This window comes from Bartonella sp. HY328 (assembly GCF_025449335.1).
Lineage (GTDB): Bacteria > Pseudomonadota > Alphaproteobacteria > Rhizobiales > Rhizobiaceae > HY038.
Genome location: NZ_CP104883.1, coordinates 1,073,872 through 1,131,542 on the forward strand (window position 1 = coordinate 1,073,872; position 57,671 = coordinate 1,131,542).

General features: G+C 41.4%; 50 protein-coding genes (2 of these 50 only partly in view). 34 read left to right on the forward strand and 16 right to left on the reverse strand.

Annotation, left to right across the window (positions count from 1 at the left end):
- The 8 genes from N5852_RS04455 to murB all read left to right on the forward strand — a co-directional run.
- Nucleotides 1-67: the 3' portion of a UDP-N-acetylmuramoyl-L-alanyl-D-glutamate--2,6-diaminopimelate ligase gene (locus N5852_RS04455; RefSeq protein WP_262099218.1), read on the forward strand. Its footprint begins 1,376 nt before the window's first position; 67 of the gene's 1,443 nt are visible here — the last part of the coding sequence; the start codon falls outside the window, past its left edge; the stop codon is at nt 65-67.
- Entirely contained in the window at nt 64-1,557 is a 1,494-nt protein-coding gene (gene murF, locus N5852_RS04460) for a UDP-N-acetylmuramoyl-tripeptide--D-alanyl-D-alanine ligase (RefSeq protein ID WP_262099219.1), read from the forward strand. The genes N5852_RS04455 and murF overlap by 4 nt, the downstream gene beginning before the upstream one ends.
- Before the next feature lie 166 nt (nt 1,558-1,723).
- Nucleotides 1,724-2,797, forward strand: coding sequence for a phospho-N-acetylmuramoyl-pentapeptide-transferase (gene mraY, locus N5852_RS04465; protein WP_262099687.1), 1,074 nt, complete (start codon nt 1,724-1,726; stop codon nt 2,795-2,797).
- Between the two features lie 40 nt (nt 2,798-2,837).
- A complete protein-coding gene (gene murD, locus N5852_RS04470; RefSeq protein ID WP_262099220.1) occupies nt 2,838-4,265 on the forward strand; it encodes a UDP-N-acetylmuramoyl-L-alanine--D-glutamate ligase in 1,428 nt (475 codons plus the stop codon).
- A 176-nt stretch (nt 4,266-4,441) separates the two neighbouring features.
- The gene (ftsW, locus tag N5852_RS04475; protein ID WP_262099221.1) at nt 4,442-5,569 is read left to right on the forward strand and encodes a putative lipid II flippase FtsW; all 1,128 of its coding nucleotides are present in this window, start codon (nt 4,442-4,444) and stop codon (nt 5,567-5,569) included.
- 29 nt (nt 5,570-5,598) lie between these two features.
- On the forward strand, nt 5,599-6,777 hold the full coding sequence (gene murG, locus N5852_RS04480) for an undecaprenyldiphospho-muramoylpentapeptide beta-N-acetylglucosaminyltransferase (RefSeq protein WP_262099222.1): 1,179 nt from the start codon (nt 5,599-5,601) through the stop codon (nt 6,775-6,777).
- Entirely contained in the window at nt 6,774-8,177 is a 1,404-nt protein-coding gene (gene murC / locus N5852_RS04485) for a UDP-N-acetylmuramate--L-alanine ligase (protein ID WP_262099223.1), read from the forward strand. Before murG ends, murC begins: the two co-directional genes overlap by 4 nt.
- 24 nt (nt 8,178-8,201) lie before the next feature.
- Nucleotides 8,202-9,173 (forward strand): UDP-N-acetylmuramate dehydrogenase, encoded by a 972-nt coding sequence (gene murB / locus N5852_RS04490; RefSeq protein WP_262099224.1) that lies wholly within the window; start codon nt 8,202-8,204, stop codon nt 9,171-9,173.
- A 195-nt stretch (nt 9,174-9,368) separates the two neighbouring features.
- Here murB and N5852_RS04495 read toward each other — a convergent pair whose 3' ends face one another.
- Entirely contained in the window at nt 9,369-9,692 is a 324-nt protein-coding gene (locus tag N5852_RS04495; protein ID WP_262099225.1) for a YodC family protein, read from the reverse strand.
- A 143-nt stretch (nt 9,693-9,835) separates the two neighbouring features.
- Entirely contained in the window at nt 9,836-10,231 is a 396-nt protein-coding gene (locus N5852_RS04500) for a VOC family protein (RefSeq protein WP_262099226.1), read from the reverse strand.
- A 217-nt stretch (nt 10,232-10,448) separates the two neighbouring features.
- Here N5852_RS04500 and dld point away from each other — a divergent pair, with 217 nt between their 5' ends.
- The 3 genes from dld (at nt 10,449) to fdhD (ending at nt 14,935) form a co-directional block, all read left to right on the forward strand.
- Nucleotides 10,449-12,173, forward strand: a complete 1,725-nt coding sequence (gene dld, locus N5852_RS04505) for a D-lactate dehydrogenase (protein WP_262099227.1) — start codon at nt 10,449-10,451, stop codon at nt 12,171-12,173.
- A 65-nt stretch (nt 12,174-12,238) separates the two neighbouring features.
- Nucleotides 12,239-13,957 carry a gamma-glutamyltransferase gene (gene ggt, locus N5852_RS04510; protein WP_262099228.1) on the forward strand — a complete coding sequence of 573 codons (1,719 nt, stop codon included), beginning with the start codon at nt 12,239-12,241 and terminating at the stop codon, nt 13,955-13,957.
- A 150-nt stretch (nt 13,958-14,107) separates the two neighbouring features.
- On the forward strand, nt 14,108-14,935 hold the full coding sequence (gene fdhD / locus N5852_RS04515; protein ID WP_262099229.1) for a formate dehydrogenase accessory sulfurtransferase FdhD: 828 nt from the start codon (nt 14,108-14,110) through the stop codon (nt 14,933-14,935).
- Between the two features lie 121 nt (nt 14,936-15,056).
- Here fdhD and N5852_RS04520 read toward each other — a convergent pair whose 3' ends face one another.
- Entirely contained in the window at nt 15,057-15,347 is a 291-nt protein-coding gene (locus N5852_RS04520) for a putative quinol monooxygenase (RefSeq protein WP_262099230.1), read from the reverse strand.
- A 283-nt stretch (nt 15,348-15,630) separates the two neighbouring features.
- On the opposite strand from N5852_RS04520, the gene N5852_RS04525 reads away from it, so the two are divergent.
- The 3 genes from N5852_RS04525 to hflC all read left to right on the forward strand — a co-directional run bounded on the left by N5852_RS04525 (nt 15,631) and on the right by hflC (nt 20,348).
- Complete coding sequence (locus N5852_RS04525; RefSeq protein WP_262099231.1) at nt 15,631-18,093, forward strand: ATP-dependent helicase; 2,463 nt, start codon at nt 15,631-15,633, stop codon at nt 18,091-18,093.
- A gap of 165 nt (nt 18,094-18,258) precedes the next feature.
- Nucleotides 18,259-19,461: an FtsH protease activity modulator HflK gene (gene hflK, locus N5852_RS04530; protein WP_262099232.1), complete on the forward strand. Its 1,203-nt coding sequence runs from the start codon at nt 18,259-18,261 to the stop codon at nt 19,459-19,461.
- A gap of 2 nt (nt 19,462-19,463) precedes the next feature.
- Nucleotides 19,464-20,348 carry a protease modulator HflC gene (gene hflC / locus N5852_RS04535; protein WP_262099233.1) on the forward strand — a complete coding sequence of 295 codons (885 nt, stop codon included), beginning with the start codon at nt 19,464-19,466 and terminating at the stop codon, nt 20,346-20,348.
- Nucleotides 20,349-20,639: 291 nt separating this feature from the next.
- On the opposite strand, the gene mnmA is transcribed toward hflC, so the two are convergent.
- Nucleotides 20,640-21,833 carry a tRNA 2-thiouridine(34) synthase MnmA gene (gene mnmA, locus N5852_RS04540; RefSeq protein ID WP_262099234.1) on the reverse strand — a complete coding sequence of 398 codons (1,194 nt, stop codon included), beginning with the start codon at nt 21,831-21,833 and terminating at the stop codon, nt 20,640-20,642.
- A 399-nt stretch (nt 21,834-22,232) separates the two neighbouring features.
- Between mnmA and N5852_RS04545 the strand changes: the two genes are divergently transcribed.
- A complete protein-coding gene (locus N5852_RS04545) occupies nt 22,233-22,508 on the forward strand; it encodes a CtrA inhibitor SciP (protein WP_182418876.1) in 276 nt (91 codons plus the stop codon).
- 254 nt (nt 22,509-22,762) lie between these two features.
- A complete protein-coding gene (locus N5852_RS04550; protein ID WP_262099235.1) occupies nt 22,763-23,527 on the forward strand; it encodes a YggS family pyridoxal phosphate-dependent enzyme in 765 nt (254 codons plus the stop codon).
- A gap of 76 nt (nt 23,528-23,603) precedes the next feature.
- Here N5852_RS04550 and gltX read toward each other — a convergent pair whose 3' ends face one another.
- The 6 genes from gltX to rpiA all read right to left on the reverse strand — a co-directional run bounded on the left by gltX (nt 23,604) and on the right by rpiA (nt 32,277).
- Nucleotides 23,604-24,986, reverse strand: a complete 1,383-nt coding sequence (gltX, locus tag N5852_RS04555; protein WP_262099236.1) for a glutamate--tRNA ligase — start codon at nt 24,984-24,986, stop codon at nt 23,604-23,606.
- Between the two features lie 144 nt (nt 24,987-25,130).
- Nucleotides 25,131-26,819, reverse strand: coding sequence for an NAD+ synthase (locus tag N5852_RS04560; RefSeq protein ID WP_262099237.1), 1,689 nt, complete (start codon nt 26,817-26,819; stop codon nt 25,131-25,133).
- 227 nt (nt 26,820-27,046) lie between these two features.
- Nucleotides 27,047-28,426, reverse strand: coding sequence for a class II 3-deoxy-7-phosphoheptulonate synthase (locus N5852_RS04565; protein ID WP_262099238.1), 1,380 nt, complete (start codon nt 28,424-28,426; stop codon nt 27,047-27,049).
- A gap of 158 nt (nt 28,427-28,584) precedes the next feature.
- Complete coding sequence (gene gor / locus N5852_RS04570) at nt 28,585-29,976, reverse strand: glutathione-disulfide reductase (RefSeq protein WP_262099239.1); 1,392 nt, start codon at nt 29,974-29,976, stop codon at nt 28,585-28,587.
- A 310-nt stretch (nt 29,977-30,286) separates the two neighbouring features.
- A complete protein-coding gene (locus N5852_RS14685) occupies nt 30,287-31,144 on the reverse strand; it encodes a DUF2059 domain-containing protein (protein WP_315973235.1) in 858 nt (285 codons plus the stop codon).
- Nucleotides 31,145-31,578: 434 nt separating this feature from the next.
- Nucleotides 31,579-32,277, reverse strand: coding sequence for a ribose-5-phosphate isomerase RpiA (gene rpiA / locus N5852_RS04580; protein WP_262099241.1), 699 nt, complete (start codon nt 32,275-32,277; stop codon nt 31,579-31,581).
- Nucleotides 32,278-32,671: 394 nt separating this feature from the next.
- On the opposite strand from rpiA, the gene N5852_RS14690 reads away from it, so the two are divergent.
- The 7 genes from N5852_RS14690 (at nt 32,672) to hslU (ending at nt 39,924) form a co-directional block, all read left to right on the forward strand.
- Nucleotides 32,672-32,986: a (2Fe-2S)-binding protein gene (locus tag N5852_RS14690; RefSeq protein WP_315973241.1), complete on the forward strand. Its 315-nt coding sequence runs from the start codon at nt 32,672-32,674 to the stop codon at nt 32,984-32,986.
- Entirely contained in the window at nt 32,952-33,437 is a 486-nt protein-coding gene (gene bfr / locus N5852_RS04585) for a bacterioferritin (protein ID WP_262099242.1), read from the forward strand. Before N5852_RS14690 ends, bfr begins: the two co-directional genes overlap by 35 nt.
- A gap of 334 nt (nt 33,438-33,771) precedes the next feature.
- Nucleotides 33,772-37,029: an autotransporter outer membrane beta-barrel domain-containing protein gene (locus N5852_RS04590; RefSeq protein WP_262099243.1), complete on the forward strand. Its 3,258-nt coding sequence runs from the start codon at nt 33,772-33,774 to the stop codon at nt 37,027-37,029.
- A 177-nt stretch (nt 37,030-37,206) separates the two neighbouring features.
- Entirely contained in the window at nt 37,207-37,434 is a 228-nt protein-coding gene (locus N5852_RS04595) for a hypothetical protein (protein WP_262099244.1), read from the forward strand.
- A complete protein-coding gene (locus N5852_RS04600) occupies nt 37,431-37,799 on the forward strand; it encodes a type II toxin-antitoxin system death-on-curing family toxin (protein WP_262099245.1) in 369 nt (122 codons plus the stop codon). The genes N5852_RS04595 and N5852_RS04600 overlap by 4 nt, the downstream gene beginning before the upstream one ends.
- Before the next feature lie 188 nt (nt 37,800-37,987).
- Complete coding sequence (hslV, locus tag N5852_RS04605; protein WP_262099246.1) at nt 37,988-38,545, forward strand: ATP-dependent protease subunit HslV; 558 nt, start codon at nt 37,988-37,990, stop codon at nt 38,543-38,545.
- A gap of 71 nt (nt 38,546-38,616) precedes the next feature.
- Nucleotides 38,617-39,924: an ATP-dependent protease ATPase subunit HslU gene (gene hslU / locus N5852_RS04610; RefSeq protein WP_262099247.1), complete on the forward strand. Its 1,308-nt coding sequence runs from the start codon at nt 38,617-38,619 to the stop codon at nt 39,922-39,924.
- A 55-nt stretch (nt 39,925-39,979) separates the two neighbouring features.
- Here hslU and N5852_RS04615 read toward each other — a convergent pair whose 3' ends face one another.
- Genes N5852_RS04615 through N5852_RS04625 form a run of 3 tightly spaced genes read right to left on the reverse strand, consistent with a single transcriptional unit; the run spans nt 39,980 to nt 43,009 of the window.
- A complete protein-coding gene (locus N5852_RS04615) occupies nt 39,980-40,945 on the reverse strand; it encodes a cation diffusion facilitator family transporter (RefSeq protein ID WP_262099248.1) in 966 nt (321 codons plus the stop codon).
- Nucleotides 40,946-40,991: 46 nt separating this feature from the next.
- Complete coding sequence (locus N5852_RS04620) at nt 40,992-42,242, reverse strand: lytic murein transglycosylase (RefSeq protein WP_262099249.1); 1,251 nt, start codon at nt 42,240-42,242, stop codon at nt 40,992-40,994.
- A 32-nt stretch (nt 42,243-42,274) separates the two neighbouring features.
- Nucleotides 42,275-43,009, reverse strand: a complete 735-nt coding sequence (locus N5852_RS04625) for an HAD family hydrolase (protein WP_262099250.1) — start codon at nt 43,007-43,009, stop codon at nt 42,275-42,277.
- A 196-nt stretch (nt 43,010-43,205) separates the two neighbouring features.
- Between N5852_RS04625 and N5852_RS04630 the strand changes: the two genes are divergently transcribed.
- Nucleotides 43,206-43,556 carry a hypothetical protein gene (locus N5852_RS04630; protein ID WP_262099251.1) on the forward strand — a complete coding sequence of 117 codons (351 nt, stop codon included), beginning with the start codon at nt 43,206-43,208 and terminating at the stop codon, nt 43,554-43,556.
- A 155-nt stretch (nt 43,557-43,711) separates the two neighbouring features.
- Here N5852_RS04630 and pgi read toward each other — a convergent pair whose 3' ends face one another.
- Nucleotides 43,712-45,364: a glucose-6-phosphate isomerase gene (pgi, locus tag N5852_RS04635; protein ID WP_262099252.1), complete on the reverse strand. Its 1,653-nt coding sequence runs from the start codon at nt 45,362-45,364 to the stop codon at nt 43,712-43,714.
- A gap of 327 nt (nt 45,365-45,691) precedes the next feature.
- On the opposite strand from pgi, the gene N5852_RS04640 reads away from it, so the two are divergent.
- From N5852_RS04640 to N5852_RS04660, 5 genes are all read left to right on the forward strand, one after another.
- Nucleotides 45,692-46,165: an SRPBCC family protein gene (locus N5852_RS04640; RefSeq protein ID WP_262099253.1), complete on the forward strand. Its 474-nt coding sequence runs from the start codon at nt 45,692-45,694 to the stop codon at nt 46,163-46,165.
- A 25-nt stretch (nt 46,166-46,190) separates the two neighbouring features.
- Nucleotides 46,191-46,826 (forward strand): DUF1287 domain-containing protein, encoded by a 636-nt coding sequence (locus N5852_RS04645; protein ID WP_262099254.1) that lies wholly within the window; start codon nt 46,191-46,193, stop codon nt 46,824-46,826.
- Between the two features lie 476 nt (nt 46,827-47,302).
- A complete protein-coding gene (locus tag N5852_RS04650) occupies nt 47,303-47,785 on the forward strand; it encodes a Fur family transcriptional regulator (protein ID WP_262099255.1) in 483 nt (160 codons plus the stop codon).
- A 76-nt stretch (nt 47,786-47,861) separates the two neighbouring features.
- Nucleotides 47,862-48,437: a DUF2753 family protein gene (locus N5852_RS04655; RefSeq protein ID WP_262099256.1), complete on the forward strand. Its 576-nt coding sequence runs from the start codon at nt 47,862-47,864 to the stop codon at nt 48,435-48,437.
- Nucleotides 48,438-48,555: 118 nt separating this feature from the next.
- Nucleotides 48,556-48,951 carry a pyridoxamine 5'-phosphate oxidase family protein gene (locus N5852_RS04660; protein ID WP_262099257.1) on the forward strand — a complete coding sequence of 132 codons (396 nt, stop codon included), beginning with the start codon at nt 48,556-48,558 and terminating at the stop codon, nt 48,949-48,951.
- A gap of 105 nt (nt 48,952-49,056) precedes the next feature.
- Here the strand turns inward: N5852_RS04660 and N5852_RS04665 are convergent, their stop codons facing one another.
- Nucleotides 49,057-49,476: a MarR family winged helix-turn-helix transcriptional regulator gene (locus N5852_RS04665; RefSeq protein ID WP_262099258.1), complete on the reverse strand. Its 420-nt coding sequence runs from the start codon at nt 49,474-49,476 to the stop codon at nt 49,057-49,059.
- A gap of 373 nt (nt 49,477-49,849) precedes the next feature.
- On the opposite strand from N5852_RS04665, the gene N5852_RS04670 reads away from it, so the two are divergent.
- The 3 genes from N5852_RS04670 to N5852_RS04680 all read left to right on the forward strand — a co-directional run bounded on the left by N5852_RS04670 (nt 49,850) and on the right by N5852_RS04680 (nt 52,835).
- The gene (locus tag N5852_RS04670; protein ID WP_262099259.1) at nt 49,850-50,632 is read left to right on the forward strand and encodes a creatininase family protein; all 783 of its coding nucleotides are present in this window, start codon (nt 49,850-49,852) and stop codon (nt 50,630-50,632) included.
- 128 nt (nt 50,633-50,760) lie between these two features.
- Complete coding sequence (locus N5852_RS04675; RefSeq protein ID WP_262099260.1) at nt 50,761-51,855, forward strand: CobW family GTP-binding protein; 1,095 nt, start codon at nt 50,761-50,763, stop codon at nt 51,853-51,855.
- 8 nt (nt 51,856-51,863) lie between these two features.
- Nucleotides 51,864-52,835 carry a WD40 repeat domain-containing protein gene (locus N5852_RS04680; protein ID WP_262099262.1) on the forward strand — a complete coding sequence of 324 codons (972 nt, stop codon included), beginning with the start codon at nt 51,864-51,866 and terminating at the stop codon, nt 52,833-52,835.
- Between the two features lie 83 nt (nt 52,836-52,918).
- On the opposite strand, the gene N5852_RS04685 is transcribed toward N5852_RS04680, so the two are convergent.
- Nucleotides 52,919-54,040: an alkene reductase gene (locus tag N5852_RS04685; protein ID WP_262099263.1), complete on the reverse strand. Its 1,122-nt coding sequence runs from the start codon at nt 54,038-54,040 to the stop codon at nt 52,919-52,921.
- A 276-nt stretch (nt 54,041-54,316) separates the two neighbouring features.
- Between N5852_RS04685 and N5852_RS04690 the strand changes: the two genes are divergently transcribed.
- Entirely contained in the window at nt 54,317-56,659 is a 2,343-nt protein-coding gene (locus tag N5852_RS04690) for a Tex family protein (protein WP_315973242.1), read from the forward strand.
- A 439-nt stretch (nt 56,660-57,098) separates the two neighbouring features.
- Nucleotides 57,099-57,671, forward strand: the start of a protein-coding gene (gene gyrB / locus N5852_RS04695; protein WP_371739829.1) for a DNA topoisomerase (ATP-hydrolyzing) subunit B. Its footprint extends 1,842 nt past the window's final position; the window shows 573 of its 2,415 coding nt (coding positions 1-573); its start codon is at nt 57,099-57,101; its stop codon lies beyond the right edge, outside the window.

Sequence of the window (57,671 nt, forward strand, 5' to 3'; positions counted from 1 at the left end):
CAGTAAAGTATTGCCTTTTTCAGATCACGCCGAAGTCCATGCAGCATTGGAGGCTCGCAGTCGATGAGTTTACAATCATCACAAGAATCGAACGCCGCACAAGAATTGAATGCGCCGCTTTGGAGTAAAGAAGCCTTTTATGAAGCTATTGGCGGTAGCGTTTTTGGCGAATTTTCGAATGATATTTTTGGTATTTCAATTGATAGCCGCAGTTTGCAAAAGGGTGACGCTTTTTTTGCTATTGCTGGTGATAAGTTTGATGGTCATGATTTTGCCAAAGGCGCATTTGAAAATGGTGCAGCAATTTTGGTAGTTGATGAACCGCATAGCCAAGATATGCAATCATTGGCTAAAGAATTTCAAAAACCGATTTTAATTGTTGATGATGTTTTAAAAGCATTGGAGCGATTAGGCGAGGCCGCTCGTTTGCGCAGCAAGGCAAAAATTATTGCCATTACTGGTTCGGTGGGTAAAACTACCACTAAAGAAGCTTTGCGTCATGTGTTAAGTGGATTTGGCAATGTTCATGCCAATCCTGCATCTTTTAATAATCATTGGGGTGTACCACTTACCTTGGCAAGAATGCCGCAAAATATTGATTTTGGCATTTTTGAAATTGGCATGAATCATGAAAATGAAATTAGGCCTTTGGTGAAGCTGGTGAAGCCGCATATTGCGTTAATTACGCGAATTGGTGCGGCCCATATGGGGTATTTTTCTTCCCTAGAAGCAATTGCTGATGCCAAAGCAGAAATATTTGAAGGCATTATTCATGGTGGCAATGCACTTATCAATATTGATGATGATCTTGGCGCTTATCTTGTTGATAAGGCAAGGCAAAGTGATGTCGGTTCGATTTTGAGTTTTGGCGAAAGTGAAAAAGCGGATTATCAGTTGCGCTCACTGGTTTTAAACGCTCAAAATTCTGATATTACCATAAAGACACCGCAGGCTAACTTATCGCTTACTATTGGCGTTCCCGGTCGCCATATTGTACAAAATATGTTGGCCGTTATTGCCGTATGTGATCTTTTGAAGCTCGATCTTATAAAGGTTGGTCAATTGCTCGGCTCTTTACAAGCTGAAAGTGGCCGCGGGGCAAGACATTTATTGAAAAACGCCAATGGTGGTTTAATTACCCTTATTGATGAAAGCTATAATGCTAACCCAACGTCAATGCGAGCGGCGTTGTTATTGCTCAAAAATTGCCAACCTAAAGATCATGGTAGGCGCATTGCTGTGCTTGGTGATATGCTGGAATTAGGGCGTTTTTCGAAGCAATCGCATGAAGATTTAATCGCTCCTATCACTGATGCCAAGGTTGATGTGATTTTTTTAGTTGGTAGCGAGATGAAGGCCTTAGCTGATAAGTTCGGTTCTGATAATTACACTAAGGTAAGTGGTGCGCACCTTGAAAAAATTATTTGGCAAGAAACTATTGAACAATTGCAGCCGCTTGTTTTGGCTGAGCTTCAAAGTGATGATGTTATCATGATAAAATCATCTAACGGCATTGGTTCTGCAAAAATTGTTCGCGCATTGCTTTCCCATAATTAAAGACGCTTTTGATAATAAAAATTAACTACTTTTATTATATATCATTAACAAGACGAATGGGTTTTGCCATTCGTAACAAGATTTATAATCCTGTTATTGCCCTTTGGCTTTAATTGGTTGTTTAATAAAGGCCGCCGCCATGTTTATGTATTTGCCTGATTTTTTAATGAATTTGCCTGATTGGCTGCCGGAATGGTTGCGCAAAATTCCAGGTCTTGGCGTATTTCGGTATATTTCGTTTAGGACTGGTGCGGCAACGCTAACATCGGCGATGATTGTATTTTTATTTGGCCCTAGCATTATTGCGGCTTTGCGTCTACGGCAAGGGCGCGGTCAGCCAATTCGTGCGGATGGACCACAAACCCATTTTAAAAAAGCCGGTACGCCTACTATGGGTGGTTTAATGATATTAACCGGTGTTGTGGTATCATCACTGTTATGGGGCAATTTGCATAATGTCTATTTTTGGACAGTGTTGCTGGTCATGCTTTCCTTTGGCCTTATTGGCTTTTATGATGATTATTTGAAAGTTACCAAGCAGACGGAAAAGGGGTTTTCTGGCAAAGCGCGGTTAAGTCTTGAAGCGTTGATTGCCGCAATTGCTGCCTATGTCATTATGCGTGCTGGTAGCAGCGGTCTTGCCTTTCCTTTTGTCAGCTATATGCTTAATCTTGGCTGGTTCTTTATTCCTTTTGCAGCTCTTGTTATGGTTGGTACTGGTAATGCAGTTAATTTTACCGATGGATTAGATGGGCTTGCGACCGTGCCAGTGATGGTTGCTGCTGCATCCTTTGCTTTGATTGCCTATTTATCGGGAAATGCTGGCTTTGCCAGCTATTTACAAATTCATTATGTTCCAGGCACTGGTGAACTTGCCGTGCTGTTAGGGGCGGTTATTGGCGCAGGTCTTGGATTTTTGTGGTTTAATGCGCCACCAGCGGCTATTTTTATGGGCGATACTGGTTCGCTTGCCCTTGGTGGTATGCTGGGTGCGATTGCAGTTGCTACAAAACATGAAATAGTTTTGGTTATTATTGGCGGTGTTTTTGTTATGGAAGCCCTGTCGGTTATTATTCAAGTTGGCTCATTTAAATTAACTGGTAAACGGGTTTTCTTGATGGCTCCTATCCATCACCATTTTGAAAAAAAGGGCTGGACTGAAAGTCAAGTGGTTATACGCTTTTGGATAATATCTATTGTTCTTGCTTTGATCGGCCTTGCTACTTTAAAATTGCGATAAGCGCGGCTTTTGTTATAGTGATATAAAAAATGGGGTTGTTATGATTGCTATTTCCAGTTTTAAAGGTGAAAAAGTAGCGCTTTTTGGTCTTGGTGGCTCAGGCATTGCAACCGCTAAAGCTTTAATTGCAGGTGGCAGCAAGGTTATCGCCTTTGATGACAATGTTGAAAGTGTCGAGCGGGCAAAGCAAGAGGGTATCACTACGGGTGATTTGCATTTTATTGATTGGAGCGAGATCAAGGCGTTAATTCTTGCACCCGGTGTGCCACTAACCCATCCTCACCCCCATTGGTCAGCGCAAATGGCGAGAGCCAATAATATTGAGATTATTGGCGATATTGAGTTGTTTGTGCGCGAGCGCAATGCATTTTTATTGCGCAATCATTTCTCATCGCAAGATTGTCCGTTTATTGCCATTACTGGCACGAATGGCAAATCAACTACAACAGCACTTATTGCCCACTTGCTTCAAGAAACTGGTTATGATGTGCAAATGGGTGGCAATATTGGCACCGCGATTTTGTCGCTTGAGCCTTTTGCCAAAAAACGTTGCTATGTCATCGAGTGTTCATCCTATCAAATAGATCTTACGCCCTCTATTAATCCCACAATAGGTATTTTGTTAAATCTCACTCCCGATCATATTGATCGCCATGGCAGTTTTGAACATTATGCTACTGTTAAAGAGCGTTTAATAAAAGGCGCAGATATTGCAGTCGTTTCAATTGATGATATTTTTTGCGAAAAAATCGCTATTAGAGTTTTAGAGCAACAACATAAGCTTGTGCCATTTTCAACCAAGCGCACCATTCATACGGGTTGGTTTGCTGAAAGCGATAAAATTTTTAAAGCTGGGCGTAAAGAGCTGCACGAAATTGCTAGTCTTAGTGGTATAGCGTCTTTGCGTGGCGCACATAATGCACAAAATGCTCTTGCTGCTTTAGCGACATGTGTATCAATCGGTGTTACGGAAAAAAAATTAACCACTGCGCTTGCTACATTTAAAGGCCTTGCCCATCGCATGGAAGAAGTTGGTCGTAAAGACCATGTCATCTTCATTAATGATAGTAAGGCAACCAATGCCGAAGCAACCGCACCCGCCTTATCAACCTTTGATAATATTTATTGGATAGCAGGGGGCGTTGCTAAAGAAGGTGGAATTTCATCTTTAAAGGAATTTTTCCCAAAAATTCGCAAAGCCTATTTAATAGGTGAAGCTGCCGAAAACTTTGCGCAAACTATCGGCAGTGATATTGATGTAGTGATAAGCGAAACCCTTGAAAAGGCTTTACAGCAAGCCGCCCGTGACGCAGCCCTTGCTCAAGCTGATCTTGCGGCTGAAAGTGGCGCAGATGCAATTGCAGCTGTCTTATTATCGCCTGCTTGCGCAAGCTTTGACCAATTTGCCAATTATGGTGCAAGGGGCGATGACTTTAGAGATTTGGTACAAAAAACTATATTGCTATAATTTAAAAAATGTGTGGTTAATTATTTTTTTCAATATTGTTAACTATTCTCTATTCCTTTGCGCTTATGCTGCTAGAAAATTTCCCCATCGGGAAAAATCTAGGAAAAGTAGCAATCTCATTTTTGCTGTTTTATTAAATAGACAACAAAAAGCGCAAAGAAAAAGGAAGCAATAGCATGGTCAGTCGTGTTGATCGTGGACCCGTTGCAAATTGGTGGTGGACTATTGACCGCTCAATTCTTGCCGCCTGTCTGATGTTGATGGGCCTTGGCGTTTTTTTATCCTTTGCTGCAAGTCCTGCAATTGCAAGTCGTATTGGTATTGCCGACAGTTTTCATTTCGTAAAACTGCATATAAAATATATCGTTCCAGCTTTTTTTGTAATGATCACCATATCCTTTTTTTCGCCCTATAATGTGCGTCGTGCAGCAATTGCGTTACTTGGTGTCTCATTGGTATTATTGGTTGCTGTGTTATTTAAAGGCACAGAAATCAAAGGTTCAGTACGTTGGATAACAATGCTTGGTGTGACTATTCAGCCATCAGAATTTATGAAGCCAGCTTTTGTGGTTGTTTCAGCATGGCTTTTTGCACAGCATGGTGAAAAAAATAAAATACCTGGTTATACATCAGCCATCGCACTTTTTATAGTTACGGCCGCATTATTAGTGCTAGAGCCAGATGTTGGGCAAACCATATTAATCACTGCTGCGTGGGGAGGATTGTTTTTCCTTGCGGGCATTCCGTGGATCATGGTGCTTGTCTTTATTGGCCTTGCAGTCGTTGGCGGTTTTGGTGCCTATCATTTTCTAGACCATGTGCAAAAGCGTATTGACGCTTTTTTGCATGGTGAAGGTGATACGTTTCAGGTTGATGCAGGGCGTGAAGCCATTATAAATGGTGGCTGGTTTGGTCAAGGGCCGGGTGAGGGTACAGTAAAACGCATGGTTCCTGATGCTCATACAGATTTTGTGTTTTCTGTCGCCGCAGAAGAATATGGTATTATTTTATGTGTTCTTATCGTTGCACTATTTGGCTTTATCGTTATTCGTTCGCTTTATATAGCATCAAAAGAACAAGATAAATTTACTTGTTTTGCCATTGCTGGTATTGCCATGTTGTTTGGCGTGCAATCAATTATTAACGTTGCGGTTAATTTGCATCTCATGCCGCCAAAAGGTATGACTTTGCCATTTATTTCTTATGGTGGTTCATCATTGGTGGCGATCGGTATAACTATGGGTTTTTTATTAGCATTGACAAGAAGGCGTCCAGAAGCGCGTGTGTCAAAATACTATTCTTGAAGAAACTATAAAAATGGCGGCATGATAAAATGACAAAAGGCAAAATTGTTTTGGCAGCAGGTGGCACTGGCGGCCATTTATTTCCAGCCGAGGCTTTGGGTGCAGAGTTGCAATTACGCGGCTATGAGGTGCATCTTTTAACTGATGGTCGTGCGCAACGCTTCGTTCGTTTTTTTGATGCAGACCATGTCCATGTTATTCATTCAGCTACCATTAAGGGTAAAAACCCAATTGCAATTATCAAAACGCTTTGGCAATTGCTCAAGGGGGTGCGGCAATCGCGTAAATTATTGCGCAATCTCAAGCCGGTTTTGGTAGGTGGTTTTGGTGGCTATCCAACCCTGCCGCCGCTTTATGCTGCAACAAGCATTGGTTTGCCGACCTTTATTCATGAGCAAAATGCGGTTATGGGGCGGGCAAACCGCTTTTTAGCGGGTAAGGTCACGGCAATTGCTGGTGGTTTCTTAAGTGCAGAAGGTGAATTTGCCTCAAAGATTATTGTAACCGGTAATCCTGTGCGCCCAGCAGTGATAGACGCTGCCCAATTGCCTTATAAAGTAGCACAAACTGGTGAGCCTTTTAATTTACTTGTTTTTGGTGGTAGTCAAGGTGCGAGCTTCTTTTCTGAAATTTTGCCACAAGCCTTAAAACTTATTGATGAAACCAAGCGCAAATCAATTTTTGTTACCCAGCAAGCGCGGCAACAAGATATTGACTCAGTAAAGCAGGCCTACAGCGATTTAGGAATAAAGGCTGAAGTTGCTAGTTTCTTTGATAATATGGCAGAGCGTATTGCCAGTGCTCAATTTATAATCGCGCGTTCTGGCGCCTCAACAGTCGCTGAAATCGCTGCTATTGGCCGGCCGGCTTTATTAGTGCCTTATCCTTATGCACTTGATCACGATCAGGCAGAAAATGCTGCATCGCTTGCAACATCGGGCGGCGTTAAGGTATTAGCGCAAAAGAATATTGATGCAGATGTCATGGCAGAAATTATAACAGGCGCGCTTGATGATCCAAAATTAATGGCCACTATGGCGGCAGGCGCACGCCAAGCAGGACGTTTGCAAGCAACGCAAAGCTTGGCTGATATGGCCGAAGGGCTTATTGCGAAAAAGTCGCTTGATGAAATAAAAAAAACTGAAGCTACCCAAATACGATTAGAAATTCTTGAAAATCAAACAACGAAAAATGGAGAAAACGCATGAAAATGCCGCTCAATATTGGTCTTATTCATTTTATCGGTATTGGCGGTATCGGTATGAGCGGCATTGCCGAGGTTTTGCATAATCTTGGTTATCAAGTGCAGGGTTCAGACCAAAGTGATAATGCCAATGTGATACGTTTGCGTGAAAAAGGCATTAAGGTTTTCATCGGCCATGATGAAGAAAATCTTGGTGATGCGGAAGTTGTCGTTGTTTCTACTGCGATTAAAAAAACGAACCCAGAATATATGGCAGCGCGTGAGCGTCTATTGCCGATTGTGCGCCGTGCGGAAATGCTAGCCGAACTTATGCGTTTTCGCCAAGCTGTTGCAATTGGCGGTACTCATGGCAAAACAACAACCACATCTATGGTTGCGACATTGCTTGATGCTGGTGGCTATGATCCAACTGTGATCAATGGTGGTATCATTAACGCTTATGGCACCAATGCCCGTATGGGCGAAGGTGATTGGATGGTGGTTGAAGCTGATGAAAGTGATGGCACATTTTTAAAATTGCCAGCTGATATTGCTGTTGTTACCAATATTGATCCTGAACATCTTGATCATTATGGCAGTTTTGATGCGGTGCGCGAAGCCTTCCGCCAATTTGTTGAAAATGTACCATTTTATGGCTTTGGCGTTATGTGCCTTGATCATCCAGAAGTACAAGCGATGGTAAGCCGCATTGATGATCGCCGGATTATTACTTATGGCAATAATCCGCAAGCCGATGTTCGCTTTTTCAATCATCATATGGAAGGCGCCAATTCGCATTTCGATGTGATTATTCGTAACCGCAAAACAGGTGAAACGGTTGAGATGAAGGATCTTGTTTTGCCAATGCCAGGGCTTCACAATGTATCAAATGCGACCGCGGCTATTGCTGTTGCCCATCAACTTGGCGTGACGGATACAGCAATTGCAAAAGGATTGGCTGCCTTTGGTGGAGTAAAACGCCGCTTCACCCATAGTGGAAGCTGGAATGGAATTGAATTTTTTGATGATTACGGTCATCATCCAGTTGAAATTAAGGCGGTGTTAAAAGCCGCGCGTGAGGCAACGAAAGGCAATGTAATTGCTGTTGTACAACCGCATCGTTTTTCGCGTTTGCATGATTTATTTGATGATTTTGCTACAGGTTTTAACGATGCCGACCGTGTTGTTGTGGCACCCGTTTATGCCGCGGGCGAAGAACCAATAGAGGGTGTATCTGCACAAAGCCTTGTTGAGCGAATTAAAACTGCAGGTCATCGTGATGCACGCTATGTCAGCGGCGCTGAAGATTTACCGGCTATGATTAAAGATATTGCCAAGCCCGGTGATTTTGTGGTGTTTTTGGGAGCTGGTAATATTACGCAATGGGCTTATCAAGTGCCGCAAGAATTGCAAAAATTGGCTTAACAGATTTATTGATTGGTTTTATAAATGACAAAATATCAAGCAATTGATGGTGAAGCACTTTTAAAACTATTGCCCGTTGACCAATTGCGGGGTCGTTTGCAAGCCAATGCTGATATGAGCAAGGTTACATGGTTTCGCACCGGTGGCCCTGCTGAGGTGTTTTTTCAACCAGCAGATGAAGACGATTTGGCTATTTTACTACAATCACTACCAGAACATATTCCATTAACCATCGTTGGTATCGGTTCTAATTTGATGGTGCGTGATGGTGGTATAAAAGGCGTTGTTGTTCGTCTTTCCGCCAAAGGTTTTGGCAATGTTGTCTTGAATGATATTGGGCAATTGGTTGCAGGGGCGGCGGCATCTGATAAGAGCTTGGCAACTGCCGCACTTAACGAGAAAATTGGGGGCTTTCATTTTTATTTTGGCATCCCGGGTAGCATTGGCGGCGCTTTACGCATGAATGCTGGTGCTAATGGCATTGAGACGGCTGAGCGTTTGGTGGAAGCCCATGTGCTAGATAGGCAAGGTAATAAGCATATTATTAAAGCTGCTGATATGGGCTTTTCTTATCGCCATATTGCTATTGCTGATGATCTTATTTTTACCTCGGCAGTGTTTTCTGGTCATCAAGCCAATGAAGCTGATATTATAGCGGCGCGTGACGAGGTTATTCATCACCGTGAAAGCGTGCAGCCAGTGCGAGAAAAAACCGGTGGCTCAACATTTCGTAATCCTGATGGCACGTCAGCTTGGAAACTTATTGATGAGGCAGGGTGCCGTGGCTTACAAATTGGCGGCGCACAAATGTCGCCAATGCATTGCAATTTTATGATCAATGTCGGCAATGCCACCGCTTATGACCTTGAATTATTGGGTGAAACAGTACGCCAAAAAGTATTTGCCAACTGCGGTATTGACTTGCACTGGGAAATCAAACGCATTGGCCAATTTTTACCCGATAGACAGGTGATGCCTTTTGAGGCTGCGCCATAATATAAAAGATTACGCCCCATTAGAGCGCATTTCGATTTGATTGAATCAGATCCACCCTCTAATACATTGTTACACCGCGTTTTTTGTCCGAAAACCGCTTTACACTTTTCGGAAAACGCTCTAATGTTACAAGAAAATGCTATTGTAACAGAAAGATAAAAGGTGCCATTTTATAAATTGCACCTTTTATCTTGTTTACTCTTCATCTTTACTGCCAGAAGACGGAGTATCTGCTGCGTTTTTTTTAGGCTTAGCAGTTTTGGTTTCTGCAGCCTTTTTGTTTGTTACATTGCCTTTTGCAACACTTGGTGGTGTTTTGAAAACAGGTAAAGGGTCAGCTTTTACTTGGTCTGTTTTTTCAACAGGATTAACCAATTCAATAGTATCTTTGCGAAAAACTGCTGTTTTAAGTCTATCATCTTTAAACCAGATACAAGTTGCCTTACCGCCATCAACTTTTTGGGCGGTCATGGCAGGGCCACCTGATTTAAGCTTTACAATATCGCCAACTTTAAACATAGTTCTTCCTTTAATTTATCGCGAAAGTTAAACTATTATAAGTCACCAATATTGCGGTTTTATTATAAAATAGATTTAAGCTAAAATATCTAAAAGAACTTTGTTTGTAGAATGGAAAAGTATAATGCTAAATATTAAAAAAACTAACTAAAGCGGCCACCTTTTTCAATAACTTCAATTTGGTAACCATCAGGATCGGCCACAAAGAAAAAACGTGCAACTTTTTTACCCTGTTGATCTAATTGCACCAATTTGCGTGGGGCAAGGCCATCACGTTCAAATCTAGCATGGGTGGCATCAATATCATCGACGACAAAAGCTGCATGGCCATAGCCATCACCAAGATTATAAGGCTCGGTTCGGCCTTTATTGACCGTTAATTCCAATTCAAAACTATTTTCTTCATTGCTCAAGTAAATTAACGTAAAGTCGTCAAATTCTATTTTTTCTTCAACCTTTAGATTGAATGCTTTTTGGTAAAAATCAACCGATCGCTTTTCTTCAAGGACGCGGATCATGCTATGGACAAATTTTGCCATTGTCTTTTCCTTTACAGGCTATTTAGCTTCGTTCTAAATACATCTATAGCGTTTTTATTAAAGTTAGCCAAGGCATGCCAATATCCAACAAACAAGTCTTATGGATTTATTATATTAATCGTTTTAATATAACGGCTTAGTTTTAAATGTTTTACTTATAACGAAAAATGCATTAGAGCTGAAAGAAAATGGTTTACTTGATTTAGGGAGGCTCAACATGACCAATAATTCTGTTATTGCCAATATTAAACGCATTGTGGGGGAAAAGCATTGCTTAACAGACGCAAATCAGACAGAGCGTTATCGTAAGGGCTTCCGCTCAGGCGAGGGCGATGCAAAGCTGGTGATCATACCAGGCTCATTAACAGAATTATGGCAATGTTTAAAAATATTGGTTGCCAATGATTTTATTATTATCATGCAGGCATCCAATACGGGCCTTACCGAAGGATCGACCCCTAAAGGCAGCTATGAACGAGATGTCGCAATTATTTCCACCCTGCGCCTTGATCATATTTATGTGCTGGATGAGGGCAAGCAAATTATCAGTCAACCAGGTGGTACACTTTATAAGCTTGAGGATATTTTAAGCAGCTTTAATCGCGAGCCTCATTCGGTGATTGGTTCTTCTTGTATAGGTGCATCTATCATTGGTGGTATTTGTAATAATTCTGGCGGTGCTTTGGTAAAAAGAGGGCCAGCTTATACCGAATTATCGCTTTATGCGCAAATTGATAAAAAAGGCGAGTTACAACTTGTCAATCATCTAGGCATTGATCTTGGTGAAACTGCAGAAGAAATCTTGACCAAGCTTGATAATAAAGTGATCGATCCGGCATGGGTTAGCTATGATGTTGGCGCAGCTTCCAATCATGAATATAGTAAAAAAGTGCGCGAGGTGGATGCTGCTACCCCTGCAAGGTTCAATGCTGATCCCTCAGGGCTTTTTGAAGCTGCGGGCTCTGCTGGTAAAATCGCTGTTTTTGCTGTGCGCCTTGATAGTTTTGCAAAGGAAGAAAATAGTAAAATCTATTATATTGGTACTAATGATACCAATGATTTAACTGTTTTACGCCGCCGTATGCTAAGCGAGTTTGATGAATTGCCGATAAGCGGCGAATATATGCATCGTGATTGCTTTGATATATCGCATAAATATGGCAAGGATACTTTGCTTATGATTCATAAGCTTGGCACCAAACGCTTGCCAGGGTTTTTTGCCTTTAAAAAATCACTCGATACACGACTTGAGCATTTATCGTTTTTGCCGGTAAATCTATCGGACCGCATGATTCAAATGGCGACGCAGCTCGTGCCAGATGTTATGCCAAAGCGTATGCTGGATTATCGCAATCAATATGAACATCATCTTATTTTAAAAGTTTCCAGCAAATTGTCGGAGCAGACTGAAGTTTTGCTCAACGAAACTGTTGGATCTGGTTGGTTTTTATGCGATGCCGATGAAGGTAAAAAGGCAATGCTTAATCGCTTTGTTGCAGCTGGCGCGGTTATTCGCTATGCGCTGGTTCATCCCAAAACAGCAGAAGATGTCTTAGCGCTTGATATCGCCTTGCGGCGCAATGATGATGATTGGTTTGAGCGCTTGCCACCAGAAATCGATGCGCAAATTGAGCAGAAAGCTTATTACGGCCATTTTTTCTGCCATGTGCTACATCAAGATTACGTGGTCAAAAAAGGTGTTGATGTTAAAGCATTAAAAGCAAAAATGCTGGAAGTGCTTGACAAACGCGGCGCGGAATATCCAGCAGAGCATAATGTTGGCCATCTTTATAAAGCAAAGCCAGCCCTTGCCAATCATTATATGAAGCTTGATCCAACCAATAGTTTTAATCCCGGCATCGGTAAAACAAACAAAACGCGTTTTTATGCTGCTTGCTGTCCAGATTGTGATCAGTCCTTTAAAGCTGAAAAGGTAATTTGACAAATAGTTCTTCCTTGTTCAATATCCAATAAGGGTTGGATAAGAAAGAGGAGGATTATTTGAAAATGAAGCTATTTTATAGGCTTATGCTATTTTGTGTATTTATCACACTTCCTAGCACGTGGGTTTATGCAGAGGACGCCGCAAATGGTAAACCACCTGCTGCAGCCATTGCAAGTGCCCATTTTTTGGCAACTGAGGCTGGATTTGAAATTTTAGCAAAAGGTGGTAACGCGTTTGATGCAGCCATTGCAGTTTCATCGACATTATCAGTGGTGGAACCGATTAGTTCTGGTATTGGCGGCGGTGGTTTTTTCCTGCTGCATGATGCCGAAAGTGGCAAAGATATTTTTTTAGATGCGCGTGAAACATCGCCTAAATCTGCTCATCAAGGTAAATATAAAACGGCAGATGGCAAATTTGACAGTGATCGTGCAACCAATGGCCCTTGGGCCGCTGGAATACCTGGGCTTCCGGCCGCCCTTGTCTATCTTGCTGAGCATCATGGAAAATTGCCATTAAAAACATCTCTTGCGCCGGCAATTAAAGCTGCGCGTGACGGTTTTACTGTTTATGCGCGCATGGAAGAGGGGTATGAAAGCCGCCGTGAAGTGATGGAGCGTTATAAGGGGACGCGTGAAGTTTTTCTCAAAAATGGTGAGCCAATTAAAACTGGAGATTTGTTTAAACAACCAGACCTCGCTAATACGTTAGAAAAATTGGCAAATTTAGGCTATGACGGTTTTTATAAAGGCGATATTGCATCAAAGCTAGTCGATGGTGTGAATAGTGAGGGCGGTGAATGGACATTAGATGAACTTGCCAGCTATAAGGTAGTGGTTAGAGAGCCTTTACGTTTTAACTATCGTGATTGGCAAATTGTTACCGCTCCACCGCCATCATCAGGCGGTATTGCATTAGCACAAATTTTGCAAATTTTAGAGCCTTATGATCTTGCAAAAATGAATGAGGCGGATCGTGTGCATTTAACTGTTGAAGCCATGCGCCGCGCCTATCGTGATCGCACATTCTATCTTGGTGATCCTGATTTTGTTAAAATTCCAGTAAAGCTTTTAACCGCACCTGATTATGCCGCTGGATTGCGTGCTGGTATTAACCCTGACAAAGCAACACCAAGCACTATGTTATCAGGCAAGCCAACGCCGATGGAAGATGAAGAAACCACGCATTTTTCTATTCTTGATAAGCAAGGCAATATGGTTGCAGCGACACAAACGGTTAATCTTTTATATGGTTCTGGGCTTATTCCATCGGGTACGGGTGTTTTACTCAATAATGAAATGGATGATTTTGCCCTTATGCCAGGGGTACCAAATGCTTTTGGAGTTATGGGTTATGATGCCAATGCGCCACAGCCGGGTAAAAGAATGCTTAGTTCTATGTCGCCTACTTTCATGATATCAAAAGACAAAACTGCGATTTTGGGTACCCCGGGTGGGAGCCGCATTATTACCATGGTTCTCTTTGGTATTTTGGGCTATGATCAAGGGCTTAGTGCTCAACAAGTTGCTGCATTTCCACGCTATCACCATCAATGGTGGCCCGATAACATAGATATGGAAAATGAGGCAATCAGTGCCGCTGCAGTACCAAAATTAAAAGATTTGGGACATGACTTTGTAATACCTAAAAAGAATGACGATGGCACAACATCAAGTCACATTTGGGGTAATTTGCAAACAATCTTATGGGATCATGCTGGAAAAAAGGTAGATGCAGCATCTGATCCACGACATGACGTTGGCAAAGCATTGGTCGAATAATTTGTTCTGTTAATATCAAAAACGATAGTAGTGCATTTTTCTATATCAAATAGGCAATGCACTGCTTAAATTTTGGTTGCATTTTGTGGTTTGTTTTCAAAGAATTAATTTGCTATACCGCCCAAAACACAATTTGGATGCAAAAAGCTAATGAAGACTATTCCTATTTTTTCCGAGCTGGTGGATGCGCCTGTTAACCGAGTGCATTGCGTTACGCGAGTGGAAAATGGCGTAAAACAGCCAATTGAGGTTGCCATTGCGGAAGAAATAGCCGTAGCTGTAAGTTATGATGGTACTACCCATGCGGTAATGATGGCAACACCCGATGATTTGGCCGAGTTTGCCGTTGGTTTTAGCTTAACTGAAAATATTATTTCTGATATTTCTGAAATTGATGAAATTAATATTATTCGCCTTGACGATGGCGTCGATATTCAATTGCGTTTGGACGAGCGGCCGCGCAACGCTTTTTTAAAACGCCGCCGCCATATGGCAGGGCCAGTTGGTTGCGGCCTTTGTGGTATTGAATCGATTGAAGCTGCAATGCGTATTGTCCCTCAATATAAGGGGGGGCTAACAATCACAGCTAACGATGTTTGTGATGCTGTTGGGCTTTTAAATTTAGGGCAAAAACTAAATCAACTCACCCGCTGTGCTCATGCCGCTGGCTTTTATGTGGCAGGGCAAGGATTATTGGCAATTTGTGAAGATATTGGCCGCCATAATGCTGTTGATAAGCTTATTGGCACTTTGCTTCTGCAAAACGTTGATATTGGTTTTGGTGCAATTGTTGTCACCAGCCGTTTGTCCGTTGAAATTATTCAAAAAGCAGCAATTGCTGGCAGCGGTATCGTCATTGGTATTTCGGCGCCAACCGCCGAAGCCTTGCGCATAGGCAAGGCAGCCAATCTCACAGTGATTGCAAGGGCGCGCGGCCAAAGTTTCGAAATTCATTCACACGCAGAGCGCATTCTTTGAGATATTTTTTCTTATGCCAAAAATTTTTAGAATATGGGCTAAAATCGAGAAATTTGTTTTAGTATTCTGTAAGTTCGGCGAGTTTGGGTTTCGCAGTCTTTTGACATTAAAAATGCGCTTTTTACCAATTAAGATCGTCCATTAAAATGATCCGTGCATCTTGCTTCTTATGCATATCAATAAGCGGTACTAATTTTTGAAAATGCTCGCTTGCACTATGAATATCCAATGCATTTTTATCTGGCCACTGTTCGATAAAAATAAAATGGCTTTTATCCTGCTGGTCAACGCAAAATTCGTAAGAAATACAAAGAGGCTCTTTACGGGTTTCATCAACAAGCTGTTTAAAATACGGTAAAACCACATCAATGGCTTCTTCTTTTATGAAAAATTCAGCAATAACTTTTAACACGACTATATCCTTTGCTTTGTGGATTAGCTCTATTAAAACTGACGTAGAAGATAAAAGCAATATTTATTTAATTCAGTCAAGCCGTTAAAACTTAGATAGTATAATTCATAATGTGAGATCTTACCAACTAGGTTGATATGCCTTTAGAAAATGTTACCTAATATTGCAGAATAATATTTGAGATTTAAACAAAATAGCGGTTTTGCTTAATTTCCCTAGGAAAACTTTTAAATTTTTAACTGCGGAACTGGCAGTTTAATTCATAATGCACTAAATATGAGCTATGAGCGATTTTCCAGATGATATACCGTTTTTTGACGATGATGATAAACCATTGCGCGACGATGTTCCACCAGTAAGAACAGGTGGCATTGCAGCAAGGGCTATGGCTGCGCGGCAAGTAAAGCCAGCTGAGGCAGCCTATCTTGAAGGGCTAAACCCCGAGCAACGTTTAGCTGTTGTTACTACAGAAGGGCCAGTGCTTGTGCTTGCTGGTGCAGGAACAGGTAAAACCCGCGTTTTAACCACCCGCATTGGCCATATTCTATCGTTAGGCCTTGCCTATCCTAGTCAAATTTTAGCCGTAACCTTTACCAATAAAGCTGCGCGTGAAATGAAACACCGTATTGGCGATCTTGTTGGCGGTGCGGTTGAAGGCATGCCTTGGCTTGGTACCTTCCACTCAATTGGTGTTAAATTGTTGCGCCGTCATGCCGAGCTTGCTGGTTTACGCAGTGATTTTACAATTCTTGATACTGATGATGTTATTCGTCTTATCAAACAACTTATTCAGGCTGAAGGGCTTGATGATAAGCGTTGGCCAGCTCGCGCTTTTGCGCAAATGATTGATGGTTGGAAAAATCGTGGCCTATCGCCTGAAAAAATTTCTGAAGGTGATGCGCGTTCATTCGGTAATGGCAAGGGCCGTGAACTTTACCGCGCCTATCAAGATCGTTTGAAAGTTTTGAATTGCTGTGATTTTGGCGATTTGCTGTTGCATCCAATTCGTATTTTTCAAAACAATCCCGATGTTTTGCGTGAATATCATAAAAAATTCCGGTATATTTTGGTCGACGAATATCAAGATACCAATACAGCGCAATATTTGTGGTTACGCCTGTTAGCACAGCGGCCAAATGGCGAAACGGTTAATTTGTGCTGTGTGGGTGATGATGACCAGTCTATTTATGGTTGGCGCGGCGCTGAAGTTGATAATATTTTACGCTTTGAAAAAGATTTTCCAGGTGCAGTTGTTGTGCGCCTTGAGCGTAATTATCGCTCAACTACCCATATTTTGGCAACTGCATCGCACCTTATTTCCTATAATGAGGGGCGGCTTGGTAAAACTCTATTTACCGAGCTAGACCATAGCGACGCACAAAAAGTCCAAGTGCATGCGGCTTGGGATTCTGAAGAGGAAGCCCGCGCCGTTGGCGAAGAGATTGAACAATTGCAACGCCAAGGCCATGCACTTAATGATATGGCTATTTTGGTGCGTGCTTCATTTCAAATGCGTGAATTTGAAGATCGCTTTGTAACACTTGGTTTAAATTATCGGGTGATTGGCGGCCCGCGCTTTTATGAGCGGATGGAAATTCGCGATGCCATGGCTTATTTCCGGGTTGTTGCGCAACCTTTGGATGATCTTGCTTTTGAGCGTATCGTTAATACGCCAAAGCGTGGTCTTGGTGATGCAACTATTCGGCAAATCCATGATGCGGCGCGGGCGCGTAATATTTCGATGTTTGCCGCAAGTGCGGAACTGGTTGAGACCGATGAATTAAAGCCAAAGCCGCGCAGTGCCCTTCGTGAAGTGGTGGAAAATTTCCGCCGTTGGCAAGATAGGCTCAATAATACTCCCCATACCGAACTTGCTGAAGCAATACTTGACGAGTCAGGCTATACAGCAATGTGGCAAAATGATCGCTCGGCAGAAGCACCGGGCCGGCTTGAAAACTTGAAAGAGCTTATTCGCTCGATGGAAGAGTTTGAAAGCCTGCGCGGCTTTTTAGAGCATGTCTCATTGGTCATGGATGCCGAGCAAAATGAAGCAACTGACGCGGTAAATATTATGACCTTGCATTCGGCTAAGGGCTTGGAATTTGATACGGTGTTCTTACCTGGTTGGGAGGAGGGGTTATTTCCTCATCAACGCTCCCTTGATGAGGGGGGGCGATCTGGTCTTGAGGAAGAGCGCCGACTTGCTTATGTTGGTGTAACGCGAGCTAAAAAAAATCTTCATATTTGGTTTGTATCCAACCGCCGCATTCATGGCCTTTGGCAAACAACAATTCCTTCGCGCTTCTTAGACGAATTGCCCGAAAGTCATGTTGAGGTTGGTGCGGTAGATGCCAGTTACGGTGGCTATGGTCAATCGCGTTTTGATCGCCATGATCCATTTGAAAATACTTATGCAACACCTGGTTGGCAACGTGCCCAGCAGCATAAGAATAAGGCAACGCGCGACAATTGGGGTAATCGTTCTGGTGCTAATGTTGAGCGCGTTGGCTATGGTGAAGCGCAGGCTGGTTTTGGTGCAAATAAGTTTAGCGGTAAAACAATCAATGGGGAATTAGTTGCAAAATCTGTTTCTGATGTGCCTTCGGATTTTAAGATCGGTGATCGTGTTTTCCATATGAAATTTGGCAATGGAGACGTGGCTAATATTGAGGGTACGAAATTAACCATTAATTTTGACAAGGCGGGGCAAAAGCGCGTTGTTGATAGTTTTGTAAAAAAACTTTGAATCTTATAATAATTGGTGGTTTTATATAGAAATCCTATTGTTTTTTTAAAAAAATACAAAAAAAATCAAAAAAAACGGTGTCTTGCGTTGAAAGCCACCGTTTTGATCCCTATAACCAATGCACGATCAATTAAGCGTGAAATTCATGCAAATTATGAGGTAGAGATGCCCTGGAGTAATCAAAGTGGAGGCAGCGGCCCATCGGGAGGCAGCGGAAATAAAGGCGGCCCATGGGGTGGCGGCGGAAATAATAATGATGGCAATAAAAGCCCTTGGGGCCGTCCAAATGGCAGCGGCAATAATGGTAATAACGGCAATAATAATGGTGGTAATGGTGGCGGTAAGGGTGGCCCAACGCCGCCTGACATGGACGAATTATTGCGCAAAGGCCAACAAAAGCTGCAACAATTCGGCAGTGGTTTTATTATCCTAATTGTTATAATCCTTGCTGTGCTTTTCTGGCTTTATAAATCAATATTTTTTGTTGAGCCTAATGAAATGGCAATTAAATTGCGCTTTGGTGTGCCGCAGGAAGACGTTTTGATTGATGGTGGACATTTTCAAATTTGGCCAATTGAAAGCCACCGAAAGGTGATTACATCGCAAACTCAAATTAGCATTGGTGATAATCCTACCGATAGCCTTATGTTAACCAGTGACCAAAATATGGTAAGCGTTAAGTTTTCCGTTTACTATAATGTAACACAACCTGAGGAATATCTTTTTAACGTTGACAAGCCATATGATACTATTAAGCAGGTAGCAGAAAGTGCAATGCGCGAGGTTGTTGGTCGTCGTAAAATGGATGATGTCTTGCGTGAGAAGCGCTCCGAGGTTGCAGCAGATGTCTTGGCTATTATAAAACAAACACTTGCTCAATACAAAATTGGTGTGACGGTAAATCAGGTTGCTTTGGGTGAAACATCACCGCCGCAAAACGTTAAGGCAGCCTTTGATCTTGTTGAGCAAGCGGAACAGCAAGGTAACCAAATGCGTAGTAACGCCGAACAGTATAAGGCTAAAAAAGAAGGTGAAGCTTTTGGTGAAATATCACGATTATCAGAAGTTGCCAATGCTTATAAGGCACGAGTTATTGCCGAAGCTAATGGTCGTGCTGAGCGTTTTAAAGCCATTGCCGAACAAGAAAAAATTGCGCCAGATGTAACCCGTTATCGAATTTATGTTGATACTATGGAACAAATTTTGATGGCTCCTAATAAGTTGGTGATAGATAAAAGCAATAACGGTGTTGTTCCCTATTTGCCGCTTAACAACATGCTTCAGTCACAACAATCAGGTAATGGTTCGAGTGGAAAACCAGTAATGAATAGTTTAACTGGACAGTCAGTTGTTGAGGGAGGAAAATAGTCATGAAACAAAGTTCTCTCATAGCAACTTTGATTGCATTCGCTGTGGTTGTTATCGGTTTTTCGATGTCAGCTTTCATTGTTTATCCTAACGAGCAGGTTGTAGTAAAACGGGTTAGCCAAATTGTGCGCGTTGCAAAACAGCCTGGCATTTATTTTAAACTTCCTTTTGTTGAGGAATTGGTCCCGATTGATAATCGTTTATTGCGTTTTGATTTGAAGACAATTCCAGTACAGGTAAAAAATGGCCGCTATTATGAAGTAGATGCCTTTTTGATGTACCGCATCGTTGATGCGGAAATGTTTATCAAGCAAATACGGGATGGCAAGCCATCAACGGCTGAAACCAAAAATCTTGACGAGCGTTTCCGTAGTGCTCTTGGCGCTGTTTACGGCTTGAGTGAATATAGTGCAGCACTATCTGAACAGCGTGTTGGTATGATGCGCGATATTAAACAGCAAATGATAGAGGAGGCAAAGCCTCTCGGTATTGAGATTGTTGATGTACGTATCCGTAAAACTGATCTTCCTAGCAATTTGTCAAAGGGAATTTATGATCGTATGGAACAAGAACGTAAGGCCGTTGCTGAAACTATTCTTGCCCGTGGTAATGCAGATCAAATCCGTATCAAAGCCCAAGCTGATAGCAAATATATAAAAGACGTTTCAAAAGCAGCGAGTGAAGCTGAAAAGACTAAAGGTGAGGGACAAGCAGAGGCTGCACGTTTGATGAATGAAGCCGTTGGTTCTAATCCTGATTTTTATCAATTCTGGCTAACTATGGACAAGTACCAGAATATTAAAGATACACCTATGGTTATAACGCCGGATTGGTCCTTCTTTAATCTTATGCGTAATCCGAATGGCGAGGTAAAACCACAAAATTAAGACTTGTCTAACAAGTATTTGTGAAATGCAAAGCGGCCAATTTAATATTGGCCGCTTTTATTTTATCTACCTATTTGAATTTTTATGGTTCGTTATCTATTCTTGTCAGTACGCTAAGCTACTCTCAGTTTTTAGATGTATCATTGGTAATAAAGAGTTGCTTTAATTTTTGCTGAAAATGTTTAATTGTTGGCAAGGATTGTGTCATACTTTAAAATCCACATTATTTAAAAAACATAAAAAAACCCGCAAAAGCGGGTTTTTTGCGTTTTAATAGAAATAAAAAAATCCCTATAATGATGCAGTGCTATTTTCAAAGATGAGTTTTTGCAACATTTGCTCAGCTTGTGCTTCGCGCTGTGAACGGGCGATAAAGCCGCCGCCTAAAACGCGGGAACCGTTATCTTCATTGTCATAAACAACACAAGCCTGACCCGGTGCAACGCCGCTTTCGCCTTCTAATAGTTCAACAACAAACTCACCATTTTCATAACGAAGAATTGCTGGGCGAGGTGGGCGGGTTGACCTAACTTTTGCGGCAACTTCTATGCCGTCAACTGGAAAGTCATCGAGATCTTGGTCACCGAGCCAATTAGCATCACGTAAATAAATCCGATGGGTTTGTAGGGCTTCTCTTTGGCCAACAATAACGCGGGCACGCTCAGCATCAAGATGAACCACATAAAGGGCTTCACCTGTTGCAACACCAATACCGCGGCGCTGACCTATGGTATAATTCATAATACCTTCATGGCGTCCCAAAATTCGACCATCAATATGCACAATGTCACCGGGATTTGCAGCGTCTGGCTTTAATTTGCTGATAACATCGCTATAACGGCCTTGCGGCACAAAGCAAATATCCTGACTATCGTGCTTTTGCGCAACGGTTAGCCCCATTTCTTCCGCAAGCTTGCGTACTTCTGCTTTTGGCAGGCCACCTAAAGGAAAGCGCAAATAATCAATCTGCTCTTGTGTTGTCGCAAAAAGGAAGTAGCTTTGGTCACGCTCTGCATCAATAGGGCGATAAAGTGCACGATGGGCACCGTTTTGCTTACTGCGAATATAATGGCCGGTTGCAAGGGCATCTGCACCAAGTTCTTGTGCTGTTGCTAATAAATCGGCAAATTTTACCGTTTGGTTACAAGCAACACATGGAATTGGTGTTTCGCCATGGGCATAGCTTTCGGCAAATGGATTAATCACAGCTTCACGAAAGCGTTGTTCATAATCAAGCACATAATGAGGAATACCCAGTGTTTCGCAAACACGGCGTGCATCCTCAATATCTTGGCCTGCACAGCAGGCACCAACACGGTGCACAGCAGCACCATGATCATAAAGCTGTAATGTTACCCCTAAAACATCATAACCTTCTTGCTTTAATATGCCAGCCACAACGGACGAATCAACGCCGCCGGACATGGCAACCACTACCCGGGTCTCCGCTGGAGAACGTGGTAGATCGAGACTATTTAAAGACATCAATGTCACCTTTCAGACATTATGGAAATATATACCGATCAAGGCTGGTATAAAAGCCATAGACGAAGTCCAACAAAGGAAATGTCGAATTTTGCGATTACATCGCAAAACTCAGTCCATTATAAAATGAAAACTGGAAGATTGCACTCACAATTATAAAACAAATTAATGGATTTATCGCACTATATATGAAATTTTTTAAAAAAAATAAAGTGTCTAGTTAGTCTCAACTTTACTAAAAATTGCTATTTTCATCATAAGTGTTTATTTTTAAATGATATTTTAAAATTTTAAATTTTTAAATATTAATTATTCGTTACGATGAGTTTAGTTAAATCTTAAAGCTAATAGGATAGTTTTGAGTCTGTGATTGGGTCCTTGAGAAGAGTAGAGAGTACAATGACCGATCTTGTAAGACAGAGAATAAAATATGTAATTGGTCCAGATGGAAGTCCTTTGACGATGTCTGACCTGCCACCTAAAAATACAAGGCGTTGGGTTATACGACGCAAGGCAGAAGTAGTTGCAGCCGTTCGCGGCGGATTATTAAGCCTTGACGAAGCATGTCAACGCTACACACTCACGGTAGAGGAATTTTTGTCTTGGCAAACCTCGATTGATGAGCATGGCTTAGCAGGACTGCGCACCACGCGTATTCAGCAATATCGCCATTAATATATAGTCTTTGGGCAATTTTCTATTTTTTTAAATGGCAATTGTTTAAAAATGCAAAAAACATTATGGCCGGATTATATCCGGCCATAAATATTTTTAGATTAAGCGTTTACGCTCATAGGCATCAAACTATCTTTATTTTCCAAAATTTGACTATATTGCTAACTGTTAAAGATCATTAAGTTGTGATTTGCGTATTATGGCTTTAATGGCGCAAACATATGATGAGCAATCCAAAAATGGAGAATGCAATTATGGTTGATTTAGATGAGGATAAAAAGCGTTTTGGTAATGATCCGAAGAATTTATTTGCCGATAATTTAAAAGTTGTCCATAAGCGTATTGCAATTGCAGCCGCGGCAACTGGCCGCCAAGCAAGCGATATTCGGTTACTGGTGGTCACAAAAACAGTACCTGCGCATATTTTGCGTTTTGTTCATGATCTGGGCATTGATAATTTTGGTGAGAATAAAATACAAGAAGCAAAGGAAAAGTCCGAAATCTTAGCTGATTTAAATATTCGTTGGAGTATGATTGGCCATTTGCAAAGCAATAAGGTTAAATATCTTGTGCGGTTTGCCTCTGAGTTTCAAGCTCTTGATAGCCTTACACTCGCAGAAGAATTAAACCGCCGCCTCGATAATTTGGGACGCGATCTTGATGTATTTGTGCAGGTCAATACATCCGGCGAAGAAAGCAAATATGGACTTCATCCGGATGACTTGCTGCCATTTTTAGAAAGCTTAAAAAAATATCCACGTTTGAAGCCTAAAGGATTAATGACTTTAGCTATTTTATCTGATGATCCTGTGCTAATACGTCCGTGCTTTAAACTTTTAAAGCAATTGCGCGATACTGCCCGAAACAAATATCCAGAAATTGAAAAACTATCAATGGGAATGTCTGGAGATTTTGAAATGGCGATTGAAGAGGGCGCAGATGTTGTTCGTGTTGGACAAGCTATATTTGGGCCGCGTCCCACAAAAGATTCAGACTATTGGCCAGCTTTGTTTCATTAAAATATTTGTCTTTAAAAGCAGCTTTTTAAAAAGCTGCTTTTTAATTTTTAAGGTGTAGAAAATCTTACCAATAAGGCTAAAGTGATATTTTTAAAGCCGTTAAACGCTTTAATACAAGATCACGATCAAGCAAAAGCAAGAAACTTGCTAGCTCTGGCCCTGATTGCTCACCAGTCAAAGCAACGCGCAAAGGATGAAAGAGATCTTTACCCTTGCGGCCAGTTTTATCTTTAATGGCTGCAGTCCAATTTTTCCATGTGGTTTTATCCCATGGGCTTTCTGGCAATAGTTTAGCAGCTTCGCTAAGGAATTCTTTTTCTTCTGGCTCAGCAAAGGTGAGGTCGCTATTATTGGCAATATCCCACCAATGTGTTGCATCGCAAACTTTGGTCAAATTTTCATGGACCACATTCCAAAAATCTTCAGCCTTATCGCCATTGATACCAAGTTTGGCTAAACGATCTTTAACATCATTATAGCTATATTTATGGACGATTTGCATATTTAATGCATTAAGATCAGCAGGATCAAATTTAGCTGATGATTTTGAAACTGATTGAAGGTTGAAATGGCTAGCAAGCTCATTCATATCAAAACAGGAAATGACATTTTCAGCCGTGCCGGTAAGGGTGGCAAGCGAGCTTATCGCCATTGGTTCTAAACCATCTTCGCGAAGGCTGCGTAATGATAAATCACCTTTGCGCTTGGATAGGCCTTCGCCTGAAGCTGTCGTTAAGAGATTGATATGACCAAAGTTTGGTACATCACCACCCAAGGCTTCAAAAATGGCAATTTGAACACCAGTATTGGTAACGTGATCGTCACCACGAATAATGTGGCTGATCTTCATTTCGATATCATCGACAACTGATGGTAAGGTATAAAGATAAGTGCCATCTTCACGCACGAGAACAGGATCCGACATTGATGATAAGTCGATAACTTGCGGGCCGCGCACGATGTCATTCCAACGCACTTCACTGCGCTGGCGTTCAAATGGTGAGGATGCAAAATTAGGAAGCAAAAAGCGCCAATGAGGTTTGCGGCCTTCGTTTTCAAAAGCAGCTTTTTCCTCATCAGTTAATTTTAGCGCATCGCGTTCATAAATTGGTGGCAATTTACGCGATAATAAAATTTTACGGCGGCGGTCTAATTCTTCTGCGGTTTCATAACAAGCATAAAGCAAACCTGCTGCTTTTAGTTTTTCAACTGCCGCATCATAAACATCAAAGCGTTTTGATTGGTACCAAATTTCATCAGGCGTAATTCCAAGCCAATCAAGGTCTTGTCCGATGCCATCAATATATTCTTGTTTGGACCGTTCAATATCTGTATCATCGAAACGTAAGATATATTGCCCCTTATTGGTTAGCGAATATAACCAATTAAAAAGTGCAATACGTGCATTACCAATATGAATATAGCCCGTTGGTGAGGGCGCAAAACGAACGCGTACCATGGTTCTCACTTATCTTTATTCTTGTTGTAAGTTCTAAAGCAGTTTATGCCTTTAAGAGGTAAAATGCTTGTATTATTTCTTTTATACTGCCAATTGATAATTGTCGCGATAATTATCACAATTTTATTCAATATTAATCACCATTTACTTATCGCGGAAACGATTGGTAATCGGATAGCGTCTATCACGACCAAAATTCTTAGGCGTAATTTTTACACCCGGTGCCGATTGGCGCCTTTTATATTCAGCAATATAAAGAAGATTTTCAATGCGCTTTACGGTTTCACGATCAAAGCCACGCTCAACAATTTGTTCAATACCCATTTCTTGCTCAACCAAGCATTCTAGAATATCATCAAGAACCGGATAAGGAGGCAAGCTATCTTGATCTGTTTGGTTTTCCCGCAACTCTGCGGAGGGTGCTTTTTCAATAATGTTTTGCGGAATAACCATGCCTTTAGGGCCTAGGGCACTTTCTGGGCGATGATGATTGCGCCAATCAGACATAGCATAGACTTGCATTTTATAAAGATCTTTAATTGGGTTAAAGCCACCATTCATATCGCCGTAAAGCGTTGCATAGCCAACCGACATTTCCGACTTATTGCCTGTGGTTACCACCATTGAACCAAATTTATTGGAAATAGCCATAAGAATTGTGCCGCGTGTACGGCTTTGTAAATTTTCTTCGGTGATGCCACTATCCGTACCTGCAAAAACTCCATCAAGGGCAGATAAAAAGCCTTCAACTGGGGCAAAGATCGGCACAGTTTCATATTTGCAGGTTAATAATTTGGCACATTCTTCCGCATCAGAAAAAGATTCTTGCGATGTATATTTATAAGGCAACATAATTGCCCTAACGCGTTCCGCGCCAAGCGCATCAACCGCAATTGCGGCACAAATAGCAGAATCAATACCGCCAGACAGACCCAAAACGACATCTTTAAAGCCGTTTTTATTAACATAATCGCCAAAACCAACCATACAAGCACAATAGTCCGCTGCAAGGCCTTCCAACAATTCTTCATTTGGGCCGTTTAAGAAATTCCAGCCAAATTGGTTCTCTTCCCATTCGGTTATGCTAAGATCCGATTGGAAATGTTTCATTTGAAAGGCAAGATTGCCGCCGCCATCAACGCCAAAAGATCCGCCATCAAAAACCAACTCATCTTGGCCGCCAAATTGGTTGACATAGATTAAAGGTAACTGACAATTTTGCGCTTGAACCGCAGCAACAAGTGGTCGGCGTGCAGGCTTATTGCGTGTATAGGGGGAGCCGTTGATGACAATCATCATTCGCGCCCCTTGCTCGGCTAAATATTTGCAAAATTCCTCATCATTCCAGATGTCTTCGCAAATGGGCAATCCAAGACTTATACCGCGATATTCGATCGGCTCCGGCATTGGGCCACAGCTAAAGACACGCTTTTCATCAAATTCGCCATAATTGGGTAAATCGACCTTATAGCGCTCGCCGATGCAGGTACCATGGTCGAGAACCATGACACTATTATAGATTGCATCATCTCTATGCAGCGGTGTGCCAATGATTATGCCAGGCCCACCATCCAATGTCTCCTTGGCTAATTCCATCACGGCTTTTTCGCAAGCCTTGGTGAAAGCTGGTTTTAGCACAAGATCTTCTGGTGGGTAGCCACTGATAAAAAGCTCGGAAAAAACAATGAGATCCGCGTTTTGTGCTTTGGCTTGCAGTCGCGCATCACGGGCAAGTTGCAAGTTTTTTTCAACGTCGCCCATAACGGGATTTAATTGTGCAATGGCAATGCGCAAAATTCGATTATGATTTTCATTGGTCTCGGTTTTGGTCATCACGTTACCTATAAATCTTTACTTTTATGAATATGTGGTAGAAGAATTAGAGCGTTTTCCGAAAAGTGTGAAGCGGTTTTCAGAAAAAAACGCGGTGTAAACAGTGGATTGGAGCGCGGATCTGATCCAATCAGATCGAAATGCGCTCTAATTATTCAGATATGCTTTAATGTTTTGTTAAATTGATAGCAAAAGGGCCACTTGGTAAACCAAATGGCCCTTATTTTTTAATTAGCCGCAACCTTACCCGCGCTTTCGGCATCGCGGTCACGCTTTAACAGCTCCGCCACCAAAAACGCTAGTTCAAGAGCCTGATCGGCATTAAGACGAGGATCACAATGGGTGTGATAGCGGCTTGATAAATCATCACCGGAAATAGCTTGGGCGCCACCAATACATTCGGTGACGTTTTTGCCGGTCATTTCAATATGGATGCCGCCTGGATGGGTGCCTTCCGCACGATGCACATTGAAGAAAGTTTCAACCTCTTTCAAGATACGATCAAATGGGCGGGTCTTATAGCCAGCAGCCGTGATAGTGTTGCCATGCATTGGATCGCATGACCAAACTACCTTACGACCTTCACGCTCAACCGCGCGAATAAGTTGCGGCAAATGATCTTCAACCTTATCATGACCAAAACGTGCAATAAGGGTTAAACGACCTGCTTCATTTTCTGGATTTAAAATATCAATAAGGCGCAAAAGATCATCTGGTTCTAAGGATGGACCACATTTCAAGCCGATTGGGTTTTTAATGCCACGGCAATATTCAAGGTGAGCATGGTCGGCCTGACGCGTGCGGTCGCCAATCCATAGCATATGGCCAGAAGTTGCATACCAATCACCACTGGTGGAATCCACCCTTGTCATTGCTTCTTCATAACCAAGCAGCAAGGCCTCATGGCTGGTGAAAAATTCTGTTTCACGCAGCATGTGGTTGGTTTTGGCAGTGATGCCAATGGCGCGCATGAAATCCATTGTTTCGGATATGCGCTGGGCTAGTGCCTCATAGCGTTCACCTTGTGGACTATTGGACACGAAGCCAAGCATCCATTTATGGACATTTTCAAGATTGGCATAACCACCCTGAGCAAAAGCACGTAAAAGATTAAGAGTTGCAGCCGATTGGCGATAGACCATGGCCATGCGTTGCGGATCTGGAATGCGCGACTTTTCGTCAAAGTCGATGCCATTGATAATGTCACCGCGATAGGATGGTAGTTCAATACCATTAATTGTTTCAAAATCACTGGAACGAGGTTTAGCAAATTGGCCGGCAATACGCCCAATTTTAACCACTGGCTTTGAAGAACCAAAAGTTAGCACAACAGCCATTTGCAAAAATACACGGAAAAAGTCACGGATCGTATCAGCTTCATGCTCGGCAAAGCTTTCGGCGCAATCTCCGCCCTGCAGCAAAAACGCCTTACCTTCAGCAACATCAGCAAGCTCGCTTTTAAGGTCTCTTGCTTCCCCAGCAAAAACAAGCGGTGGGAAACGGCTTAAACGGCTTTCGACATCGGCCAAAGCGGCGGCATCAGGATAGGCTGGAACCTGTTTAATCGGCATTGATCTCCAGCTGTGCGGTGTCCAGTTTTTTGTCATGGCTCTTAACTCACTTACCTTAATTCAAAATCTGCGTGAGGTCTCTCCCCAGAAGATAGTGAAACTTATAAGACATATAAATAGAAACTTCTAGTGCTGATTGTAATAATGGCAGCATTTGCTGCCATTTGTTTTCTAACATTTATTTAGATTAAAGATTAACTATCAATACGCACGCCGCTTTTATAACTATAGCTTGGCTTATACATGGTAACCAATTCTTCAGCTGCGGTTGGATGCACGGCCATAGTTGCATCAAAAATATCCTTGGTTAGTTTGCCTTTGAGGCAAATGCCAAGAATTTGAGCAAGTTCGCCTGCATCACGGCCCATTATATGCGCGCCAACCACAATGCGGCTATCGCCATCCACAATCAGCTTGGTTAACATGCGTTCGCTATTTCCTGAAATTGTATTGCGCATCGGGCGAAATAATGCGCGGTAAACCTCAATATTGGCATATTGAACAGCGGCTTCTTCTTCCGATAGGCCCACAGTGCCAATTTCTGGCTGTGAAAATACCGCTGTTGGAATAAGATCATGATCGGGCGCTGTCGGATTGCCATGAAAAGCAGTTTGCAAGAAGCACATTGCTTCATGAATAGCAACGGGGGTTAATTGCACACGGTCGGTGACATCGCCGACAGCCCAAATATGAGGATTGCTGGTGGTAAGATATTGATCGACAATAATTGCGCCACGCTTGTCGGTTTTAATGCCAGCTTTTTCAAGGCCAAGGCCAGATGTATGGGGAATGCGTCCAAGTGCTAGCATAACTTGCCCAGCTTCTAGCAATTCACCGTTAGATAAGATAACGTTATAATCTTCACCGGTTTTAGCAACCTGCTTGATTGATGCATCATAAATAATTTTAATGCCCTTTTGGCTCATTGCATCATGCAATAATTGGCGCAAATCATGGTCAAAGCGGCGTAGGATTAAATCACCACGATAAACCAATGTTGTATCAACACCAAGGCCATGAAAAATATTGGCAAATTCAACGGCTATATAACCGCCACCTGCAATGACAACAGATTTTGGTAATTGCGGTAGGTCAAAGACTTCGTTGGAAGATATGCAATATTCACCGCCTTTGATTTGCTCAGCGCCCTGTGGTCGGCCACCCGTTGCAACGAGTATTTTTTCGGCGGTTATTTTTTCACCGGTATTTTTAACTAAAATTGTATGCTCATCAACGAACTCAACGCGGCTTTCAAAAATAGTAACCTTACTATTTTCTAGCCCCATACGATAAAGGCCTTCAAGTCGGGTGATCTCGGTGTCTTTTTGGTTAACAAGATAGCGCCAATCAAATTTTGGCTCATTAATTGTCCAGCCAAAGCCTTTTGCGTCATGAATGGTTTCGCGATAATGAGAAGCATAGACATAAAGCTTTTTAGGAACACAGCCACGAATAACGCAGGTTCCCCCCATGCGATATTCTTCCGCAAGGCCAACTTTTTTACCCAAAGCGCCAGCAAGCCGCGCTGCGCGCACACCGCCAGAACCACCACCAATAACAAATAAGTCAAAATCAAAAGAAGACACAATCAACTCCAAAATCTATGCGCAATCGGCAATTTCTATTAAATTAATGACTATTGCATAAAACAATAATAGGCAATTATTTTAGCTGTTTTAGGCTTATATTCATTATACGCAATACTATTAATGACTTTATATAGGGAGCGATGAATGAGGCTTTTAGTGCTGCGTGCCTATTAAATCCGTCTTATTAAATTTTGAGCTACTTGGATGAAACGCATATTTGAATTAAAGAGCCTGTTAAAAGCAAAAAGACCTTAGCCATTATAGCTAAGGTCGGTTTGATAAAACGAAATAAATTTCGCTAATTTTATTAATTTGCAGGCTTAGCTTCTTCAGTTGCAGGCTTAGCTTCTTCAGTTGCAGGCTTAGCTTCTTCAGTTGCAGGCTTAGCTTCTTCAGTTGCAGGCTTAGCTTCTTCAGTTGCAGGTTTTGCTTCTTCGGTTGCAGGTTTTGCTTCTTCGGTTGCAGGCTTAGCTTCTTCGGTTGCAGGCTTAGCTTCTTCGGTTGCAGGTTTTGCTTCTTCGGTGGCAGGCTTTGCTTCTTCAGTTGCAGGTTTTGCTTCTTCGGTTGCAGGCTTTGCTTCTTCAGTTGCAGGCTTAGTTTCTTCATTGTCTGCTTTTGGTGCATTTGGATCAACAAAAACACCATCTTTTATAAAGGTGGCATTTAATTCTTTACCAACATTAGCAGCCAAGTCCTGCGCAATTGCTTGACGCCAAACATCAAAAGCTTTGATTGTTTCGCCAACAGCTTCAGGCCCTTTGCTTAGCAGTTTTTTACCTGTTTCAGAATTATAAAATGCGGCAATATCATTCAATTCTTGCTCTGAAAAATACTTAGCATAGGCATAGGCAGCTTCCCGCTCTAGATCAGCGCGACGAGAAACCAATGCCAGAGCTTGCTCATCAACAATATCAGAAATCTGTTTTTGCAAATTAGGGTCGCGGCGCATTAATTCATTTTTCAATTCGCGAGCGGTTCCTGGAAGGAATGAATCAAATTGATCTGTCGCATGAATTGCAGAAATAGCTTTTCTAGCGGCCTGCAAATGGCCTTCCGTTACGGATTGCGCAAAGCTTGGCAATAGACCTAAACCTAGGATAGCTGCCACTGATAAAGGCATAGTCATTTTTTGCGCAATACGGCGAACATTTTTTGCAATAGTCATAAACTAATTTCTCCAATTTAAATCCCATTATTATGGGATCGTCATTTTCTTTTGGTAAGATTTTACCAAGCCAAATCACGATTTGTCTACAGTTTTTTAAAATAATCTAGCAATAAACAATCTAGCTATAAACAATGTTTCAAAAAAACAACGTGTTGTCCTATATTGTCTATTTGCTCAAGTTTAAACAATTTGAACCTGAGCACTTTTTTAAACATAGTTTATACAATAGATGTTTTTGCGTCCTAAAAGGAGTTTTAACCGTTTATTGCATTAATATGTTAATGTTTTTTATAAAATATACCTTTTGCCGTTAAATTATGTGCTGACAATGAAGTAATATTCAACCAATTTATAAAAGTTTACCCAATATTTTAAATGGTCGAACTCTAATAGCTGTGTGATTATTTTTCATAGTCACGGCAAAAGGCTGTTTAGCTCCGTAAAACTGATATTTGCCCATCTTCGTCTGCAATAACCGCAATGCCAGCAAGACCAAGAAACATACCATGTTCAACAACGCCAGGGATAGCGACCAACGCATCTGCAAGAGCCTTTGGTTGAATTATTTCGCCAAAACTTGCGTCAAGAATAAAATGCCCACCGTCCGTTATATAAGGTTTGTTGCCATCATGGCGTAATCGCACTGCGCCACTTAGCCCAAGGGTAAGCGCCGCTTTTTCAATAGCGTGTTTTGTTGCAGCTAAGCCAAATTGATTAACTTCAATAGGTAAAGGAAATGCTCCGAGTTTTTCGACTATTTTTGAGCTATCGGCAATGACGAGCATTTGTTTTGAAGCTGCTGCAACAATTTTTTCACGTAGTAAGGCGCCGCCGCCGCCTTTTATAAGGCTTAAATTAGGGCCAATTTCGTCTGCACCGTCAATGGTCAAATCAAGTTCAGGCATTTCTTCAAGTGTTGCTAAAGGAACACTGAGTTCGCGACAAAGATCCGCACTGCGTTGTGACGTAGGTACACCACATATACGCAAGCCGTCATTTACCCTTGCTGCAAGAAGTTTGATAAATTCATTTGCTGTTGAACCAGTTCCGATACCAAGACGCATACCGTCCGATACATATTCAAGTGCTTTTGCTGCAGCAGCAATTTTCAGTTGTTGAGCGTCTTGCATGATGATTCTATCCCTAAATACGTGTTTTCCATTACTACAGCATAATTTGAATTCTGTTAACCCTTCCTTGCTGTTCTATTTTGCGTAAAATGGTAATGTTATCCACAGGTAAAACTTAATAATAAGTATATACATAATATCAAATTTTTTGTAAAAAAAACCAAAAAAAGCGACATTTCTCTTTGCAGTTTAGACTCCCTCTAAACTATAATTAAAATATGCAATAGGACAGATTAAAAAATGCCGCTTAAACTTGTGTTTTAGTGTCATGTTTAATATATTGGCAAAATTCAATGGGTCAAACTCATTGTTTCCATTATTGAAATCAGTTTGGCGTCACCTTCTGGTTTTCTTTTAATGGCTGGTCAAAATCCTGGTAAGAGAGTTGACTAACATGATAGTTTGCCAATGTAATGTCCTTAGCGATAAAGAAATTGAAGGCATTATTTGGCAATTTCTTGAAGACGATTGCTGGACCCTTGTGGTGCCTGGTCGTATATTTAATGCTGCAAAAAAGCTTGGGCGCTGTTGCGGTTGTTTCCCGAACATAGTAGAAACAATTATCAAAGTAACAGAGGCTTACCACCTCGCTCATGTTCGCGATGAAGAGAAAGTCGTTGATTTTCTTGACAGAGTTCGCGCGCTGAGAACCAAGTTCGGGAGTATGGAATACCATGAAAGGCGACGCAAGAGTTATAGAGCGGCTTAATGAAGCCCTCTTTTTAGAATTGGGCGCAGTAAACCAATATTGGATGCATTATCGCTTGACTGAAGATTGGGGCTTGACCAAGCTTGCTAAAAAAGAGCGCGAAGAATCCATTGAAGAAATGAACCATGCTGATAAGCTGGTAAAGCGCATTATTTTCCTTGAAGGCCATCCAAATATGCAGACTCTTGCGCCATTGCGCATTGGTCAAACAGTTAAAGAAGTATTGGAATGTGATCTAGCTGGCGAATATGAAGCTCGCGAATCTTACCGTAAGTCACGTGAAATTTGCGCAGAACTATCTGACCATGTATCCAAACAGCTTTTTGATGAACTACTTGCTGATGAAGAAGGTCATATTGACTTCCTTGAAACTCAGCTTGAGCTTTTGAATAAAATGGGTGAAGCTATGTACATTCAGCTTAATGCTGGTAGTGCAGACGTAGCTGAATAATATTTTCTAAAATCTTATATAAACTATAGTGTTTATTACAAATTAATTTTGTAATGAAAGTGCTACTTTGTTTTTGTGAGCGGCGGTTATGTAATATAACCGTCGCTTTTTTTCTTTTAAGCCTTTGCAACCTTGTTCTGCTCGACACTCTTTTATCTAAATCAACAAAATTTACCCAAAGCCCCGCAACTGTCATTCATATGCAATAGTGTGTTTATAAAAGGATGCCAGAATATTATAATTAAAACATTCGTAGCAATGTCTGCAAGTGAAGTTCGGGTTTTTACTCCTGAGCTTGCCATGTTGTTTATGCGTCGGTTTGGGGAGCTATTCAGTGAACGCAAATTTTTTAACAATTGCATTTAAAACAGTACTTTTGTCATCTGTTCTTATCTTTTCAATACCAGCTTTTTCCCAAAGTTTTTCAATCAATAGTGGTGCAAATGTCACCAATCAACAAGTTTTGAAAGATCAAGAAAGCGGTACAATTGCTGAAGCTGGCAAACTCGATGTAACCGGCATTGCTATCTTGCAACGCGGCGCAGCTACCGGCGTTGTTATTGTTAATAATGGCACGATAAAAGCAAGTGTGCGTACGATAGACACCGATAATGCTGTACGTCAGCGGCACATTGAGCTTTATAATAATGGCGTAATTGATAGTGGCAATGATAGTTTTCGTATTCGCTCGGATGTAAGTGAAGGCTTCGTTCTGATTGATAATAAAGGCATGATGTCTTCCCAAACTGGTCAAGTTTTGGATTTTGCCGATATGACTAGTGGTGCAACACAGATAAGCATCAATAATAGTGGTATAATGCAGGCGCTAAATAATGACGCAATTATTTTAGGCGCGGGGCAAATTAGTATTGAGAATAGCGGAGCGATCATTGGTAGTCGGCGGGCTATTAACCTAAATGAAAATGGTACAATTTCATCGTTTGATTTGGTAAATCAGCAAAGCGGATATATTCAATCGATTGATGATGCCATTCGTATTGGTGCTAATCCTAAGGGAATTGAGAGAATTTTAATCACCAATTATGGCTCAATCTCAACTACTGGTACTGGGGCTTTAGCGGGGCAGGGTATTGACCTTAATAATGCCATTGCCAATTCTATTATCATTAAAAATTATGGCAGAATTGAAACTGCTGATGCCGATGCAGTTCGCCCGGGGCAAGGTGGGATTATTGAAAATTGGGGTGTAATCACTGGCCGTTCGGTTTCCGCCGATGGTTCGAGCGATGGTATTGATTATCAAGACAGTAATAGTGGAACAGTTGTCAACCGCGAAGGCGGTACAATAATAGGCGCAAGGCATGGTATAACAGGTAAGATCCCCATGCGCATTGTTAATGAAAAAAATGCCCTTATTTTAGGACAAAATGGTTCCGGCATTAATTATGATACGACGGCCGCTGCTGATCCTATGGAGGTTATTAATTACGGTATTATCCGTGGTGCCTTTAATCTTGACGCAGTTTATGGCGATGGTGATGGCGTTGATGTTGATGGTAGTGCCCATATTGAAAATTATGGAGAAATTTATGGCGATGGTTCTATTGGCACTAAGGTAGGTGATCCATCTCCGGCAACCAGTGAAGCCATTGCCATTGGCGGCGGCTCTATCATCAATGGTAGCGCGGCTTATCGTAATGCACTGATAAGCGGCGTTGATAATGGCATATTGGTGGATGATAGTGATACTGGCCCAGCTTTTGCCGCGATGGATATAATTAATTATGGGATTATTGAAGGGCGCTCCGGTTATGGCATCCGCATTATTAGTAATGATGATAATAGTATCAATAATTATGGTGTTATTCGCGGTACCAACAATTATGCGGTTATTTTTGGCGATGGTAATGACAACTTCATTTATCAAAATGGCTCATCGGTGCAGGGAGTTGTGGACGGGGGAAATGGCAATAATAGCCTAACTTTTGGCGAAGTGGCCGGTAATTTTGATGTCGCTAATATTGGTAATAATAGTGTTTATCGCAATTTCAGCCTAGTCAACTTTGCCGCAGCGAGCCATTGGCAATTTAGTGGCACGAGTGATTTTCAAGGCTCTATTGTGGTTGATAATTCTTATCTTACACTAAATAAGGCCAATTTAGATGCAGCCCATCTTAATATCGGAATTGACGGTATTGTTAACGGCAGTGGTCGTATTCAAAGCCTTAACATGAATGGTGGCCAGCTCGTTATAGATCGCAGCAGCGATAACGACGCTAATTTCTATAGCAATGCTGACATTATCCTTGCTAATGGCGCCCGCCTTTATGTCAATGGCGATGATTATAATGAACTTCTCAATACGAGCGGTCATATTGCGATGGATGGCAGCCCGATATTGACGATTGATAAGTTGGGCGGTTGTTATAGCCAAGGTGGTTGTACAATTTTTTCTGCTGCAAATGGGGTGAGTGGTAGTTTAACTGTTAATGGCAGTTTTGCTTTTCTTGAGCCGCAGCTAAATTATCAACCCAATGCTGTTATTTTGAATTTTGTCAGAAATAATAAAAACTTTAGTGATTTTACAATAACTACCAATCAATATGAAACCGCACATGCGGTGGATAGCTTATCGTCTTTAAATCCAGTGGTAAAGGCTATTGCTGTCTTAAACGAAAATCAAGTGTCACCGGCTATTTTTGATAATCTTAGTGGCGAAATCTATGGTGCAACGCGCACTAGCCTATTAATTAACAGCCGCTATATTCGTGATGCTATGACCCAACGCATGATGGGGCATGGTTATAATTTGCCGCATGAGCCAGTTTGGGTTTCGACTTGGGGGCATAGCGGTCGTATTAGTGGAAGTCTAAATAACCAAAAAGCAAGCAATGATAGTTGGGGGATTGCCTCAGGCTTTGACGGAGAAATTCGTGACCAGCTTTTTGCTGGTATTATGTTAGGATATGAAAAAACTAACATTAAGGATGTGCGCAATAGCAAATCAGATATTGATAGTTTGCATATTGGTGCTTATGCGATGAGTGAAATTAATAGCATTCATTTACGTGGTGGCTTTGCCTATAGCTATCTTGATGCAACAAGTGAGCGCCATATTTGGGTTCCAAATCTCGCTAGCACTGCGCGTGATGATTATCATGGTTGGCAAGTTCAGCTCTTTGCCGAGGCAAGCAAAGATTTTACCATAGCTGATAAGGCAGTCATCACACCCTATGCAAACCTTGCTCAGATTTGGTTGAAGTTTGATGACGTGCATGAGCATGGTTCCCTTGCTCGTCTTGATATTGCAGGTCGAACGGATTCGGCGACTTTCACGACGCTTGGGTTTCGCAGCCAAATGACGATTAATGCAATGCTTGCATTTTATACTGATTTGGGTTGGCAACATGGTTTTGGTGATGTTGATGGCAAAACAATCAATCACTTTGCAAATACACTAAATGACTTTACTATTCGCGCTGTCGGTCTTGATAAAGATATGGCGATGTTGGGGACGGGCTTTAGCGTTAAAATTAATGAAAGCAATAGTATCGCTTTTGGCTATAAAGGGCAGATAGGTTCGAATGTTTCCGATCATATGGGGCAAGTTACTTGGAAAATACGTTTTTAAAATAATGATTTAAACTAGTTATCAAAATATTCATATTTTGTTATAAGATTACTATTTTTATTTGTCTGCGCAATAGATAAAATAGTGACCTTGCAGCTAGTTGGTTTATAAGATATTATTTTAATAAAATAGATACTATATATTTTAGTGCCGCTGATTATACTTCGAAAGCTAGTTATGAAAAATAGCCCCGTTAACAATATTAGTATTGATGTTGAGCTTTTGCAAAAGATTGAGAAAATGGCCGCAATCAAAAATTGTTCAGTTGATGAGCTTATTTATGATGCGCTAAGTGCGTTTATTGCTCCTAATAATGAAGCAGAAGTTTTAAGAGAAAATATCATGCGTGCTTATCAAGAAAGTCATAAAAAATATGCCAGCCTTTATGAAAGGCTTGCCCAATGACTTTATATTTACGGCCAATTGAAGCGGAAGCTATTCATAAAGACCAAATCGCACGTTATGGCGGCGGTGATGGTATTCGCGATTATGGCTTGTTTGAAGCTGCCCTTTATCGGCCGCAACAGGGTTATTATTCTAGCCTTTTACAAGAAGCGGCTGCTCTTTCGGAAAGCTTAGGGCAAAACCACCCCTTTATTGATGGTAATAAGCGTACGGCTTTTGCCGTTACCTATACATTTTTAGCGATCAATAACATTAAAATAACAGCGAATGCTGATGACATATTTGATTTTATTATTAAGCAGTATGATGCAAAAGCATTTACATTTGCTAATCTTGAAAAATGGCTCATTCATAATACTAAATAGCGCAATTAGGGCACATTTTATGGTTTAATTCATTTAGGCTCTATACCATTTTCACTTAAAATATACCAAAAGATCGAACAATCAGCCTTCAAGTGGTTGTGTTTTATAAAAAGGCTTCCTAAATAGACTTATGATTGCGTCGTTAATTGCTCAAGAAGGATGACGGCGGCAGATTAGGAGTACATTATATGATAGATCACAAACCAAATACAATTTACGGCACGACCATTGTTACAGTAAGAAAAGGTGGCAAGGTGGTTATTGCTGGTGATGGTCAGGTATCGCTTGGGCAAACCATTATGAAGGGAAATGCCCGCAAGGTACGCCGTATTGGTTCATGTGGCCATGTTATTGCCGGTTTTGCTGGTGCAACCGCTGATGCTTTTACTTTGCTTGAACGCCTTGAAGCAAAGCTTGAACAATATCCAGGTCAATTAATGCGAGCAAGTGTCGAACTTGCCAAAGATTGGCGTACCGACCGGTATTTGCGCCGTCTTGAGGCTATGATGTTGGTTGCCGATAAGAATGTAACCCTTGCTTTAACCGGCCTTGGTGATGTGCTAGAGCCTGAAGATGGTATTATGGCTATTGGATCGGGTGGTAATTATGCTCTTGCGGCAGCACGCGCCCTTGCTGATACCGATATTGATGCTGAAACTATTGCACGCAAAGCGATGAAAATTGCCAGCGATATTTGTGTTTACACCAATAGCAATTTCACCGTTGAAACATTGGACGCTGAATAGACATTATCTTGGTAAATTCTGGTAGAAAACCATTTATATTATTTGAATTATAAAAGCTGAAAGTATTATTAATGAGTAATAATTTTTCTCCCCGTGAAATCGTATCGGAACTTGATCGCTATATTATTGGTCAAAAGGACGCAAAGCGTGCCGTTGCTATTGCTCTTCGTAACCGTTGGCGCCGTTTGCAATTGGAAAGCCCAATGCGCGAAGAAGTTATGCCAAAAAACATCTTAATGATTGGACCGACAGGCGTTGGTAAAACCGAAATTTCACGCCGTTTGGCGCGTCTTGCTGGTGCACCTTTTGTGAAAGTTGAAGCAACCAAATTTACTGAAATTGGTTTTGTGGGTCGTGATGTTGAGCAAATTATCCGTGATCTTGTTGAAGTAGCAATTAATCTTGTACGTGAAAAAAAGCGCGAGGAAGTTCGCGCTAAAGCCGAAGTTAATGCTGAGGAACGCGTTCTTGATGCGCTGGTTGGTAAAACTGCAAGCCCTTCAACGCGCGACTCATTCCGCAAAAAATTGCGTGAAGGTGAGCTTAATGACCGTGAAATTGAAGTTGAAGTAAGCGATAATAGCAATTCTGGTGCGCCAACTTTTGATATTCCAGGAATGCCCGGTGCCCAAATGGGGGTAATGAATATTGCTGACATTTTTGGCAAAATGGGTGGTCGTACCAAAACCCGAAAAATGACGGTTGAGGAATCTTTCAAACCATTAATGACCGATGAGTCAGATAAATTATTGGATGAAGAACAAGTCATTCAGGAAGCATTACGCCTTACAGAAAATGAAGGCATTGTGTTTATTGATGAGATCGACAAAATTGCAGTAAAGAACTCTTCTTCTACTAATACGCCGCGTGAAGGCGTGCAACGTGATCTCTTGCCATTGATTGAAGGAACAACCGTTTCAACTAAGCATGGGCAAGTTAAAACTGATCATATTTTGTTTATTGCATCGGGTGCTTTCCATATTTCCAAGCCATCGGATCTATTGCCAGAATTGCAGGGGCGTTTGCCTATTCGTGTTGAATTGAATGCGCTAACCCGTGAGGATTTCCGTGCAATTTTGACCGAGCCAGAGGCTAGCCTTATTAAGCAATATATTGCTTTGATGAAAACTGAAGGTGTGACGTTAGAATTTGCCGAAGATGGTATTGATGCTTTGGCCGATATTGCTGTCGATCTAAATTCTACGATTGAAAATATTGGTGCAAGGCGTTTGCAAACGGTTATGGAGCGTGTTTTGGATGAAATTTCCTTTGCTGCCCCTGATCGAGCTAATACCAGCCTTACCATTGACGCTGACTATGTGAAAAAGTCAGTTGGTGACCTTGCTGCCAATACTGATTTATCACGCTTCATTTTGTAAATTTGCATAAAATATTCTGCCCCAACGACATAAAGTTGGGGCAGATTTTAACTGTTTAGCTATTATTGGCAATTTCTGCCGCATCCATATTATCTTCTTGTTTTTTCCATGCGCCAGCCGTTTGTGGTTTTACAAAAAATCGCACTATTTCAGGAATGGCTTGTTTAAGTTCAACTTCCAATCGCTCGACACAATTCTCAATTTCCGGTGCGGTCAAATGATCTTCAAATTCAAGACTCAGATTAACAAGAATCTGATGTGGTCCAAGTTGTGCTGTTAAAACGCCATTGACCTTTTGCACGTCTTTATCTTTTGATGCAATATCGATAATTGTTGCCTGCATTTCAGGTAAAGCTTGCTCGCCTACTAAAAGCCCTTTACATTCTCGTGCTAAAAATATGGCTGTTAAAGCCAATACTAAGCCGATACCCATCGAGGCAATGCCATCATAAATTGGATTATGGGTGACTACACTTGCAGTAATTCCTAAAGCCGCAATAAATAAACCCAGTAAGGCTGCGCTATCTTCAAACAACACTGAAAAAACGGTAGGATCTTTTGATTGCCTTACTGCCGCAAAATAGCCGAGCTGCCCTTTTTGCATGCGAAAGGCGCGCAGTGCAACAAACCATGATGCCCCTTCAAAAATAATAGAAGCACCAATAACAATATAGTTCACAAAAACATCGCGTATTGGTTCAGGATTTAAGACATGGATAATGCCTTGATAAAAGGAAACCCCAGCACCAAGCGCAAAAACCAATAGAGCTACAATGAAACTCCAAAAATATAACTCTCTGCCATAACCAAAAGGATGGGTGCGGTCGGCAGTAAGGGCGGCGCGCTTTAAGCCATAAAGCAATAATAATTCATTGCCGGTATCGGTAAGTGAGTGTACGCCTTCGGACATCATTGCTGACGAGCCAGTAAAAAAGGCCGCAAAAAATTTGGTTATCGCTATAAAGAAATTACCGGCAAGCGCCGCATAAATTACAGTTTTTGAGCCTTTTGGTGCCGCCATTATCGGATTTCCTTAAACTATGGCAGAAATGGATTGTTGCCTTTAATCAAAGAGCTTTCAATGTCTTTTGGCTTGGATAGCAATCTGCAGCTAAGCCGTTTTTTTGCTGCCATTGACCTATGGAGCGGCGTGTTTTAAACCCTGCCAAACCATCAGCCTTGCCGATGTCATAGCCTTGTTTTTGCAAATATTGTTGGATTTTTAAAACGTCTGATCGCAGCGTAACATCAACATTTTGCCATTTTGCGAAAAATTGCGGCGTGCCACCAATGCCATCAGCGACATGGCCAATATAAACTGCATAAAGATCGCTCATATTATAGCTTTTAATGACATAGAAATTGGGTGTCACCAAAAAAGCAGGCCCAAAGCGACCCGCTGGCATTAATAATGAAGCTGGCGTTTTTAGATCTGTATTTGAAAAACTGCGCCTATCAGCGCGCTTTACGCCAAGCTGTTGCCACTCTGCAAGGCTTTTTCGCATGTCTGGCCCTTCCAAAGCACAAGAAACGCTTTGCGGTAAAATCACCTCGTACCCCCAGTTAAATTTACTATCCCAACCTTCTAACTTTAGATAATTGGCAATAGAGGCAAGGCTATCGGGGACACTTTGCCAAATATCGCGATGGCCATCACCATCAAAATCAACGGCATGTTTCAAATAAGAGCTTGGCATAAATTGTGGTTGTCCTAATGCACCCGCCCAAGAGCTTTTTAATTCATTGGCATTTATATAGTTTTTTTCAACGATAATAAGTGCGCTTAACAACTCATTTTGAAACATCTCTTTACGGGTTGCCATAAAGGCTTTGGTTGCTAAAACCTCAAAAGCATCATAGGGAATTTTTACACTGCCATAGGCTGTTTCTCTTCCCCAAATTGCAAGAATAATATTTTCTGGTACGCCATAGCGTGTTTTAATTTGTGATAATAATTGCTCATATTGGCTTTTACGTTTCTTACCGCCATCAACAATAATTTTAATTTTTTGCTCATCAAAATAGCGGGCAGGGGAGGAAAACTCCGCCTGACTTTGTGGCTTTTGCGGCTTAGGTGCAGCGCCCGGTATAACAAGATCAGGCAGTTTCCAATTGATTTTAACATTCTTTAACGCGCTATCAAAAGTTTGGCGGCTGATACCATTGGCTTTAGCAATGGGCCAAAAATCATTTTCCAGCCATTGCTGAAAGTTTTTTTCAATTTGTGGCTTGTTTACTTGTGCAAATGCCGTTGCAGTTAAGCTAAACAGACAAAGGCATATAATGATAAAATAAGATTTTATGCTCCATAGTTTCATTATAAAAATTCCTTTTAATCTGAAAATTTGCTTTAGTTGTAATCTCTAGTGTTTATCAGCCAATCGGATAATTCTACCACCGATGGAAATAATAAATCACAATTGTTTTGCAACTGCTCTTTGCTGCCAGTACCTGATAAAACGCCGATTGCAAGACCTGCATTGGCGTTGCGTGCGGCGCTTATATCGTGATTATTGTCGCCAATCATGGCAATTTCATCAAGATTAAGTCGCGTTGTCTTGCTAAAAAGCATAATTTGATCGCCTGCCGGCTTGGCATTTTCAACAGAGTCCCAACCGATAATTTCGCTGAAATATTCTTGCCAGCCAAATTTTTCGACACATTTTTTTGCACTTAATTCAGAATCATTTGTAGCAATGCCAAGGATATAGCCTTGTTGTTTCAGTGTTTTTAAACTTTGACTAATACCATCAATTTCGCAGACATAGAGCATAGATCTTTCTGCCCCATGATTGCGGTATTCAAGCACTTTATTATCAATTGCCACGCCTTCAAGTTCTGGATGCCATAATTTGACAAGGTCAAGCAATGAACCAGACGCCATTGGGCTGTCGCCCTTAAAACGTTCCGTTGTAAAATCATAGCCACCTAATTCTAAAAGGTCGCGCGCTTTATCATCATCGCCATTGGCTGCCATTAAGGCTTGCTCATAGGCGATAGCAAACCATGTCTTTTCAAAGTCGATTAATGTACCATCTTTATCAAATAATAGGCCACGAATTTTGCGTAATTTTGTTATAGACATAGTTCACCAATTGAAAAATAATAAAAGCTTATACCATATTATTATAGGTCATAATTAAGATTATGTACCAAATTTATTGTGTAAAATTTAAATAAAAATATTTTTAAAAGCTATATTTAAGACATAATATAATTGTTGAATTTTATAGATTTATGCAAAGTTTGAACAAATATTCCGATGCAAAAAAGGGGTAAAAATGTCGAGAAGACCAATAATTTTAATAGTCGTAGGTATAATTGCGCTAATCAATGCTTTTGTGTTTAAACCAAATGTTTCTGAAGCGCCGAATGATTTAAGAATTGCTTGTGAAAATAAAATTCGAAATATGGGCACTGATGGATTAGATTTTATAGATAGGTGTAAAGAATTAACATTTGCAACTGCAACAACATCTACTAATGCGCATGCTGCGGCGCAGGCTATTAGTTCTGCAAATAAATCAGATGTTTTGTTAGATACAGTGCAAAAATTCCTCTGGGGATTGGGAGGGATTCTTGTGTTTTTGGGAATTCTTATGATTTTTCGGCGCAAAAAGAATAACTCTTAGTTTTTAACTTAATTAACTAAGAGCTTTGAGTTGGGAAATGAAATCGAAGTGATTTATTGATCCAACTTAAATAACGAAATAAATAAATCAGTGTTTATTATTGGCAAAAAGCGCAGCTGATGATTAAGTAATGGCAGCTGCGCTTTTATATCTTATTATGACTTGTTTCGCTGTGATTGAATATGAGCAAGTAATCCGAGTGTTGATGCATCGCGATTTTGTGCTTTTTTCTCGCCGCTTACCATAGGCAATAATTCAGTTGCTAAAGCTTTGCCCAGTTCAACCCCCCATTGATCAAAGGAATTAATATTCATTAACACGCCTTCAACAAAAACCCGATGTTCGTATAAGGCGATTAAGCGGCCAAGAGCATAAGGGGTGAGCAAGTCTTGCATTAAGGTTAGTGTGGGTCGGTTGCCATCAAATTCCTTATGCGGGCAAAGGTTTTCCGCATCATTTTTGCTCATGCCTTGCTGTTCAAGTTCGTCACAAACGGATTTTTCGCCTTTACCGACCATTAAGGCCTCTGACTGCGCTAAGCAATTGGCAAGCAGCATATCATGCTGGCGTTGTAGTTTTGGCTCATGCCCATTCACTGCAACGATAAATTCAATCGGTATAATATCTGTGCCCTGATGTAAAAGCTGGAAAAATGCATGCTGGGCATTTGTGCCAGGTTCGCCCCAAACCAGAGGACCAGTTGGTGTGGTTACCGGCATACCGTTAAGGTCGATATGTTTGCCATTTGATTCCATATCAAGCTGTTGCAAATAGGCTGGGAAACGCTGTAAACGCTCTTCATAGGGGATGATAGCACGTGCAGGATAATTACAAATAACACGATGCCAATAGCCAACTAAACCAAGCATCATTGGCAAATTGGTATTAAGTGGCGCATCTTTAAAATGCATATCCATAGCATGGGCACCGGCGAGGAATTTTCTAAATTGTTGGGCGCCAATTGCAAGCATTAATGAAAGGCCAATGGCTGACCAAATAGAATAGCGACCGCCAACCCAGTTCCAAAAACCAAAGGTTCGCTCATGGTCAATGCCAAATTCTGATACTTTATCAAGCGCTGTCGAAACTGCGGCAAAATGCTTGGCAACCGCTTCTTCGCCAAGGGCATTGCAAATCCATTGCCGCGCCACGCGGGCATTGGTCATGGTTTCAGCCGTGGTAAAGGTTTTTGACGAAATGATAATTAATGTTGCCGCAGGATCAAGTGGCTTTAAGACATCGGCAATATTTGCACCATCCACATTGGAGACAAAATGACATCTTGGGCCATCATGATAAGGTTTTAATGCGGCCGTTGCCATACGTGGCCCAAGGTCAGAGCCACCAATGCCGATATTGACAATATCAGTAAAGGCTTTGCCACCGCTACCATTAATATCGCCATCGCGCACTGCGGTTGAAAATTTAGCCATACGGTTTAATACGTCATGGACATCTTCAACAATATTTTTGTCGCCTAGGATAATTTTGCTGTCTTCTGGCATGCGTAGTGCAATATGAAGGACAGCACGCTTTTCAGTAATATTGATCTGGTCGCCGCGATACATGGCATCACGGTGGCCAACAATATCTGCTGCATGGGCAAGGTCATCAAGCAGACATAGGGCTTTTTGGCTTAATGCAGTTTTTGAATAGTCAAATAATAGGTCTTCAAAATTAAGCGAAAATTTTTCAAAACGTTGCGGATCATTCTGAAATAAGGCGCGTATGTCAAAGGACGCGTCATTTTCTGCGTATGCTTTTAATGCGGTCAATGCTTTGTCAAACTGAGCTGCATCACGTGCCATATTATCCACTCCCATTTATAGGATTCATTGTTTAAATAATTAAATAAAATCTTTGTCGAAACTCTATCAGTAAAAATCTTCATAAAATAGGCAAAATTATTCTTTAAAATATTAGCCTGTTAAATTTTTTTAAAAAATTTAAATGATAAAGACAATCATTAATGACAAACTTAATAGATCATATTTCTGAGACTTTAAGTTAATAGGGTTTGGTTCTAATTTTAAATAGTTTATAGTAAATGATTAAAAGGAAAATGACATTTTTGCATTGATGATATAAAATGCACATAAATTTTGTAATCCTTGCGCCAAAATAAGGAATATGACGTGGAATTAAAGGGTGAGGAATATATTGCAGCTAGCCCTGATGCGGTTTGGCGTACTTTAAACGACACAGCTTTACTCATTGATTGTATTCCTGGTTGTGAAAAGTTGGAGCGGGTATCTGAACATTTGATCGAGGCGACGATCTTGGTTCATTTAAGCCTAATTAAATTGCGCTTTCATGGGCGGCTAATTCTGTCTAATTTAAATCCACCTTATTCTTATACAATTGCTGGCGAAGGCGAGGGATCTGTATCGGGTCTTGCAACTGGTAAAACTGACATTAGTCTTGTGGCCGATGGTGATGGTACCATATTGAGCTATGTGATGTATGGGTCAGCTGAAGGGAAAATTGCCAAATTGGGTTCTGCTCTATTGGCAGGTGTTGCTCGAAAAATAGCTGATAAGTTTTTTGCAAACGTATCGAAAGTAGCAAGCACATTGCCAAATAGGAATGATGCGAATTGCCCAATATAAATCTTGTAAATTGGAAGAAAATTATATGGTTTTGAAACGCCGTGAATTTTTAAATATTGGTTTAAAAGCTGGTTTGGGATTGAGTTTTGGACCACTTTTTTTGTCGGTTAATAGTGCAGTGGCTAATCCACAACAAAATGAGCAACGGGCATTGGCGCTAATAGATGCTGCGCGCGCACAAATTGGCGTTACAAGGTTTTATAATGGCGCATACCAAAAAATTTCCTATCCCAATGGTGATATTGATCGCAGCATAGGTGTTTGCACCGATGTGGTGATAAGAGCTTATAGGGATGCTTTTCAATATGATTTACAAAAGCATGTGCATGAAGATATGGCTGCTAGCTTTGGGCAATATCCTAAGATTTGGGGTTTAACGACGACCGATCGCAATATTGATCACCGCCGGGTACCTAATTTGCAAACATTTTTTGTAAGAAAAAATGCACGTATTCATCCAAAGCTTGATGTGACTAATTTGCAAGCCGGCGATATTGTGACGCAAACGGTTAACGATAAATTGCCTCATATCGTTATTATATCGAACCAAAAAAATGCTGATGGTATTCCTTTAGTCATTCATAATATCGGCCGTGGTACACAAGAAGAAGACCGCTTGTTAGAGTTTCCCCAAACCGGTCATTATCGCTTTTTATGCTAAATTTTGGGCAATTATTATATGGCGTAATGGGTTGTCAGATTGACGCTAACTGCGTTTTTTAAGACTTTTAGTTTTATGCAAGTTCGAAATACAAAACGATCTCATGCTGACAGTTTTTAACGCAATAGATAACCAAGATATTAATAGCTGGTTGCATAAGACAGCGGCCATGTTCATCTATGCTTTGCAACTTATCCTTAATAAAATTGCTTTGTATTTATTTTAAGTTTTGCATTTATCATCAGCCTATTATTGCGCTTACATTATCAAATCCATACTTTGAGTAATAAATAACAATTAACCGCCATTTTGTGTGGCGAATGGAAAATCCATAAAATTTCATTATTGCTATTGCAAATCATTTGCAATAGTGTCAAAAATAAAGTGAAGCTGATTTCAAATGTTTCATTTGTGCCTTTGGGATCAAAAGCAAGCTCCTTTTATATGAATTTATGAAATGAATGGTTTGGCATCCAATGTTATATATTCCTGAAGAAATAAGAAAAGGTTTGCTCGCCCAGCAAGTCTTAACCCCCAAACAAAAACAAGCAATTGCGAACATGTTGCGGTCAGTCGATGTGCGCCCAACGCGACCAAGGCTTATTGTTGCCCATTGCCTTTTTCGCGAAAAGAATAGGCGAGTTACACCTGATGAGCTATATCGTGAGGTGACCGATGGGCGGTTATTTATATCACTTGCAACGGTTTATAATTGTCTCAACTTATTTGCTAGCGTTGGTCTTTTGCGCAAATATAGCATCACCGGCGATAAAACTTATTTCGATACCAATGTTGAGGGTCACCGCTTTTTTTATTGCAGTGATAGTGATGCCATTTTGCCGCTTGCCGTACCTATGCTCTCACTTGTTAATCAGCCCGATATCCCCGATGGATTTTATTTAGATAAGGTGGATATCATTATCCATTTAAAACAAAAAGATCGCAAAAGGCTGAAGTGATTTCGAGTCAAAAAGCCGTTGGTGGTGGATAAACTATTTCCTAATTTTAATGACAATCATTTAAAGAGATGAAATTATGGGATTCTATACTGATAATGGTAAGGAAAATTCCAAGCAAGATTGCAAAGAGACTGCGTCGCAAAAGTTGCGTGTGATTAGTGGCGGCGACCAAAATTGGCAAAATTATACAAAATTGGCCAATGAAGCTTTTAAGCATGGCAACATAGAGCAGGCAGTGCATTTTTATAGCCAAGCATTTAATGAAGCGGAAATTTTGTTTCATGCAGCGATCACCGGCGAGGGGCGCGATACTGCACCGATGCTTTACAATATCTCCTGTCATAACTTAGCAGCTTTAGCAATGTGGCGTAATAATCGGTTAGAAGCTGATTATTATTATTACAAAGCCTATCACCAACTTTTTGATATAGCTTCTGCGATTGATACTTTGCCAAATTTACGGCTGGCTTGTGTTCAGCATTTGAAATTTTCATTAATTGCGTTGGTAGATCATTTAGTAAAACATCAATTCGATAGGGATCATATTATCCAACTTAAACAGGATGCAGCAAAGGTTGCGTTAAATGTTTATCATATGGCTGAGCATATGCTTAAAGCCAAGCAGGATTGCCCTCATTGCTCGCTGGCTTAGGCTGGATCATCACCTTGATGCTATGGGCGAGGATAATACTAAAACGGTCTGTGTTTGGTCAATTTGTTGCAGCGAGAATAGATAAATAATTGAAACAAAATAAAAGGATAGGATATCCATGCTTAATGATGATATGAAAAATATGTTGGCCAAGCAATTGCCCATTCAGGCAACTACCAGTAAAGCTGGAATACCCGATATTGGCCCAAAGCGGTCATTAAGAGTGTTTGATGATAATAGTTTAATATATAACGAAACCACAGGTGGGCAAACGCTGCAAAATTTGATTGATGGTTCAAAAATAGCTGTTGCAGTTATTGATCGGGAGGCCTTGGATGGCTATCGGTTTATTGGGCGTGCTGAAATCTTTGATGATGGTGAAGTGTGGGAACAGGCGAAAGCCTATGCTATAGAAAAGGGTTTGAAAGAACCTAGATGTGCTGTGCTTATTCATATTGAAGCAGTATTTAGCCTTCGTGCAGGGGCAAGCGCTGGCCAAAAAATTAGCATATAAGGATAAGTTTTCTACTGCATGCTTTTTTTTAAAGTTATAAGTAATAAGCATGCAGCCTTTGCTGGGGTGGGCACTTCATTGCTTTTATATAGACCATTTATTCGTCTATACTAAATTGCGTTCAATTCGCTGTAGTAATTTTGTCAAAAGAATAATTTCATCATTATCAATTCCATCTAATGCAGCTTTTTCTATTGCATTAAGATGGGTTTGCAGCTCGTTGACAATATTTATCCCTTTTGATGTGAGTGAGACAAAGCTTTGGCGATGGTCTATTGTTGATGTATTTTTTTGCACAAAGCCTTGGGTGGAAAGACGCAGAACTGTTTTCGTAATTGTTGGTGGTCGCACACCAAGCTCGTTGGCAAGCTGACCTAATGTCAAATCGCCTTTCAGTGAAAGGGTTATCAAGACACTCTCTTGCCCCGGGTAAAGGCCTTCCTTTTGTAATTCTTGCGCTAAAGAGGTGCGCAAAAAACGTGATGTTGTTTGAAGTTTTGTTAAAAGACCTTGTCTGTCGGGCATTGTCGGGCTCGCTAAAAAAAGCATCCTATCAAGTGAATAAAAGTTATCAATTCAGATGCTTATGTTTTAAGTGACCTAGTTGTCACAAATTGCAAAATGTTTTTGTCTCATTATGAAACTTAAGAATATCATAATAATCTACTATGCGATGATTTTACGGATATTATCAATGTTTATTTTAGTAAATTAGGATGTTATTGGGTTATTTCAACATAAAATATGTTTTTATTTATGATTATGTACCGTCACATTCTGTTAAGCTTTTTCTTAATTTGATGTTTACAGGCTGAGATGATTGTGGAATGAGACGCTTACTTATTTTATGATGAGGAAACCAATTGACATTAACTGCATAGGGGTAGCAGATAAATTTATGGAAACCTTACGAAATAATATCGATCAAATATCGCGCATTTCAGTTCTTCCTCTTGGCGCCTATGAGGCGCATGGTCCCCATTTGCCTTTTGAAACCGATGCATTGATTGCGCAGGCTGTTGTTGATCATGTTGCGGCTATTTTACCTCCCCATCTTAATGTCAATTTTTTAAATGTTGAACCAATTGGTTATTCTATTGAACATAAGCGGGTAAGTGGTACCAAAACACTTAGCTTTGATGAGGCAGTGGCACGTTGGATCAAAATTGGTGAGGAACAATTTAAAAAAGGTATCGATAAATTTGTGTTACTGAATGCCCATGGTGGAAACTCGCCTTTAATGACTATTGTTGCAACAGAACTGCGCGCGCGCTATCCGATGCTTTGTGTTACAACCAGTTGGACGCGCTTTGGTTTGCCGATTGGACTTATGAGTGACGATGAAAAAGCCCTCGATATTCATGCTGGGTTTATTGAAACATCGGTTATGCTTCATATTGCACCGCATTTGGTTGTAATGGAAAAGGCTAAGAATTTTAGCAATTTTCAAGCGCGTTGCAATTGCGATTTTAGCTATTTGCGCGCCTATGGTCGCCATAGCTTTGGTTGGTTGATGCAGGATCTTAACTGCGAGGGAGCTGCAGGTGACGCGAGCCGTGCCAGTGCAGCGGTTGGAAAAGCAATGTTAGATCATGCCGTCAAAGGTTTTATCAGTTTGCTTGAAGATGTTCATCGTTTTGATACCGAGCATTTTCAAAGGGTTGATAAACTATTCCCTTAAATAATTTAGAAACTACTGGGCAATTTAAAAAACAAATTTTGTAAATGATATTTGTTATACTATTTCAATTTAAACAAAACGCGCCTATATCATACCATATCTTGTCTTTTTAAAAAGAGGTTTAAGCCATGAGCGAGGCAGTAAGTGAAATCAAGAAAATTCCGGTAACCGTGTTAACCGGCTATCTTGGATCAGGAAAGACCACATTGCTCAATCGGATTTTGAGTGAAAATCATGGCAAGCGCTATGCGGTGATTGTCAATGAATTTGGTGAAATCGGCATTGATAATGATCTCATTGTGGAATCAGACGAAGAAATTTATGAAATGAATAATGGCTGCATTTGCTGCACTGTTCGCGGTGATCTTATCCGCGTGGTAGAAGGCTTAATGCGCCGCCCTGGTCGTTTTGATGCTATTTTGGTTGAGACCACTGGTCTTGCTGATCCCGTTCCTGTCGCGCAAACATTTTTTATGGATGAAGATGTTCGTTCTAAAACCATGCTTGATGCGGTAGTCGCATTGGTTGATGCCAAGCATTTGCCACTTCGCCTTAAAGATAGCCGTGAAGCTGAAGATCAAATCGCTTTTGCTGATATTGTTTTATTGAATAAAACTGATCTTGTTAATGCTGATGAGCTTGCATCCGTTGAAGCAACAATTAGGGCGATTAATCCAACTGCTGTCATTCACCGCACCGAGCGTGCCTCGATTGATCTTGCTAAGGTGCTCGATCGTGGTGCATTTGATTTAAAGCGCGCTCTTGATAATGATCCTTACTTCTTAGAGCATGGTGAAGAAGGTCACATTTGCGGTCCCGATTGCGGCCATGACCACAGCCATCAGCATAATCACGATCATAGCCACAGCCACGAGCATAGCCATCAACACGATCACGGTCACCATCATGAGCATGGTGCGGCCATTCATGACGTTACCGTGCAATCGGTATCATTGCGTAGTGGCGAACTTGATCCAGCAAAGTTTTTCCCATGGTTGCAAAATGTAACGCAAGCCCAAGGCCCAAATATTTTGCGCCTTAAAGGTATCATTGCTTTTAAAGGCGATGATGACCGTTATGTGGTGCAAGGGGTTCATATGATTATTGAAGGCGATCATCAACGGCCATGGAAAGACGGTGAGAAACGTGAAAGCCGTCTTGTCTTTATCGGTCGCCAATTGGACGCTGAAAAATTAAAATCTGGCTTTGAAGCCTGTGCGTGAGAGGTTTTATGCCGACAATAGCTCCAATTGATATTCAAAGCCATTGCCTTTTAGCTGGTTTCCTAGATGATAATCCATTTTTTATCTCGGCTGATGGTGTTCTGCATCATTTAGGCGAAGGCGAAAAGCAAATTGAAATCGGCAATGGTATTGCCAGCGCCAAAATTGCCGAAAACGGGCGTTTTGTGCTTACTGGCGGTGAGGATGGCCGTTTATGTAAGGTCAATGCCGATTTTTCCGTTATCGAATTGGAAAAACTCGGTAATAAATGGCTTACTGCCGTGGCAAACGGTCCTGATGATGCTTATGCTTATGGTACTGGGCGCGTCGCCTATGGTAGTGTACAGGGCAAAAGCCAAGAAATGCCCCATGAGCGCAGTATTGAAGACCTGGCTTTTGCGCCAAAAGGTCTTCGTCTGGCGCTTGCTCATTATAATGGTGTTACTTTGCATTGGCTTGGTACGGAAAGCAAACCCGTGTCGCTTGAATGGAAAGGCGCTCATACAATGGTGAATTTTTCGCCCGATGGGCGTTTTCTCGTAACGGCGATGCAGGAAAATGCCTTGCATGGTTGGCGGCTTGCTGACAATCAACATTTACGCATGTCTGGCTATCCTGCAAAAGTTAAAAGCTGGTCATGGAGCAGTAAGGGGCGTTATCTTGCAACGTCTGGTGCGCCTGCAGCCGTAGTTTGGCCCTTTTTAGGCAAAGATGGTCCGATGGGTAAAGCCCCATTAGAGCTTGGCACGAGAGCGAATATATTGGTGACATGTGTTGCTTGTCATCCAACTGAAGAAATGGTGGCTATCGGCTATGAAGATGGCATGGTGCTTTTTGTGCGTTTTGCTGACCAAAAGGAAGCACTGTTACGTCGCCCGGGGCAAGGGGCTATCAGCTCATTGGCTTGGGATAAAAGGGGTGAAAGATTGGCTTTTGGTTCAGAAGCTGGTGATTGCGGTATAATTGATATAACTGGGTAAGTTTCTACCTGTCGTTTAAAGTTTAAAAGGCATTTTCAGTTTTAAAAATTGAAAATGCCTTTTGTTATGCGATTTTTTAATTCTTAAGCCTTATCAAGAGTTGGATAGTCCGTATAGCCTTCTGCTCCTTGGCCATAAAGCTTGTCGGCTTTTAACTCATTAAATGGCCCATTTTGCTTTAATCGTTCAACAAAGTCGGGATTAGCAATGAAAGGTCGGCCAAAGGCGACGAGATCAGCATAGCCGCTATCAATGGCTTCTTCTGCCATGGCGCGATTATAGCCATTATTGGCAAGCCACGCAGCTTTACCTCCTGCATCGCGATAATGTTGGCGTAAACGGTGATAGTCAAAAGGATAGGGAGCCTCTTGATAATTACGGTCTGCCCCTGTTGCTCCTTCAATAATATGAATATAGGCAAGGTCATAAGCGGCTAATTCATCAATCAGCGCATCAAATAATGGCTGCGGATCATTATCATGAGCATCGTTAACTGGGGTTACTGGCGAGATACGAATAGCGGTGCGATGGGCGCCAATTTCACTAATAATCGCTTCAACAACTTCCAAAGTTAGGCGGATGCGATTTTCGATAGATCCACCATATTCATCATTGCGCTTATTGGAATTTTCACGCATGAAGGAATCAAGCAAATAACCATTGGCGGCGTGGATCTCTACTCCGTCAAAACCGCCTTCTTCTATCGCGCCTTTGGCTGCGCGTTTATAGTCTTCAATAACACGGCTAATCTCGTCAAGACGAAGTGCGCGCGGCTCAGACGTTGGCGCAAATTCCCCTTCACCCTTGTCATTGCGTATATATGTGTGGGCATCGGCTTTAATTGCTGATGGGGCAACAGGTGCACCGCCATTTGGTTGTAAGCTCGTATGGGAAATACGACCAACATGCCAAATTTGAGCAAATATCTTGCTACCCTTTTCATGAACTGCATCGGTTACTTGTTTCCAGCCAGCTAATTGTTCTTTGCTGTAAAGGCCAGGAACATCAATATAACCTTGGCCTTCTTGGCTAATGGCAGTGCCTTCAGAAATAATGAGGCCTGCACTAGCGCGTTGGCTATAATAAATGCGGTTTAACTCATTAGCAATGTTATTGGGCGAGCGATTACGCGTAAGTGGTGCCATAACAATGTGGTTTTTTAAGTTTAATGCATTAGATTTAAAGGGGTGAAATAATTTGCTCATTCTGCCTATCCTTAGTGACTATAATAAAGAGATAGGGCTTAAAATGCAGTTTAAAAAGAAGTGAAAGATAATTTAAATGGCTTTCTTGATCACGATTGCGCCATATTAGTGATAAAAGATGTTGAGCAAGTTTTTAAAAATGAACCAAAAATTCAAGTCTAATGCTTTCCTTAAGTGTTAAAAGGTATTAGAAGTTAAAAACAATTTCGAAATAAAATTTAAAAAGTGAATTAGTGTTTGATGACAATGAGTGTTTCGCAAAATAATAACCCAGCTATGAGTCAAGTATTTGATATCGCTAAAATTATTTCCACCGAAGTTAATGCCCGCCGCGAGCAAGTGGATGCTGCTATTGCATTGATTGATGAAGGAGCAACAATTCCCTTTATCGCACGCTATCGTAAGGAAGTAACTGGTGGTCTTGATGATACGCAATTGCGTTTACTTGGTGAGCGATTAACCTATTTGCGTGAGCTTGAAAGTCGCCGATCGACTATTTTACAAAGCATAGAAACACAAGGAAAGCTAACGGATGATTTGCGCAATAAGATTGCTGCCATCACCACTAAGTCAGAGCTTGAAGATGTCTATCTGCCCTATAAGCCAAAACGCCGCACACGGGCGCAAATTGCCCGCGAAAATGGTTTGGCGCCCCTAGTTGATGATATTTTTAATAACCGCGATAAATCACCAGAAGTTTTAGCGAAGTCCTATATTAATGATAAGGTTGCAGATACTAAATCTGCTCTTGAAGGTGCGCGCGATATTATTGCGGAAAATATGTCAGAAAATGCTGATCTACTGGGAATCTTACGCCAATATATGAAAGATCATAGTGTTCTTCACGCCAAGGTTGTTGATGGTAAGCAGAATGACGGTGCAAAATTTGCCGATTATTTTGACCATAGCGAACGCTGGGCAACTGTGCCAGGCCACCGTGCTTTGGCAATGTTGCGCGGCCGCAATGAAGATATTCTAGCTCTTGATTTAGAACTTGATATTGATGATCCAGCACCAATAAAGCCGGCGCAAAGACTAATTGCAAAAGCCTATGAAATCGGTTCAAACCTGCCGGGTGATTTATTCCTGATGGATGTTGCAGGTTGGGCTTGGCGGGTAAAACTGTCACTATCCTTAGGGCTAGATCTTATGCGCGAAATGCGTGAACGTGCTGACCAAGAAGCGATTGATGTTTTTGCCCGTAATTTAAAAGATTTGCTTTTGGCAGCTCCTGCCGGTTCGCGCACCACGATTGGGCTTGATCCGGGTATCCGTACAGGCGTTAAGGTTGCCGTTATTGACAAAACGGGCAAATTGCTTGAAACGGCAACTATTTATCCTTTCCAGCCTCGTAATGACATTACTGGTTCAAAAGCAGTGTTGGGCGCATTACTTATGCGTCATAAGGCGGAACTGATTGCCATTGGCAACGGTACTGGAAGCCGCGAAACAGAAAAGCTGGTTAATGATCTTCTTAAAGATGTACCAGAGCCTAAGCCAATTAAGGTTATTGTGTCAGAAGCTGGTGCATCGGTTTATTCCGCATCTGAACTTGCTGCGCGTGAATTTCCAGAGCTTGATGTGTCATTGCGCGGTGCAGTCTCTATCGCACGGCGTTTGCAAGACCCATTGGCAGAGCTTGTAAAAATTGAACCAAAATCCATCGGTGTTGGTCAGTATCAGCATGATGTTGACCAATTCCAATTGGCGCATTCGCTTGATGGGGTGGTTGAAGATGCGGTGAATGGTGTTGGTGTTGATCTAAATACCGCATCAGCTCCACTCCTTTCACGGGTTTCAGGTCTTGGCAAATCCTTGGCGGAAGCGGTCGTTGCCCATCGCGATCAAAACGGCCCATTTAAAAGCCGCAAAGGCTTGTTGGATGTAGCGCGCCTTGGTGCAAAAGCATTTGAACAATGCGCTGGCTTTTTGCGTATTCGTGATGGCAGTGAACCGCTTGATGCATCTAGCGTGCATCCCGAAGCCTATGATGTGGCACGTAAAATTGTAGCATCTTGTGGGCGTGATGTCCGTGATCTTATGGGTGATAGTGCAGCGTTAAAGAATATTGATCCGCGTGAATTTGTGTCAGGGCGTTTTGGTTTGCCAACTATTCGGGATATCTTATCAGAACTGGAAAAGCCGGGTCGCGATCCGCGCCCAGAGTTTAAAACTGCAAGCTTTACCGATGGTATTGAAGATATCAAGGATTTAAAAGTTGGTATGGAGCTTGAAGGTACGGTTACCAATGTGGCTGCCTTTGGTGCTTTTGTTGATATTGGCGTGCATCAAGATGGCCTCGTGCATATTTCTGAAATTGCCGATCGGTTTGTTAAAGACCCTCATGAAGTGGTTAAGGCTGGCGATATTGTTAAGGTAAAGGTTTTGGAAGTGGATGCACCACGCAAGCGCATTTCGCTTTCTATGCGTAAAGAAAATCCAGGTAGCGGTGCTGCGCAATCGCGTAATAATCATAGCACAAGCAACCAAGCTGCTCCGCGTCAAGCCAATGCGAATAACCAAGGTAAAGCTAAAGCAAATCGCGCTAAGCCGCAAGAAAGTGCTAGCGGCGGCGCATTTGGTGCAGCACTCCTTGATGCCATGAAGCGCAAGAAATAGCCAATACAGATATTTTACTGCCATAAATATCTAAATGATTATGGTAGTAAAATTTGTACATCGCTTTGCGTGTTTTTTTGCGATAAAAATGTATAAAAAGCAATGTGTCGATAATTGGTATTTATTTGTTAAATTTAATCAATATCCACGTAAAAAGACCGGCATTTATTTGGAAATTCAACGCACTTGCCTTATACATATTAGATTAGATTTTCTCGATTCGGATTCAAATATGTGATTGATTGTAAATTTCAATGATTGATATTTAATCCTCAACTTTACGCTTTTGGAAAGTGTATTTATTTGCAAGGGGAAGCTCTTGCATTTTTGGTGTGCGGCAAAAATAGCAAAGGTAATTGTTTATCTTGTATTTTGTTGGCAAACTTACACATTCCAATCTGCGGTTTTTAAAATGGATCAGTTCATGAGTGACGCAACAATGCCAGAGAATAACGCCGAATATGGCGCGGATTCAATCAAGGTTTTAAAAGGCCTTGATGCGGTGCGTAAACGCCCCGGCATGTATATTGGTGATACCGATGATGGTTCGGGTTTACACCATATGGTGTATGAAGTTGTAGATAATGCGATTGATGAGGCCTTGGCTGGTTACGCAGACTTGGTGACTGTAACGCTTAACGCCGATGGTTCTTGCACAGTAACTGATAATGGCCGCGGTATTCCAACTGATATTCACACTGGTGAAGGTGTTTCTGCTGCTGAAGTTATTATGACGCAATTGCATGCCGGTGGTAAATTTGACCAGAATTCTTATAAGGTTTCTGGTGGTTTGCATGGTGTTGGTGTTTCCGTTGTTAATGCTTTGTCGGTCTATCTGAAACTAAGCATTAAGCGTGCAGGTAAAATTCATGAAATGACCTTTACCCATGGCGTTGCAGATGGGCCATTGGCAATTGTAGGGGACGCAGGAGAAGCTACTGGTACGGCTGTAACTTTTTTACCAAGCACTGAAACTTTTACCAAAGTTGAGTTTGATTTTGATACACTTGAG

Bases quoted from the DNA above. Each gene is read 5' to 3' on its own strand.
- N5852_RS04560 (WP_262099237.1), bottom strand. From the start codon at position 26,819: ATGACCAAAACCGAGACCAATGAAAATCATAATCGAATTTTGCGCATT.
- murC (WP_262099223.1), top strand. From the start codon at position 6,774: ATGAAAATGCCGCTCAATATTGGTCTTATTCATTTTATCGGTATTGGC.
- N5852_RS04495 (WP_262099225.1), bottom strand. From the start codon at position 9,692: ATGTTTAAAGTTGGCGATATTGTAAAGCTTAAATCAGGTGGCCCTGCC.
- pgi (WP_262099252.1), bottom strand. From the start codon at position 45,364: ATGGCACGTGATGCAGCTCAGTTTGACAAAGCATTGACCGCATTAAAA.
- hslV (WP_262099246.1), top strand. From the start codon at position 37,988: ATGATAGATCACAAACCAAATACAATTTACGGCACGACCATTGTTACA.
- fdhD (WP_262099229.1), top strand. From the start codon at position 14,108: ATGAAGACTATTCCTATTTTTTCCGAGCTGGTGGATGCGCCTGTTAAC.
- N5852_RS04645 (WP_262099254.1), top strand. From the start codon at position 46,191: ATGGTTTTGAAACGCCGTGAATTTTTAAATATTGGTTTAAAAGCTGGT.
- hflK (WP_262099232.1), top strand. From the start codon at position 18,259: ATGCCCTGGAGTAATCAAAGTGGAGGCAGCGGCCCATCGGGAGGCAGC.
- N5852_RS04670 (WP_262099259.1), top strand. From the start codon at position 49,850: ATGGAAACCTTACGAAATAATATCGATCAAATATCGCGCATTTCAGTT.
- rpiA (WP_262099241.1), bottom strand. From the start codon at position 32,277: ATGCAAGACGCTCAACAACTGAAAATTGCTGCTGCAGCAAAAGCACTT.
- N5852_RS14685 (WP_315973235.1), bottom strand. From the start codon at position 31,144: ATGACTATTGCAAAAAATGTTCGCCGTATTGCGCAAAAAATGACTATG.
- N5852_RS04595 (WP_262099244.1), top strand. From the start codon at position 37,207: ATGAAAAATAGCCCCGTTAACAATATTAGTATTGATGTTGAGCTTTTG.
- murG (WP_262099222.1), top strand. From the start codon at position 5,599: ATGACAAAAGGCAAAATTGTTTTGGCAGCAGGTGGCACTGGCGGCCAT.
- ggt (WP_262099228.1), top strand. From the start codon at position 12,239: ATGAAGCTATTTTATAGGCTTATGCTATTTTGTGTATTTATCACACTT.
- N5852_RS04615 (WP_262099248.1), bottom strand. From the start codon at position 40,945: ATGGCGGCACCAAAAGGCTCAAAAACTGTAATTTATGCGGCGCTTGCC.
- N5852_RS04620 (WP_262099249.1), bottom strand. From the start codon at position 42,242: ATGAAACTATGGAGCATAAAATCTTATTTTATCATTATATGCCTTTGT.
- N5852_RS04525 (WP_262099231.1), top strand. From the start codon at position 15,631: ATGAGCGATTTTCCAGATGATATACCGTTTTTTGACGATGATGATAAA.
- mraY (WP_262099687.1), top strand. From the start codon at position 1,724: ATGAATTTGCCTGATTGGCTGCCGGAATGGTTGCGCAAAATTCCAGGT.
- hslU (WP_262099247.1), top strand. From the start codon at position 38,617: ATGAGTAATAATTTTTCTCCCCGTGAAATCGTATCGGAACTTGATCGC.
- N5852_RS04625 (WP_262099250.1), bottom strand. From the start codon at position 43,009: ATGTCTATAACAAAATTACGCAAAATTCGTGGCCTATTATTTGATAAA.
- N5852_RS04565 (WP_262099238.1), bottom strand. From the start codon at position 28,426: ATGACAAAAAACTGGACACCGCACAGCTGGAGATCAATGCCGATTAAA.
- N5852_RS04665 (WP_262099258.1), bottom strand. From the start codon at position 49,476: ATGCCCGACAGACAAGGTCTTTTAACAAAACTTCAAACAACATCACGT.
- N5852_RS04685 (WP_262099263.1), bottom strand. From the start codon at position 54,040: ATGAGCAAATTATTTCACCCCTTTAAATCTAATGCATTAAACTTAAAA.
- N5852_RS04675 (WP_262099260.1), top strand. From the start codon at position 50,761: ATGAGCGAGGCAGTAAGTGAAATCAAGAAAATTCCGGTAACCGTGTTA.
- N5852_RS14690 (WP_315973241.1), top strand. From the start codon at position 32,672: ATGATAGTTTGCCAATGTAATGTCCTTAGCGATAAAGAAATTGAAGGC.
- N5852_RS04650 (WP_262099255.1), top strand. From the start codon at position 47,303: ATGTTATATATTCCTGAAGAAATAAGAAAAGGTTTGCTCGCCCAGCAA.
- hflC (WP_262099233.1), top strand. From the start codon at position 19,464: ATGAAACAAAGTTCTCTCATAGCAACTTTGATTGCATTCGCTGTGGTT.
- murB (WP_262099224.1), top strand. From the start codon at position 8,202: ATGACAAAATATCAAGCAATTGATGGTGAAGCACTTTTAAAACTATTG.
- N5852_RS04655 (WP_262099256.1), top strand. From the start codon at position 47,862: ATGGGATTCTATACTGATAATGGTAAGGAAAATTCCAAGCAAGATTGC.
- N5852_RS04600 (WP_262099245.1), top strand. From the start codon at position 37,431: ATGACTTTATATTTACGGCCAATTGAAGCGGAAGCTATTCATAAAGAC.
- murF (WP_262099219.1), top strand. From the start codon at position 64: ATGAGTTTACAATCATCACAAGAATCGAACGCCGCACAAGAATTGAAT.
- N5852_RS04550 (WP_262099235.1), top strand. From the start codon at position 22,763: ATGGTTGATTTAGATGAGGATAAAAAGCGTTTTGGTAATGATCCGAAG.
- gltX (WP_262099236.1), bottom strand. From the start codon at position 24,986: ATGGTACGCGTTCGTTTTGCGCCCTCACCAACGGGCTATATTCATATT.
- N5852_RS04500 (WP_262099226.1), bottom strand. From the start codon at position 10,231: ATGGCAAAATTTGTCCATAGCATGATCCGCGTCCTTGAAGAAAAGCGA.
- N5852_RS04690 (WP_315973242.1), top strand. From the start codon at position 54,317: ATGAGTCAAGTATTTGATATCGCTAAAATTATTTCCACCGAAGTTAAT.
- N5852_RS04660 (WP_262099257.1), top strand. From the start codon at position 48,556: ATGCTTAATGATGATATGAAAAATATGTTGGCCAAGCAATTGCCCATT.
- murD (WP_262099220.1), top strand. From the start codon at position 2,838: ATGATTGCTATTTCCAGTTTTAAAGGTGAAAAAGTAGCGCTTTTTGGT.
- N5852_RS04545 (WP_182418876.1), top strand. From the start codon at position 22,233: ATGACCGATCTTGTAAGACAGAGAATAAAATATGTAATTGGTCCAGAT.
- N5852_RS04630 (WP_262099251.1), top strand. From the start codon at position 43,206: ATGTCGAGAAGACCAATAATTTTAATAGTCGTAGGTATAATTGCGCTA.
- dld (WP_262099227.1), top strand. From the start codon at position 10,449: ATGACCAATAATTCTGTTATTGCCAATATTAAACGCATTGTGGGGGAA.
- bfr (WP_262099242.1), top strand. From the start codon at position 32,952: ATGAAAGGCGACGCAAGAGTTATAGAGCGGCTTAATGAAGCCCTCTTT.
- ftsW (WP_262099221.1), top strand. From the start codon at position 4,442: ATGGTCAGTCGTGTTGATCGTGGACCCGTTGCAAATTGGTGGTGGACT.
- N5852_RS04680 (WP_262099262.1), top strand. From the start codon at position 51,864: ATGCCGACAATAGCTCCAATTGATATTCAAAGCCATTGCCTTTTAGCT.
- mnmA (WP_262099234.1), bottom strand. From the start codon at position 21,833: ATGTCTTTAAATAGTCTCGATCTACCACGTTCTCCAGCGGAGACCCGG.